We start from the raw sequence: 53,969 nt of genomic DNA on the forward strand, positions 1-53,969 counted from the left end.
TATTTCAATTTCATGATAAAGTAGTAGCTGCAAAATCACTCGGCTGCCGCTTTTGGGCATTTTTATTTTGCCTCGATACAATTTTACAGATTAATTTGTATCAATTTTATTCATAAAATAACAGTTGCAAAATTCTTCTGGAGCCATTTTAGAACTTTTAGTTTCCTTGTTGTATAATCTATTATAACAATTACGTATATATAGGTGAGTGAAAAAGATTATAAAAATCACTTAAAATATCTATTCAGATGCTAGTACGTAATAATCACATAGTAAACGATTGAAATGAAATTATTCCTTAAAAACATTGTAGTTGCATTAGTGTGTTAAGATTTAATAAAGAGCTAAAATGAGTTTGAAGAAATGATATAACTTTGAATCGTGATTATTAAATGGATGTTATATAGACTTTAAGTATTAACGCAATTAGATTAAAAATTATGAAAAAAATAGTGTACGTATTTATGCTTGCTGCAATTATCTATAGTTGTAAAAACAATTCTAAAAAGGAAGAAACTCAAAAGCCTTCAACAGTAACTCTCGAAGAAAGCGTAGTAAACGCAACTGATAGTATTCAAATAAAAAACATTCAGATTGGTTCGGATACGTCAAACGATAAAAATAAGTTTCACTTGTCTTATCCTAATACTGTGTATGATTTTATTAATAAGAATGAAGAGGAATTCGCGCAGTTGTATTTAACCGAATTTAAAGACGCAGCAAAAAAGATTACCGAAGACGCAGTTGCGGGACTTGATTTTGGTCAGCATTTTGAAATTATAGAAAGTACACCTTCTATTATAGCGTTTTTAATTGAGCGTTACACTTCATACGGAAACAATTATAATTCTCAATATTTCACTCATATTTTTGATGTAAAAGAAAAAAAGAAACTTGAATTCTCCACCATCTTTTCACCACAGGATAACTTTGATAAACTTGCTGCAGTGGCTAAGATGAAAACAAGTGAAATTTTAAGAGAGCGAATAGAATCAATGGAAGGGCTTACTCAGGAGGATAAAGAGGCACTTTGGAAAAATGGCCAAGAAATGATTGACGAGGGTACAAAAGCAAACGATAAAAATTATCACGCTTTTAGCTGGGATGAATCGGGAAACCTGACAATCTATTTTGATAAATATCAGGTTGCTTCAGGGAATCATGGAAATATAGAAATTAAACTTGCTCCAGAATCATATAAACACTTAGTTGCTAAGAAGTATCAATATATTTTTAACCTTCAACCACAAACACAGGAAGAAGACACATCCACCACATCAATTGATGACGACCAATCTACGCCAAAAACATATAAGATTGATTGCAGTAAGGAGCCTTGTATAGCAATTACTTTTGACGACGGACCAGCAACGCACACAACGCAACTTTTAGATATTCTTAGAAAGCACGATGTAAAAGCCACTTTTTTTGTGTTGGGAAAATCGGCAAAAGTTCAAAAAAATACTTTATTAAGAGCTTATAAGGAAGGACATCAAATTGGAAATCACAGTTGGGATCATAAGGATTTAAAAAAACTGTCTGACGAAGAAATAGAAAGCCAGATAGTTAAAACCAATGATGTTATTTCAAATATAACAGGAGAAGAAGTAAATGTTATGCGTCCTCCCTACGGGTCGTTTAACGCCATTGTAAAAAACAAAGCGAATATGCCAATCATTTTGTGGAATTTAGATCCCTTAGATTGGAAAGACCGCAATGCCGAAACTGTCACACAAAGAATAAGTGAAGCCAATAAAAATGGAATTGTTTTAGCTCACGATATTCATAAAACAACCGTAGAAGCAATGCCAGAAGTGATTGCTAATTTAAAGTCAAAAGGATATCACCTAGTTACTGTAGACAACCTATTTGCAGGGAAAGAACTTGTAAATGGTAAAACGTATAGCCGAAGACAATAATTAAGAAATAATAATCAATCTTTCTTTGAGTAATTTAGTTTGCCATCCACTATTCTTGCTGGAGCAGTGTAGGGATGTTCAGTAGCTTTGTTTTCGCTCATTATATGTAGTACTTCCCACCCATCTACTTTTAGAATATCTGAAATTAATGAGCGATGACAGCTCCACCAAACAGCTTCGGCGCACATTATTGCTGTTTGCTGTTCTGCGGCCATATCTTTTAGAGTGTTAAGCGCATGTTTAAAATCTTCGGTTGCCATATAATCTGCATAACCTTTAAATGAATCTAATCGCCAAGCGTCGTTTTCGGAATTGGGAATTGGTTTTCTACGTCCGCCTAAGTCAATGAGGTGGGTGTATTCTATGTTGTTTTCGGGAAGTGATTTTTCTAAACTGTCCTTGTTAAACTGCGGAAATTTTCGGGAACCAGGATAATGCCGAACATCGACAAGAGATTTTATATTGAAGGATTGCAACAATTTTAGAAATTCGTCGAACGTACGGGTTGAGTGTCCTATGGTCCAAATAGTATTCATTATAATATATAATAATAGATTACTACTAAATTTAAGGAATAGAGAAGGAGAGAAGAAGGAAAATAAGCGGTTTAACTTAAGTTTATTAAACTAGAGTTGATGGATTGGTAGTTGGATAATACGTGGAATCGATTTTTTTTGTAAGACGCCTTTTAAATTTACAAAAAGGTTTTAGAAAAGATGTTGTAGATTATGTTTTCGACGACCTAGGTAGGTTGTTGCTGTAGCCAATTGGGATGTAGGCTTTAACTGGTTACAAACTTCAATCCTACAATAGACAATATTAAAGTAGAAAGGAAAAATACTCGCCAGAAGGTAGCGGGTTCGTTGAAATAGAAGATACCTACAAGTACAGTTCCAACTGCTCCAATTCCAGTCCAAACGGCATATGCTGTACCAATAGGTAAAGTTTTTGTTGCTTGAATAAGTAGAAACATACTTATGGCTAAACTAACTAGAAAGCCAAGAAACCAAAGCCTAGATTCTAATCCTGTAGTTTCATTTACTTTTCCTAAACAAGCTGCAAAACCAACCTCAAAGAGACCACCTATAATAAGTAAGATCCAATTCATATTTTACAATGATTTAATAAAATTAAATGTAATAAAAAAAGTCTGACAAAGTTTATCATTCATTATTTTCACTAATGAGTTATGATAAACTTTGCCAGATTTAGAGTGTATTTAATCCCGAATATTTAGAAAATAAACTTATGAATTATGCTCATAGATTTTATCATAAAGGTCTTTATACTGCGCTTTAATAACCTTGCGTTTCATCTTCATTGTTGGCGTTAACTGTCCGTCTTCTATGCTCCAAACATCAGGAGTCATTTCAAATCTTTTCACTCTTTCCCACTTCCCGAAACGCTCGTTATAAAGATCTACTTCTTCTTGAATACGAGCAATTACTTCTTTATTTTTCACCAATTCTTTATTATCGGCAGGTAAGTCGTGGTTTTTCAATTTTCCCCAATCTCGAATAAAATCAAAGTCGGGCTGGATTAAGGCTGCAGGCATTTTTTCACCTTCACCAATCACCATAATTTGTTCAATGAAACGAGATTGTTTCATTTCGTTTTCAATAATTTGTGGAGCGATATATTTCCCACCACTGGTTTTAAACATTTCCTTTTTACGGTCGGTAATCTTAAGGAATCCTTCGCTATCAATTTCCCCAATATCTCCAGTATGGAAGTACCCGCCTTCCATTACTTTTTCAGTTTCTTCTTTATTTTTAAAATATCCCAACATTACTTGAGGGCCTTTAACTAGAATTTCACCATCTTCGGCGATTTTCACTTCGGTTTCTCGTAACGGTTTTCCAACGGTTCCAATTTTAAAACCTTTATTTCGCATATCGTTTACTGCTACCACTGGAGAGGTTTCGGTAAGTCCATAACCCTCCATTACCGGTATTTGAGCAGCGTTAAATACTCGTGCAAGTCTTGGTTGTAATGGAGCACTACCTGAAGCAATAGCCTTGATGTTGCCTCCTAAAGCTTCCCTCCATTTACTGAAGATTAATTTGTTGGCAAGTTTGAGTTGCGATTCGTACCACCAGCCATTCTCGCCGTAAGGTTCATATTTTAACCCTAAATCTATAGCCCAAAAGAATAATTTCTTTTTAATTCCAGTTAGTTCAGTTCCCTTAGTGTAAATTTTATCGTAAACCTTTTCAAGTACACGAGGAACAGCCGTCATTACCTCTGGCTTTACTTCATTTAAATTTTCACTAATTGTTTCAAGCGATTCAGCAAAATATAGTTCTACACCACAATACTGATACATATAGTGTAACATTCTTTCGTAAACGTGGCATACGGGTAAAAAGCTAAGTCCTTTAGATTTTCCCATTACAATAGGAAGACGCTCCGAACTAAATTTAGCATTACTCGCAATATTTTTGTGAGAAAGCATTACACCTTTAGGCTTTCCTGTAGTGCCAGATGTATATATTAAGGTAGCAAGATCATTTTCATCAATTGCCGCTTTTCTTTTATCTAATTCATCTTGATTGCTTTCATCTTTTCCTGCTTCCAGTACTTCCGACCAATTTTTTGCTCCTTTTATCTCATTAAAAGTATAAACTTCTTTTAGTTTAGGAACATTGCTTTTTATGGCCATCACTTTGTTGTAAACCTCTTCATCTGAAACAAAACAATAAACAGATTCACTATGATTTAAAACGTATTCATATTCGTCTTCAGAAATAGTAGGATAAATGGGAACATCTTGTGCTCCAGTTTGCATAATACCGATGTCGCATACATTCCACTCTGTTCTGTTGGTAGAAGAAATAAGCGCAACCTTGTCATTTGGTTGAACCCCCATTTTTATTAAAGCACGGCTTATGGCATTTGCTTTATCGATATATTCTTGTGTAGAAGTAGATTTCCATACTCCATTATACTTTGTAACAAGCGCATTTTCTTGAGGGTATTGTTTAAGTTGATAATATGGGAAATCAAAAAGTCTTTTTGGATCAGTCATAGTGTAGAATTATTGTATGTGCAAAATAGTGAAATTATTCGATATTCTATATTTACTATTTTGAAAGTAAATATAATTATAAAAATAAATCTATAAATCGAAGCACTGGGTTTATTACTATCTTAGCAGATTCTTTGTTTGCTAAGTTATTTCAAATTTTTACAACATAAAAACTGAATCTATAATAAGACTAATCGCCGAGATAATTTAGCTAACTACAATTGATATCACACAAATTCTAATTTATTGAACTATGAAGCTTCTTAAATATTTAGCTCTTAATTTATTTTGTTTAACCTTTTTTATTTCCTGCGATAATTCTCAAGAAAAAGTTTCTGAAGACAAGGAATTTAAAGTCGATTTTGAAACCTACACTCTAGATAATGGTTTACAAGTTATCTTTCATATAGACCGTTCAGACCCTGTGGTTGCGGTAGCTTTAACAAGTCACGTAGGTTCAGCTAGAGAAATTGAAGGGAGAACTGGTTTTGCACATTTATTCGAACACTTGCTATTCTTAGAATCTGAAAATCTTGGAAAAGGCGGACTTGATAAATTAAGCGCTCGTATTGGAGGCTCTGGCGCAAATGGGTCTACTAGTAGAGATAGAACAAATTATTTCCAAACCGTGCCGAAAGATGCTTTAGAAAAAATGATTTGGGCAGAAGCTGATAAACTTGGCTTCTTTATCAATACAGTTACAGAACAAGTCTTGGCAAAAGAAAAGCAAGTGGTAAAAAATGAAAAACGCCAAAGAGTAGACAATGCTCCATACGGTCATAATTTTTACGTAATTCATAAAAACCTATATCCAGAAGGGCATCCTTATAGCTGGGAGGTAATTGGGTCTTTGGAAGATCTTCAAAATGCAACCCTTCAAGACGTAAAAGATTTCTATAACCGTTGGTATGTTCCTAATAATGTAACGCTTACTATTGCTGGAGATATTGATATTGATCAGGCAAAAGAATGGGTGGATAAATATTTCGGTGAAATTAAACGCGGCGAGGATATTCCTAAAATGGAAAAACAAGCTGTTACGCTTTCTGAAACTAAAAGGCTGTATTACGAAGATAACTTTGCGCGTGTACCTCAATTAACGCTTACTTGGCCTGGGGTTTACCAATATCATCCAGATTCGTATGCTTTAGAGGTTTTAGCTACCTATTTGGCAAAAGGGAAGAAAGCACCCTTATATCAAACACTAGTGGAAGATAAGAAGTTAACCGACCAAGTGGATAGTTATCAATACAATTCTGAAATTGCGGGTCAGTTTATGATGCAGGTTACAGCGTTTCCAGATACAAACTTGCAAGAGGTATTAGAAGGAATAGAGGTTGGGTTAGAAAAATTTGAAGCGGAAGGGATTTCTGAAGCCGATTTAGATAGAATTAAAGCAGGGCAGGAGACTGCTTTTTATCAAGGACTTTCCAGTGTATTAGGAAAGGGGTTTCAGTTAGCTCAATATGAAATATTTGCAGGAGACCCTGGATTTGTAAATCAAGATGTGAAAAATATTCTTGCAGTTACGCCTGATGATGTAATGCGCGTTTACAACCAATATATTAAAGGAAAAAATTATGTAGCTACTAGCTTTGTTCCTAAAAATCAGAAAGCTCTAGCACTTACAGATTCAAAACTAGCAGATGTAGTAGAAGAGCCAATTGTTGAAGGTGCTGAAGAAAGTTTTGATTCAAACGTAGTTGCTGACTATGAGAAAACCCCTTCAAGTTTCGATAGAAGTGTGGAGCCTCCTTATGGTGAAAGTCCAGATGTAAAAGTTCCAGAAGTATGGAAAGACGAATTGTCTTCGGGGATTAAATTGTTTGGAATAGAAAACAATGAAGTGCCTTTGGTGCAATACAGAATTCAACTTGATGGCGGAATGCTTTTAGAAAATCCAAGTAAGATTGGTGTTTCAAATTTGCTAGCAGGTCTAATAACTCAGGGTACTGCAACAAAAACTCCTGAAGAACTAGAAAATGCAATTGAAAGTCTCGGGGCAACTATAAATACAGTAGCTACAAAAGAAGCTATAATGATTTATGGAAATACATTGGCTAAGAATTATGATAAAACGATGAATCTTATTCAAGAAATTCTACTTCAGCCAAGATGGGATGAAAAGGAATTTCAACTTCAAAAGCAGAGTGTTTTAAGTCAAATTGAACGTCAAAAAGCCAATCCAAATAGTATTGCAGGTATTAAGTTCGATAAGTTAATTTACGGTGAAAACAACATCTTATCGCACGACAATATTGGAACTAAGGAGTCTGTAGAGGCTATTACTTTAGAAGATTTAAAAACATATTACAACACATATTTCTCACCAAACATTACTAAAGTTCTTGTAGTGGGTGCTGTGTCACAAGCTGAGGTTTCACGTTCATTAACGTCACTTAACAATAAATGGGCGCCTATAGAAGTATCGTTTCCTAAAATAGCTGAAATTAAAAACCCTGAAGCTTCAAAAATTTATTTTTATGATTTCCCTGGTGCGAAACAATCTATTCTTAATTTTGGTTACCCGGCTATCCCAGCTACTCACGCCGATTTTTATCCTGCTAGCTTAATGAATTACCGATTAGGCGGTGGTGGTTTTGCGTCGCAACTAACTCAGGAATTGCGTGAGGGTAAGGGTTACACCTATGGTGTTCGCTCTGGGTTTACAGGCACAAGTATTGAAGGCACATTCTTGTTAAGCAGTGGTGTGCGTTCTAATGTTACTTATGAGTCCACAGCCTTAATAAAAGAGATTTTAGATAACTATGGTAAGAATTTCAATGAAAATGACTTAAAAATTACCAAAGGCTATATGCTAAAAAGTGGAGCAAGAGCTTTTGAAACATTAAATAGCAAGTTGTCTATGCTTTCAAATATTAGCAATTACGATTACCCAGTTGATTATGCGAAACAACGCGAAGCCACTGTTAAAGCATTGACAGTAGAAGAAGTTAAAGCGTTAGCTGAAAAATATATTCGTCCAGAGAAAATGATATATGTAATAGTGGGCGATGCAGCAACTCAATTGGATAAACTAGACCAACTAGGGTTAGGAAAACCAGTGCTTTTGAATGAGTAAATAATAGAATGATTATTGCGAGAATTAAACTTGCAGGGATTAAAAAAACCGTTTACATAAATTTTGTAAACGGCTTTTTTAATGTTTAAAGAGTAAATCTATTTCTTTTCAATCCATTTTCTAGCATTAACTAAAGCTTCAACCCAAGGAGAAACCTTATCATCTTTTCTGTCTTCTGGGTAGTATGCCCAATTCCAAGGGAAAGTAGAACGCTCTAAGTGAGGCATCATTACTAAATGGCGACCTGTTTTATCAGTCATCATAGCAGTATTGAAATCACTTCCGTTTGGATTTGATGGCAATTTATCATAACCGTATTTTGCAACAATATTGTAGTGGCTTTCCTGTTTTGGGAAACTGAATTTTCCTTCCCCGTGAGCCGACCAAATACCTAATGTACTTCCTGCCATAGATGAAAGCATCACTGAATTATTCTCCTGAATCGTTACCGAAGTAAATACACATTCAAATTTATTGGTGTCGTTATGAAGCATTTTTGGTTTTTCTTCATCTTCAGGATTAAGTAATCCTAACTCCACAAATAACTGACATCCGTTACAAACACCTAAAGATAATGTGTCGTCTTTAGCAAAGAAATTCTTTAAAGCCTTGTTTGCTTTTTCGTTGTAAAGGAAAGCTCCAGCCCAACCTTTAGCACTTCCTAGGACATCACTGTTACTAAATCCACCAACGGCAACTAGAAATTGTATGTCATCAAGATCTTCACGACCTTCAATAAGATCGGTCATATGTACATCTTTTACATCAAATCCTGCCAGGTGCATCATATAAGCCATTTCACGCTCACTGTTACTTCCTTTTTCACGGATTACAGCTGCCTTAGGTCTCGACTGCGCTCGACCTGACATTGTCTCCTCGAGCGCAGTCGAGAGGTTGCCTGTGAAATTCTTTGGAAACTCGAAAGTTAATGGCTGATTTTTATAATTGTCAAAACGTTCCTTAGCCAATGCTTCGCCGCTTTGATTTCTGTCTAATAAATATGAAGTTTCATACCAGGCATCACGCATTTCAGGGATGCTGAATGAAAGTTCCTCATTGTTATTTTTAATTTTAAGGGTTTCGTTATTTGAAACTGTTCCAATCTTTTTGAAATCGATATTGTTTTCAGATAGAAGTTTTTCAACTGAAGCATCTTCAGTAGCTTGAATTACAAGACCTGCATTTTCAGCGAAAAGGACTTTTACAGAATCACTTTCATTTAAACTTGAAAGGTCAAGGTCTGCTCCAAGATTAACATTGGCAAAACACATTTCTAATAAAGTAGTAATCAATCCACCTGAAGCAACATCGTGTCCCGCAAGAATTTTACCACCCTTGATTAAACCTTGTAAGGTATTGAAAACGCTCTTTACGTATTCAGCACTTTTTACATCTGGTGCTTCGTTCCCGATAGCGTTTAAAATTTGTCCAAACGATGATCCGCCTAGTTTAAAATTGTCTTGAGAAACATTGATATAGTAAATGCTACCACCACCGTTCTGAAGAACAGGCTCCACTATTTTTTGAATTTCGTTACAGTTTCCTGCAGCCGAAATAATTACAGTTCCTGGAGAAATAACTTCTTCATTCTTGTATTTCTGTTTCATTGAAAGGGAATCTTTTCCGGTTGGAACATTGATTCCTAAATCAATTGAAAAATCTGAAACAGCTTTAACAGCTTCGTAAAGTCTTGCGTCTTCCCCTTCGTTATTACAAGGCCACATCCAATTTGCTGAAAGTGAAACACTTTTTAAACCATCTTTTAATGGAGCCCAAACAATATTGGTTAGAGACTCGGTAATAGCATTGCGCGATCCTGCAGCAGGGTCTATTAAGGCTGTTAATGGTGAATGCCCAATAGAAGTGGCTACACCCTCTTTACCTTGATAATCTAAAGCCATTACACCGCAGTTGTTTAAAGGTAATTGTAATTGCCCAACGGTTTGTTGTTTTGCAACACGACCCGTTACACAACGGTCAACCTTATTGGTAAGCCAATCTTTACAGGCTACTGCTTCTAATTGTAGCACTTGTGTAACGTACTCTTTTATTTTTGAAGTTTCGTAAACAGAGTTTTTATAGTTTCTATTTACGGTTTTGTCTTTCATTATTGTTTTTGGGGAGCTACCAAACATATCTTCAAGCGCAAAATCCATAGGTTTTTTGCCGTCTTTGTTTTCAAAACAGAAACGTTGGTCGCCAGTAACTTTCCCTACTTCGTACATAGGAGAACGTTCGCGGTCTGCAACTTTTTTAAGGTTTTGGATGTCTTTATCACCAATAACTAAGCCCATTCGCTCTTGGCTTTCATTTCCCATTATTTCTTTGTCGGATAGGGTAGGGTCGCCAATAGGAAGTTTGCTTATTTCTATACGTCCACCAGTTTCTTCAACTAGTTCACTTAAACAGTTTAAGTGTCCTCCTGCACCGTGGTCGTGAATAGAAACAATTGGGTTGTGGTCGCTTTCCACCATTGCTCGAATAGCATTGGCAGCACGTTTTTGCATTTCTGGGTTACTACGTTGAATTGCATTTAGTTCAATGCCGCTGCTAAATTCACCTGTATCTGCCGAAGAAACCGCGGCACCACCCATTCCAATTCGGTAGTTATCACCACCTAAAATTACAATATTATCACCTTCTTGAGGTTTGTCTTTTATTGCTTGACTTGCTTTTCCGTAACCGATACCACCAGCAAGCATTATCACTTTGTCGAAACCTAATTTACGAGCGTCTTCTTCGTGCTCGAAAGTAAGAACAGATCCAGCAATTAATGGTTGACCGAATTTGTTTCCAAAATCGGAAGCTCCATTACTAGCTTTAATTAAAATATCTAAAGGCGTTTGGTAAAGCCAATCGCGTTCTTTCATAGCTTTTTCCCAAGGACGATCTTCGTTTAGTCTTGAATAAGAGGTCATATAAACCGCTGTTCCCGCAAGTGGTAAAGAACCTTTTCCTCCTGCCAAACGATCGCGAATTTCACCACCACTTCCAGTGGCAGCACCGTTAAAAGGCTCTACTGTAGTTGGGAAGTTGTGCGTTTCAGCTTTTAATGAAATTACACTGTCGAAATCTTTTTCTTCGTACCAATCTGGCTTATCGGCACTTTTTGGAGCCCATTGTTTTACCTTAGGTCCTTTTACAAAAGCTACGTTATCTTTATATGCAGAAACAATGTCGTTCGGGTTTTCAGATGAAGTCTTTTTAATAAGTTTGAATAGGGAAGAAGGCATTTCTTTTCCGTCTATTTCAAATACGCCGTTAAAAATTTTATGACGGCAATGCTCACTATTTACTTGGCTGAAACCAAAAACTTCACTATCGGTAAGCTTTCTACCTATCTTTTTTGATAAGTTTTCGAGATATTCAACTTCTTCAGCATTTAGCGCTAACCCCTCTTTTTCGTTGTATTCAGAAATATTTTCAATTTCTAAAATTGGTTCAGGTTGCACGTTAATGTCAAAAATTTCTTGGTTCAGTTCCTGAAATTTTTGAGAAATCATTGGGTCGAAGGCCTCTTTTACCGTCGAACTATTGTGAAACTCTTCAATACGAATCACACCTTCAATCCCCATGTTTTGGGTGATTTCAACGGCGTTAGTACTCCAAGGAGTAATCATAGCGGCGCGAGGCCCAATAAAAAAATCCGACGTGTTTGTGGATAGGACGGATTCCGCTAACTTAGCCTGATTGCCAAAAAGCCATTCTAGCTTTTTCGTGTTTTCCTCTGAAATTATTCCGTGGGTTTGAACTGCAAAAACAGTGTTTTCTACGTTACCAAAAAAGTGAATCATCTATTTTAATTTTGAAGCTGCAAAGTTAACTATTTTAAAGGATAATCTATTTATCAAAAAAGCTTCAAAATACTCTAATTATCATTTTTAATTAACAACAAATGGTTTTCTTGAAGTTCTAGAGGTATAAAATAGAAAAGAGCAGACTTTTGCCTGCTCTTTTCTTATATAAAATCAATCTTTTTTATGCCTTCTTTTGTAATAAAGAAATATAAAAACCATCAAAACCACTTTTACTTGGCAAGATTCTCTCTTCGTTTAATAACGTAAAATCTTTTCCAGCTTCACTAGCTAAAAATGCTTTCACTTGTAATTCATTTTCTGAAGGTAGGATAGAGCAAGTAGCATAAACTAAATCACCACCTGGCTTTACCATTCTAGAGTAACTTTCTAATAAATCCTTTTGTGTAGCTCTAATTTTATCTAAAAACTCAGGCTGAAGTTTCCACTTAGCATCAGGGTTTCTTCTTAAAACTCCTAATCCAGAACAAGGAGCGTCAATTAAAACCTTATCGGCCTTTTCTATCAACTTCTTTATAACTTTTGTGGAATCAATTACTCGAGTTTCGATATTAAAAATATCGTTTCTTCGAGCTCTACGCTTGAGTTCGTTAAGTTTATTCTCGTAAATATCCATTGCAATTAGCTGGCCTTTGTTTTCCATCATGGTTGCAATATGAAGGCTTTTTCCGCCCGCCCCGGCACAAGCGTCAATAACGCGCATTCCAGGTTTTGGGTCTAGCATAGCCGCTACTTTTTGTGAAGAAGCATCTTGTACTTCAAACAAACCATTTTTAAAAGCATCTGTAATAAATACATTTGCACGCTCTTTAAGTTTTAAAGCATCTGGGTAACCCTTTATTGTTTCAGTTTCAATGTCGAGGTCCGCTAATTCATTTTGCAATGCATCAACGGTAGTTTTTAAAGTGTTTACGCGTAAAACAACGTCGGCTTGCTTGTTTAGGGCTGCAATTTCCTTATCCCATTTCTTACCTAATTCTTTTTCGCCTAGCTCATCCATCCAATCTGGAATAGATTCGCGGTATTTTCTAATTTTAGAAAGTTCGTCAAATCTTCCTTTTATTCGACGGGTAGGAGTATCTTCAAATTGTTTCCATTCTGGAATTTTAATTCCGTTTAAGGTTGCCCAAACAGTAAATAATCTAAAAAGATTAGGACGATCAAAAGGTTCGCGTACTTCAGCAATTTCTGAATATAGGCGTTTCCATCTTACAATATCATAAGTGGTTTCTGCAATAAATGCTCTGTCTCGCGCACCCCAACGTTTATCACGTTTTAAAGTGCCTCTTAATACTTTATCGGCTTGTTTATTTTCATTGAAAATAAGGTGAAGGGAATCAATAGTAGCGAATACTAGGTTTCGGTGTAATTTCATTTAATAGGGTATTCAATTTATACAACACAAAACCAGATTAATAAATAAAATTACTTCTGAAATTTGTGCTTGACTTTAAGGCTTTCAATCAGTTGAAAACTTTTGCGAGTGCAAAGGTATCTCTTTGAAACTGAAATTGAAACTTAAATCGAAATCAAAAAAAAATTTTATAATCTATTTTTTACAATTAACTATAAAAAAAAATTAGAACTCAAGTATGTTTTCAGTTTATCTGATGTTCTCAAGCATTTATAAATAGGTTATGGTACTTGATATTTTAGAATGTTTACTTTTGCCAAAAATTTTACAAATGCGATTTCTTTTTATTCTAGTAGCTGCTTTTTCATTAGTTTCTTGTAATTCTAAACCTGAAGTAGAATTTAATTCTGTTGACATTACGCCAGTTTTTATAGACAGTTTAAGTATTCGCGCTATTCAACCCTTAGATGAAAACAGAATTTGGTTTGCAGCAGATCAAGGAAAAGTTGGTTTAATAGACGGTGACACTCCAAAGTTAGCTGTAATTAAGTATGAAGATACCTTACTTCATTTTAGATCTATAGCAACAACAAACGAAGCGGTTTTTGTCTTGAGTATCGCTAATCCTGCAGTGCTTTATAAAATTGGTTTTGATGGAAAAGATGCAACCAACATAGAAGAGGTATATTCAGAGAAAAATGAAAATGTTTTCTACGACTCGATGAGGTTTTGGAATGATATGGAAGGGATTGCAATTGGCGATCCTACTGAAGACTGTATGTCTGTAATAATTACACGCGATGGTGGAAATTCTTGGCAAAAATTATCTTGTGAAAATCTTCCAAAGGTAGAAAAAGGTGAAGCAGCATTTGCGGCAAGCAATAGTAATATTGCGGTTTATAAAGATAATGCTTGGGTGGCAACGGGTGGTAAAAAAGCTCGAATTATGCATACTTCTGACAAGGGGAAAACTTGGGAAGTATACAATACGCCAATTATTCAAGGGCAAGCGATGACTGGAATTTATGCTGTTGATTTCTTAGATGAAAAGAACGGTGTGATTTTCGGTGGAAATTGGGAAGACAAGGCGTTTAATGAAGGGAACAAGGCCATTACTAAAGATGGCGGTAAAACTTGGAAATTGATCGCAAATGGAAAAGATCCAGGGTATCGCTCTTCTGTAAAATATGTACCAGGCACAAAAGGGCAAGGGCTAGTTGCGGTAGGTTCGACTGGAATTTCGTTTAGCGGTGATGGCGGTAAAAACTGGAAGGAACTATCAAAAGTTGGTTTCTTCGCTATTGAATTTGTTAACGATAGTGTAGCTTTCGCTTCGGGCAATAAAAGAATTTCCAAATTAGTATTTAAAAAGTAGCAACATAATTTCTTCAGTTTTCAGGCTTAATTTCTATATTTTTAGCTCTAATGCATTAGTTCTCTGAACAATTGAAGGTTTGTGTTTAAAAACCCCTTATAGCCATTAACAATTACTTAGTACCCTTTTAAGAATAATTTAGGGGATCATATATATCATTTCAAAATATAGGCCGTTCTAGAAGTTATAAGTCAAACTAATTCTAAAACCTAAACTTATGAATTTGATTAAAAATTTTAAAAAACCCTTATTCGCAATTGCTCTAGCGGGCGCATTTACAGCGTGCTCAGACGATGACGATTCATTGTCTGTTGAAGATGGAAATGGAAAACTTGGCATTTATGCTTCAGCCAACTATTCTCCAGACGCAGGTAAAAGTACCGTCTTAGATGGTCCAGTAGTTGCATTGTCTAAGTTCTTAATTAATTTAGAAGAAATTGAGTTGGAGTACGATGATATCATCGGCGATGACAACTTCTATAATAGTGAAGAAGAGATTGAATTAAAAGGTCCTTTTGAGCTGGATTTATTATCCCCAACTCTAGTGGTTATTACTGTAGTAGATGCACCTAATGGTCGTCTTGAAGAAATCGAATTCGAATTTGATAAAAACGAAAATCCAGATAGCGAAATTTATGAGCAGAGTATAAAAATGGAAGGAACCATAGACGGAATTCCATTTGTCTTCTGGCATGATTTTGAAGAGGAACTAGAAGTAGAGTTCGACGAAGGAGAAACAAATACTGTTATATCAAACGATCAGAATAGTGTTGTTATTAACTTCGACCTAAACAGTGTTTTTGATGCTACAACGGGTGTAGACCTTTCAAACGCAGTTGATGGAAATGGAGATGGGATTATTGAAATTAGTCCTAATGACCAAGACGGAAACCGCGATATTGCAGAAGCAATGAAAGAACATATTAAAGATAAAATTGATTTACTTGACGATTAATCTAGTAAACAAATAATTCCAATTTTATTACCGGCTCCAATTTGGAGCCGGTTTTTTTATGATTATCACTTTCATAAAAAATTTAGGTTTTCTATCGTAGTTTACTAATTATTTATTTTTTATTTAAAAATTTCATTTGTAAAAATCACATTATATTTTTTTTACAAATTTTATATTCTAATAATTTGATTGTTCGTTCCTTATCACAATTATCAAATAAAAAAATCGGACTTTTTAATCGTTTAAAACACGTTAATAGCCTTTAAATCCGAACATTTTCATTTTGGATTCTGATATATTAATGACATATTTGGTGAAATTTTAATAATTAAACCAATATAATGAAGAACAAATTACTTAAAAAAGGGTCAATTTTATTAGCGTTGATGATTTCATTCGCTATGACCCAAACAATGAATGCCCAATACTGTGTTCCCGAAGGAACAAATTCAGATCGATTTATTGATAATTTTTCAACAACTAATGGAGTTGAAAACATTTCAAACTTAGGCAGTGGATTTTCAACTGGTGGTTATGGCGATTTTTATGATACTCATACCTTATCACAAACTGCAGGAGGTTCAGTTGATTTTTCTGTAGATATTGAAGATGAAACTGCTGGATTTAGAGTTTGGGTCGATTGGAATCAAGATGGAGTTTTTGATGTAGCTAACGAAGTTGCATACACATCATCATCATACGATACAAGTCATTCTGGAACTATTAGCATACCTGCTAGTGCCTTAGAAGGAGAAACTAGAATGAGAATTGTGAGCCATTGGCTAAGTTCTTCTGGCGATGTTGACCCTTGTGTAACAGGTTTTACTTATGGAGAATTTGAAGACTATAAGTTTATAGTAACTGCCTTGAGTGCATGTACTGGAACCCCAGATGGAGGTGTTTCGTCGGTAGATCCAACATCTGGTAACCCAGGCTCTACGTATACTGTATCAGCCCAAAACTATACAGTTGCCGGTGATATGACGTACTTATGGCAATCTAATACAAACAACGCAGGTTGGGAGGATCACGGTACAGCATCTGCTTTTTATGAAGATTTTACAGCAACAGCGTCTAGCGAAATAGGAGATATTACAGAATGGAGATTAGAAGTAACGTGTACTGCATCTGGAGAAACTTCTTACTCGGATGTATCGACTTTCTCAACAGAAATTTCATACTGTGGCGCTAGTAGTAGCACTGTTGAAGCAATTTCTAAAGTAGTTTTTGCAGGAATCGATAACGATTCGCCAGTGTCTAGTACTGAAGGATATGAAGATTTTACTGCTATTGTAGCGCAAGTTGAAGCTGGTGAAACTTATAGCTTTGCAGCTGAAGGTAATACAGGTGGAAATTTCACAAATTACTTTTCTGTGTGGATTGATTGGAACCAAAATGGTGAATTCGAAACAACCGAATTTGTAGAAATAGGTTCAATTGTAAATTCGAATGGAACAGATGGACAGCAAGCAATTAATGATATTGTTGTTCCTAGTGATGCGCTTGAAGGTGAAACTCGCATGCGAATCAGAAAAAACTTTAACTCTCCTTCTTCAAACCCTTGTGGAACAAATACCTATGGCCAAGTAGAAGATTATACGGTTAATGTTGTTGGTGCTGCGCCTTTCCCGAGTCCTTATTGCGAAATTGAAGATGCTGCTGATGTAATTGTTGAAGAAATTACTAAAGTTGAATTTGCAGGAACAACTATTACAAACGAAGATACAACTTCTGTATTAGTAGATAAAACCGATATTGTTGTGAATGTTACAGCAGGTGAAACGTATACACTTAGCGTAGAAGGTAATACTTATGGCGACTTTGAAACCAATATTGTTGCATTTATAGACTGGAATCAAAATGATATATTAGACGATTCAGGTGAGGTTTATGAATTGGGAACTTTACAAAACTCGACTGGTGACGATGGAATTTCAGTGAGTATGGACATTTTAGTTCCGTCTGATGCTGTAGTTGGAGGTACAAGAGTTAGAATCACAAAAACTTATTTTGACGATCTTTCAGAGGCAATTGTTACCCCTTGTGGTATTCAATTTGATCCGTTCGGAATGGGAATTGAATCAGGTTATGGACAGGCTTTAGATTTCTCATTAGAAGTTGAAGAAGCTAGTACCGTAGATTGTTCAGGAACTCCTGAAGCTGGTATCGCAACGGTTACTCCAGAAGAAGGTGAGGTTGATACTGAATACACTGTTGCTGCTGCTGGATTTACAACCGGAAATGGATTGGAATACCAATGGCAATCTAATACTGATGGCGCTGGATGGGTAAATGAAGGAGCTGCATCTGATACTTTCGCTACATATTTAGCAACTGCACCTTCAGTAAGTGGAGTTACTGTTGAGTGGAGATTAGAGGTTACTTGTACTTTATCGTCTGAAACAGCATATTCTGAAATTGCAACGTTTACCACTATAGAGACTTCTCTTTACTGTATTCCTACATTAGATTGTAGTGATGGAGATAATATTGTAAACGTAACTTTCCAAGAGATAGATAATACTACAGACTGTAGTGCTGGCGGATATGGCGATTACACTTCAATGGCTGCAACCGTTGAGGCTGGTGGTACTTACCCAATTTCTGTAACTGTTGGTGATGGATGGGATGTTGAATCGGCTTCAGTTTGGATTGATTTTGATAACAGTGGAAGTTTTGATGAAAATGAATTCTTTTACATTGGAACAGGAACTGGAGAAACTCTAACCGAGAATATTGCTATTCCTGCAGATGCTGCAGATGGAAACTACAGAATGAGAGTTCGTGTAGCAGCAGTTCCAGATACAGATGCTACTTGGGATATGTCTTGTGATGAAGATCAAGGTTATGGTGAAACTGAAGATTATACAGTTACCGTAGATGGTGTAGCAGGAATTAATGACTACACAAGTTCTAATTTCACATACTTCCCTAACCCAATGGAAAATGATTTAAACATTTCTTCCAATAAAAACATTGAGTCTATTTCGGTGTATAACTTGTTAGGACAAGTTGTGATGAATAATGTAAATTTTGCAGCTGGTAAAGTTGATGTTTCTTCACTTTCTACAGGTACCTTCTTATTCCGTGTTACTTTTGAAGACGGAGTAGTTGAGAACTTTAAAGTTTTGAAGAAGTAAGAAATACTTTTAGACTGTTTATTATAAAGCTGCCCTACATAGGGCAGCTTTTTATTTAAAGGCATTTTATATAATATCTAACTCATTATTTCCAAATATTCTAATTGTTCTACTTATATATAATGAATATATTTGGTAATAAATTAACAATAAAACCTAAGTAATGAATATTAAACTACTCAAAAAACAATCATTAATTTTATTTTTAGCTTTTTTATTGTCTGTTTCGTATAATAGTTATGGGCAGGTTCTAGATAATTCTTTAAACTCAAACGAAATGGTAACCCTAGACTGTGGCCAAGGGGATGACAGCAATAATTTTGAGAATGGAAAGGAAATTGCAGGTGCAGAAATCATAAGACATGCAGACGATTTTGACGTTGCCCCCAACAATACTTTAAATATCCGTTCTGTAGAGTTAAATATAATGACCCTACAACCTATAAATACTTTAGACTTAACATTTTATAACGACGACAATGGTTCTCCTGGTAGTACAGTTCTGGAGACAATTACTGGTCTTGAGCCATATGCACAAGTGCCAATAGGATTTGCCTTTAACGCCTATAGTGTTTATACAGTTATGGTAGAAGTAGATTTAACTTTTGAAGGAGGTACTACTGGAGCTAAATATTGGATGGAACCCGTAGGACAAAATAGCAGCATTGAGGTTTATTGGGAGGTTAACACCTCGGGAACTTTAGGGAAACCAATACACGGTAGAGCTGGAGGTCCATGGATTGAAAGCACAGATGGAGCACAAGGAGTTTTTAAATTACATTGCGAGGTTGCTAGCCCACCACCATTCGAGTGTATGTTTGATATTAATGGTTTATTAGAACCAATTACTAGAGTTGCAATGGCCGATGTAGATAATACATCGTCTCCAACCAGTACAGTACCTTTAGAAGATTTTACTAGTACAGTAATCAATGCTGAAGTAGGAGCTTCAATCGAAGTTGCACTAGAAGGAAATACTGAAGGACCTTACGAAAACTTTTTCACTGTATTTATAAACACAGCTGGAACAGGAGAGGAGTGGAGTACTTTTGAGGCTTTTGAGATTGGTTCTATTAATGGATCTACAGGTACAGATGGACAGCAAGCAACTGCAACAATTACTTTGCCTAATAGTTTAGAAGAAGGGGAATATCTTTTACGAGTAGTAAAGAATTTTGATATTTCACCATTAGACCCTTGTGTAAATTACGCTTATGGACAAGCTGAAGACTATACTCTTAATATTGGTAACATTGTTGGAATTAATGATTTTTCAAATTCAATTTTTTCTTATTACCCCAATCCAATGGAGGATGAATTAATTATAAATTCTAAAGAAGATATTGAAACTATCTCAGCTTTTAATCTACTAGGTCAGGAGGTTTTGAGCAGTCAAAAAATTGCTAATGGGAAGGTGAACGTTTCTAAGCTTGTAACAGGAACTTATATTTTTAAAATTACTTTTGAAAACGGAACTACTGAAAACATTAAAGTTGTAAAAAAGTAATTTTTATTTGAATGCTTTCAATAATTTAAGCTGTCCGAGTTAAAGGGCAGCTTTTTTTATTGAAGGATTTTTTAAAATATAAACACCTAATGGCCAATTATTGTAGTAAAACTGACCTTTTCATATCAAAAGCTAAACTGATATAAGTGCTGTTGTTGAATTCAAACTCATCTATAATTACCCAGCCTAATTTTTTAGTGTGTGCTTTTATCGAAATTATATTCACTTTATTTATAAAAGTAATAGCGATAGGATATTTCTTATAAAACTCAATTCTCATCTCCTCAAAAAGCTGATTGAGTAAGCCAGTTCTTCTGTGTTTTTTATCTATACAGATAGGTCCGTATTGGAAAGTGTTTTCGGTGGTCATTTTACTTCCATTGAAAGAAAGTTGAGGCAATCGGGCAATCATTAGCTTGAAAATATTCCATTGTTCAAAATACTTCCAACTTCCAGCGAAAGCATAGGCTACAACTTCGTTAGTTTCATTTTCTGCGACAAATAATCCTTTAAGACTGATTATCTCTTCCAATTGAGAAGTTGAAAAAGGAGTCGTTACAAAACCTTGCTTCCGTTCTTCTTCACTTAAGTTGCGATATAAATACTTCTCCTGAAGTAAAAGAACGCCTTCAATGTCATGCTTATAAGCCAATCTCGTATTTATCACAACTTCAAAATTTAGAATGAGAACTACTACCCAGCTATTTCTTCTTCTTTTTTATTGTTCGGCAACACAGTTTGAAGTATTACTGCAATAGCCATTACAATTACACAACCAACTAAGTTAAGCCATAAATATGGCATTAAATCGATATACCAGAAGTAGATTATTATTACTTGAGTAATGAGCGCTGCAATGAAAACTGCTTTGCTACGCACATATTTTATAAAGAAGGCTAGTAGGAATATTCCTAAAACGTTTCCATAAAAAATAGATCCGATAATATTTACCAACTGAATAAGGTTGTCAAACAAATTGGCTGTACACGCTACACCAATAGCAATTACTCCCCAAAGAAGCGTAAAGCCTCGTGAAGCTGCAACGTAATGCTTTTCACGTTTCCCTGGTACATTTCTTTTGTAAAGGTCTATAGTAGTTGTACTTCCTAAAGCATTCAGCTCTGAAGCAGTCGATGACATTGCTGCACTTAAAATAACAGCTAATAATAAACCAATTAGTCCGCGTGGAAGGTTTGTTAAGATAAAATGTATAAAAACGTAATCCTTATCGTTAGTTTCAGCATTAGGATTAGCTTTCTTAATGAGTGAAACCGATTGATCGCGAAGTTGTTGTTCACTCTTGTTCAAATCTTTTATCTCCTGCGCGATCCTTTGTTTTTCAGCATTCGTCTCTGCTTTTGCATAGTTTAATTGTGCTGAATTTAATTGTAAATCAAGCGCACTTTTCTCCGCTTCTAATGCAGTGTATTCATTTGAATATTTCGATTGTTTAACATCTTTAACTGCCGAAGGATTAAAGTGAAGGGGAGAGCTGTTAAACTGATAAAAAACAAAAACCATGATACCTACAAGCAGAATAAAAAACTGCATTGGCACCTTTAGCATACCATTCATAATTAGGCCCATTTGGCTTTGCTTAACACTTTTTCCAGACAGATATCGCTGCACCTGACTTTGATCTGTACCGAAGTATGAGAGAGCTAAGAAGGAACCTCCAATAATTCCACTCCAAAATGTGTAACGATTATCAAAATCGAATGAAAAATCAAGAATGTCCATTTTACCGTTAGCACCTGCAATTTCTAGTGCTTTAGTAAATGTTATGTCTAGCGGTAGGTAGTTGAGAATTAAAAGAAACGCAATCAACATTCCAAAGAAAATCACAGCCATTTGTTGCTTTTGTGTAACACTAACGGCCTTGGTTCCACCACTTACCGTATAGATTATAACTAATACTCCAATTATAATATTTAAGTAAATAAGGTTCCATCCTAGAACAGCTGATAGAATAATAGAAGGCGCAAAAATGGTAATTCCACAGGCCAAACCTCGTTGTATCAAAAATAGAATTGCAGTAAGTGTTCTAGTTTTTTTGTCGAAACGACTTTCAAGGTATTCGTAAGCTGTATAAACGTTGAGTTTGTGATAAATAGGAATAAAAACCAAGCAAATAATTACCATTGCTATAGGCAATCCAAAATAGAATTGCACAAAGCCCATCCCGTCGTGAAAAGCTTGCCCGGGAGTAGAAAGAAAAGTAATCGCACTGGCTTGTGTAGCCATTACACTTAACCCTATTGTCCACCAATGAGCGTTGTTTCCACCTTTTAAATAATCTCCCGTGTCTTTTTGCTGGCGCGATTTCCACGTGCCATAAAGCACGATAAATACTAGGGTTCCGATTAATACAATCCAATCTATCTGCTGCATTTATGCGAAGTTTTGCATTAGTAAATAAAACAAATAGATATATACAACATTCAGAAGGAGTACTATCGTAAAACTTTTTTTCCAAACAAATTTTTGTCTTTCCTCATTCATAATTTTATAAATTATTTTCCTATTGATAACATATTAGCAAACAATCTAAACGCTCCTGGCACGCCTGCAGGAAGTTCTCTAAAAAAACTTAAACCTGTATAAATATAGTGTCCTTTGCCATATGTGGCAACTAAGAGGGAGCCTTTTGTTTGTGCTTCCCCACTGTCTTTCATACCCAGAATTGGAGTAAATTCTTTTGCCCATTCATCAGGGAAATACAAACCGCGTTCTTGTACCCAACCTTCAAAATCTACTTGAGTGATTTTGTTTGGGGTATTCATTATAGGGTGTTTTGGTGATAGAAACTTTACATCAGAAAACTCATCAGTTACTCTGTCTCTTGAAAGTTTTAAGGAGTAAGGTGCAATATCTTTAGTAACTAAGGCGTGGCTTGTATTGTATTGTACAATCAATGTTCCACCATTTTCAACGTATTTGTTCAAAATAGGTTGTGCAAAAGCTAAGTCTGAAACTACGTTGTAGGCGCGTATTCCAACTACAATGGCATCAAAATCTTTTAATGATTGTGCTGAAATATTTGAAGGATTTATAGTTGTAACCGTATACCCAATTTGTTTCAGGCTTTCTGGAATAGCATCGCCGGCTCCGTTTATATACCCGATATTCTGTCCTTTTTTTTGAATATCGATTTTCGCAACCTTTGCTTCCGAAGGTAATAGTACACTTTGATAAGGAATATGGTCGTAATCGATAAGCACTAACTCTTTATCAAAGGTTTCATTTTCGGCATTTATAATTGTTTGTAAATACCCTTCGCTTTGATTATTTGGTGGAGTAACTTTAAAACTAAAAGCTTTTGTTTCTCCTTTTCGGCTCAGCTCAAAATTTTGCTTCCTTGGTTCAATTTTCCAACCTTCAGGATGTTTTAAACTTATATTCCCTGAAATATTATCTTTTCCAGCTCTAACAATTACTGAAACATTTCTTGGACTATTATCTGCGAAAATTAACACCTTCTCTGGAATTGAAGCGGTAACTTTTGGAAGAATTTCCATCGGACGATACACTTCTCCCTTTACGGGGTCGTTGAATTTATATATGATATCCTTAGTAAAAGGAATTACAGTATTTCCAAATTGAAGTTCGAAAATTAATTGATCAAATACTGGGGTTTCTCCAAGGCCAATTAAGTTCTTTGGCGCAGCATACATACCCACTGTTCCTTTTTCATTTAGCCAATAGGGAGAGGAGTAAAGTGGATTGTTTTTTTCTGAATGTAGGGTAAGTTCGATACTCTTTTTTTCGTTGAATGAAAGAAATTCGGTAGTATCCCAAAAAACTTTTCCGTTTGCATTTGTAATCGATTTTAACGCCACGCTATTCCCTCCTCGATTAACTGCTTCAACTGTAATATTAAAGTTGTCGTTAGGATTAATTGTGTTCTCTTCTGAAACTGCTTCCAAGAAAATTCCTCCACAATCTAAAATTAGTTGTTTTAGTTGCGCCAACTTTATTGCTCTCCAGTGCTTATCTTTTAAGTTTGATACTAGTGAATAGGCTTCTAATAATTGCGGAAGCATTTGTGAAGGATTTTCAAAGTTGAAGTTTTCTTCTAAAGGCTTTAGGACAGCTTCAATTTCTTTTCCTCCTTCAAGTCTCGACCAGTTGGTGTTTATTCCTTCAAAAAGATTGTTATCTGAAGGTTTTGACCCTTTAAGAATTTCCAAATACTCAGTTTCCGAACCACGGGAGCCGGTACTCCCGAATCCCTGCGATTTGTGCATACTTCTACTCAACGAAGCTATTTCACCATTGGATAATCCCAGAGAAGGAAAGTAATTGCCAATTTCTACTTTTACGTGATCTGATTTATCTGCTTTTTCAAATTTTTCTTTACTGCCATAAAACCAATACGAAGTATTAAAAAACAAACGTTGAGGTTGCCATATTCCGTGTTCTTTTGCTGATTCAGGAAATTTTGCTGCATCATTTGCCAAGTCGAAACTTTCTAAGCTCAACATGGCCGAAGCGGTGTGATGCCCGTGTGTGCTTCCTGGACTACGGTGGTCGAATCGGTTTACAATAATATCTGGTTTAAATTTTCGGATGGTCATTACTACATCGCTTAATACATCTTCTTTTTTCCAAAACTCAAAAGTTTCCTTTGGATTCTTGCTATACCCAAAATCGTTGGCGCGAGTAAAAAATTGCTGTCCGCCATCAATTTTACGAGCTTCAAGAAGTTCTTGCGTACGAATAACACCAAGTAATTCACGAAGTTCAGGGCCTATTAGATTTTGCCCGCCATCACCTCTTGTTATTGAAAGATAGGCGGTATTTGCGTGAACATCATTTACCAAATACGAAATTAGCCTTGTGTTTTCATCATCGGGGTGTGCCGCAATATATAATGCCGAGCCTACAAAATTTAGTTTTTGGAGGTTGTGATATATTTCAGATGCGGTTGGTTTTTTCGGGGCTTGAGCAGTAGCAGCTAGTGTAAATAATAAAAGCAGAAAGCTATAAATCGATGTTTTTTGCATAAAAATAGTACTGTTTTATTCGATAATTTTTCAAAGATACCTATTTGAGAAAACTATATGGGAGGCAACTCTTCCTTATTTTTTTCAAGATTTTGTAAGTGTTCTTGGATTTCTTCTGGGCGAATAATACTCACCCCTTTCTGAAGCATCATACTATTTGGGTAGGTAATAATTTCATTATCTGGGGTATGCAAGATAATATGAAATGTTTTAATATCCTCAATAGTTCCTTCACAAGGGGCTTCCTTATCGTGAATTTTTATATAATCCCCGATTTTATATGGGAATGTAAAAAACATAATCACTCCACTGGTAATATTGCTAAGTATAGACCATTGCGCAAAAAATGCAATCCCGATAACGGCAAAAACCGATGACATAACCAATCCTAAATTTTCAAAATCAAGTCCCCAAATAATAAAAAACCCTAAAGCACCTAAACAATATACAGAGTAATCTATGTGCTTCATGATAAGTCCTGTGCGGTGCTCCAAACGTTCAATTTTATCAGTGAAATTTCGAACCGTTCTCTTTAAAATTATTCTTATCAGGATTAGTACAGCTATTAGAATAATAGATTCTAATAGCTCTGGGTATATTTCTTTAAGGTTTATCATATTAGTATGTTTTCAATCCCAATGAATCGCGAAGGTGCAAAAATTCATTTTTGTTTTCTTTCCAATAAGCGCTTTGTAAACGCTTAGACTTTGTGGCAGTAGTTTTAAGATGACTGGTGTCATTAGTTTTCTGAGCATTTACCTCTTCCCATTTTTCAATTTCATAAGGAAAATTACTTTGAAAAAATAGCGTTAGTTCTCTTTGTAATTCAGGATAGTTTAAGGTGTAAATTGAAATAGAATCTCCTTGCTTTAAACTTGCTGTAGCATTGTAGAATTTTACTTCATGATGATAAAATCGCAAGTATTCAAATGAAGGGATTAGCGCTATATTACCCGTAGGTAATTCTTCTGGGTTTATACGGATGAGGTTCCAAAGTTCATTTTCTAACCAAGTTTTAGGCAAATTGTAGCTTTTATCTCCTTCATCGGCAAAGTAGGAGTGACTTTTAATTTCGTAATCATTTCTATTGTTAAGTTGCATGTAAACCTGCCCACACCATTCCTGTACACTATTACTGATCTTTATTGCATTTTCTTGAGTAGCAATTGGACTAAATGTGCTTGTCATTACAGAATAAGGATAAATACCAGTATTGAAGTTCTTAGTTTGATTTAATTTTAATATTGAAATATTTTCTTTGGAATCGTTATCTGCTTTTACTTGTTCTTCGGGTAAGAAATTTTCTGAAACAAAAATGTTTACCGCTTTCCCTTTCCTAATTTCACCGTAGCGTTCTTGAGATAAATCGTATGAAGTAATTTCCGCCTTACCGCTGTACCAATAATCTTTAAACTCTTGTGAAACGTTTCGGTAGGCAACATCTTTTTCCTTAGTGTTCTCTTTTTTACTTTTAGATAATTCTTTTTTTTCTACGGAAGAAGTACAACTAAATAACAATAGCGAAAGGAAAAGTACTGCAAGAAGTCTAAGGAGATACATGGGCGAAGATTTTACGTAAAAATAGCAAAAAATCAGCGCTCGGCAATCTCGGTTAACGTTTTATAAACAAGGCGGGTAGGTAGTCCCATTACATTAAAATAACAACCTTCAATTTTCTCGATTCCTATATATCCAATCCATTCCTGAATTCCATAGCTTCCCGCTTTGTCAAAGGGTTGGTAGGTTTTAATATAGTAGTCAATTTCCTCTTCAGTAAGCGTTTTAAACCAAACTTTTGTGGTGTCGTTAACCGTTATTTGAAACTCTTTGGATGTAAAACAAACCGATGTTATAACCTCGTGAAATTTGCCGCTTAAGCTTTTAAGCATTTCTTTAGCTTCTCGACTATCTTTTGGTTTGCCAAGAGCACTATTTTCTTTCCAAACAATAGTGTCACTAGTAATTAATATATCGTTTGTCTCAAGTGATTTAAATGCAGATGCTTTAAGCTGAGAGAGGAAATCCGTAATCTCTTCTCGATTTAAATCTGAATTGTATTTTTCATCAACCTCTTTTACTTGAATGGTATAATCTACATCCAAATCTTTAAAAAAAGCTTGTCTTCGTGGCGAGCCTGAAGCAAGGATGATGTTGTAGTTTTTTAATTTTTCTTTTAGCATTTTTAATTCAATGTTTCGGTGTGTTGTAGTTTTATAGATAGAGCTGTTAAACTACTAATTCAAAATTTAAATTATTCCCTTCAAAACTACATATTGAAAAAGCGGAATAGCACAAATTCCCAAAAACATTACAGCTTTTAATACTTTGGAAAGTAATGCGTATTGTTTTACTGTTTTTGCGTCCCAAATTTTTACACAGAAAAAGAGTAGGGGGCCTACAATTGCAAAAAGAAAGTAAAGTGATAAAACTTGATAATTGTAAAGGTATTCGTACATATAGTATATAATCCCAAAAACTAGTAAAGCTGCTAATACAAAAACAATTCTACTCGTTCTTTTTCTACCTATAGCAATTGGCAGCGTGTTAATTCCTCCTTTTTTATCACCGTTTATATCCTGTAAATCTTTAACGATTTCACGAATAAAATTAAGTAATAACGCAAATAGTGAAAAGTAAAGCACAATTTTAAAAACCGCCGATTGTAATTCTTTGTTTTCGATTGTAATTGCAGGTAACAAATCAAACAGCGTTACAATTAAAAGACTCATTGCAACTAAAAAGGAAACAACTAGATTTCCTATAAGTATTATTCCTTTTAAATAAGAAGAATACAAATAAAGCAAGGCAGAGAAAACAATGAAAAGCGCTGCAAAACCAGGTTTCCCAATGCTGTTGGAAAGATAAAACCCTATCCCTACACCTACAACATTTAAGGCGATAAATAGGTTGTTCGCGGTTTGTTCCGAAATCTTTTTACCGATTAAAACTTTCTGTGGCTTGTTGATTCTATCAATTTCAACATCATAAATATCATTGATAATATTTCCGGCTGCAGCAATGCAAAGTGTTGCTAGTACAAGCAAAGAAAAATTGAAATCACTTAGTGTAATATCAACATCAAAAGGTATAAAAAGCCCATACCTAATAAGTATTTGCACCAAGGCGATAAAAAACAGGTTTTGGTAACGAACTAGCTTAAGGTAATTCAAGAGTTAGATTTTAAATTCAGCAATTTTTTTAGGTGTCAATCTCCAATTTAAATTAATCGTATTTTGCACTAACTTTTTCGGTCATTAACCATTTTCCGTGTACTTTTAGCACTTGCTCAATTACATCTCGAACGCATCCTTTTCCACCTTTTTTATGTGAAACATATTTAGAAATATTTTTTATTTCCGGTACTGCATCTTGTGGGCATGCAGGCAAACCAACTTCTTGCATTACTTCATAATCAGGTAAATCGTCACCCATATAGAGAATGTTCTCTTTCTTTAAATTATGAGTTTTTAAGTAGTTGTCTAAAATTTCAGTTTTATTATGAGCTCCAAGAAAAACATCTTTTATTCCTAGATTTTGAAGTCTAACTCTCACGCCTTCATTAGATCCACCAGAAATAACACATACATTAAAACCCTTGTCTACAGCAGTTTTAAGTGCGTAGCCATCTTTCACATTCATTGTGCGAAACATTTCTCCTTGGGTGTTAACTTGGATGCTTCCATCTGTGAGGACACCATCCACGTCGAAAATAAAAGTGTTTATGTTTTTTAAAAATTCTTTATAACTCATTTTCTTGTTTTTGTATGGATATTTTGTTTCCTATTTAAAATTGTTCTTTAGGGCATCAGTAAAAAGTTCGTAAACCTTTCTATAGTTCCCGTCATCCAGCAAATTTAAGTGTTTTTTAATGGTTTTAACGTCATTTCGTTTTGCCGGACCTGTTTGTGCCTCTTTTGGGGACAAGGTTTCAATTTTTAAGGCTGTTTCCTGAATCAATGGTTTAAGCAAATCAAATGGAAGTTTTTCCTTATTTAATATATCACCACCTATATGATATAGATAATTGGTAAAATTATTTACAAAAACTGCTGCTAAATGTAGTTTAGCCCTTTCCTCGGAAGAAATTACTGTAACATTTTCAGAAATGGTTTCTCCCAACTTTTGAAGTATTTCCAAATCTGAAGCGTTTTCGGCTTCTATACATATTGGGATATTCTTAAAACTAACTTCTCGCTGTTTAGAAAAGGTTTGCAGTGGATAAAAAATTCCACTTCTGTTGTTTTTAGAAAGTACATCCATAGCCGCCCCGCCCGAGGTGTGTACAACCAATTTATTTCGAAGGGCCAAGCTTTCAGAAAAAGATGAAATTGCATCGTCTGGTATACCAATAATATAGACATCGGCTTCTTCAATTTCTGAGATTTTATCGGTAAAAGAAAATGGTTGGGTTGAAAAATCTAAGTCGATTTTACTTCTGTTAAAAACTTGCTTTACAGTTGCTTGACTGCTGTTTTTAAAAGCTTTGAATAAGTGGCTGTTTACGTTGCCAAAGCCTAAAAGAATCACATTTATCATAACGCGAAGTTAGCCTTTTTATAAATTTCAAATTTGATTTTGAGATTAAATATATTCTCCTTAGAAAAGTCGAATATTAAATTTTAATTTTATCTAGTTTCTAGTCTCTAGTCTCTAGTCTCTAGTCTCTAGTCTCTAGTCTCTAGATTCAATTCTCACCTAAAAACTTTATGCTTGATAATTTTCACTTCACCATCTTGTTCAAGTTGTTTGATGGCTCGAATTACGGTTTCAACTCTTTGCCCGGTTAAATCTGCAATTTGCTGTCGAGTGAGTTCAACTTGAAATAAATCATTACTTCCATATTTCTTTTTTAGAAAATCTATCAACGTCAAAATGCGATGTTCTGGAGAGTGAACAGATATTTCTTTTAAAATTGTGGCTTTATAGTACAGTCGTTTGGCTAAAGCTTTGGTGAATTTTAAATTAATTTCAGGATTGTGAGTGAGTAATTCAAACAATTTTGTTTTCGGCAGTTTATAACACTCTGTTTGTTTTACTGCTGCAGCTGAAGCGGGATACTTAAAATCTGCAAATAGCGGAGGCTCTGCAAAGCTTTCCCCATTGTAAAAAAACGCTTGAACAAACTCCTTCCCGTCGTCGTTTACATTAAACATTTTTACCTCTCCAGTTTTTATCTGAAAATAGAAATCTGCCCGGGTATTTTCGTTTAAAATAATCTCTGAAGCGGCAATGTTTTCGAGTGTTGCTTCATAATCTAATAATAACTCTTCAGGAATCATCTCTTTATGATTTGCCTCATAAAATAAGGCTTGGTTCGCTTTGTAAATTTACTCCAAATTATACAAAACCCTAATATTATGAGACATCTATCTATAAAAGAAATGCAGCACGAGTTTTCAAAGGACTATTATATGTATATTCCCTTAACAATCATTCTTAATAGTTGCGTAGGTTCTATCGCAGCGATGGCAATTTTGGCACAAGGTACAAGTTTGTTGTCTGGAGTAGAACTTACTATCGTTGTTTCCCTTTGTATGGGCTATAACGCAGCACTTTTGGCGGGCACTAATAAAAAGTTTGCTTTTTGGCTTTTAACCGTAAGTATGCTTGTAAACATATTGTTGATTTTAATAACTTTGCTGTAAAAACAATGAAAAAGAAAATTGAATCTCGGGAAGATGTTTCCTTACTTGTAAATACTTTTTATTCAAAAGTTAGGAAGAACGAACTTCTCGGACCTATTTTCAATGGAATTATAAAAGATTGGCCTTCGCATCTGGAACTACTTACAGATTTTTGGGAGACCAATCTTTTTTTTCAACGAAAATACTTTGGAAACCCAATGCATGCTCATGTTGAAGTTGATAAGAAAGTGGGCGGTACAATCAACGAACTACATTTTGGAACCTGGATAAATCTATGGCATGAAACTATTAATGAGCTTTTTGAAGGCGAAACAGCCGAAATAGCCAAAAATAGAGCTAGAAATATGGGGACTTTTCTAAATTTAAACATATTCAATTCTCGAAATAATTAACTTCAATAATTCCTGAGTTTAATAGGTAAAAATCAATGTGTTTAACGAAAACATTGAATTAAATTCAAGTATTTATAACATTAAATAAACGTGTGTTTTAGCAGTATAAGTACTATGTGTTTTTAATAGATTAAATGAACGCAATTACTTATTTTTGCAGCAAAATTTATCGAAATGCAAAAAAAGATTGCTTCCGTCCTTTTCTCTACCAAATTAACAGCAGTTTTATTTATCGTTTACGCCATTGCAATGGCAGCGGGTACATTTATGGATGCAGACTCCCAAAGTCCGCCAACGCCATATACTCGTGAGCTTATTTACAATGCTTGGTGGTTTGAAGCAATTATGGTGTTGTTTGTCATAAACTTCGTAGGGAATATTTTTAGATATAATCTTCATAAACCTAAAATGTGGGCTACTTTAATGCTTCACGTGTCTTTAATTTTAGTAATTGTTGGAGCTGCGGTAACAAGGTATATCGGTTTCGAAGGGGTGATGCATATTCGGGAAGGACAAACTGAAAATTCTATTCTTTCTGAAGAAACTTACTTAGACGTATTTATCGATGGAGATTACCTGGTTAATGGAGTAGCGCAACGCAGAAAAGTAAAACCAAAAAAACTTCGTCTTTCTGAAAAATTAAATAACAACTTCACAATAAACACAGATTATAACGGCAAGGATGTTACAATCAAGTATAAGAATTTCATCAAAGGTGCTAAGCAAGATTTAAGAGAAACTGAAGATGGCGAAGAATATATAAAGATAGTTGAGTCTGGCGATGGAGAACGTCACGAACACTGGGCGAAAGTGGGGGATGTTTCTAATATTCACAACATTCTATTTGCTATTAATAAACCTACTGATGGTGCGATAAATATTACTTTTTCTGAAGATGGAAATCACACAATTTCTAGTCCGTTTGCCGGAAATTTTATGCGAATGGCAGACCAAATGGAAGGGGAGGTTGTAGCAGACAGTATTCAACCGTTTAATATGCGATCGCTTTACCGTATGGCAGGAACGTCATTTGTAATTCCAGATCCAATTACTAAAGGTGAATTTGGAATGGTTAAAGCTCCAGCAGACGAACCTAGCAACCAAGATGCACTTATTGTTGAGGTTTCTACAGATAGTGAAACCAAAACGGTAGAACTGCTTGGAGGAAGAGGTACTTCGCCAAATCCAAACGAAGTGCATATTGACGGCTTAAAAGTTTATATGTCTTACGGCTCTGAAAGTATTGAGCTTCCATTTTCTATAACACTAAACGATTTTATTGCTGAAAAATATCCTGGTACTGAAAAAGGATATTCGTCATTTATGAGTAAGGTTACTGTAATCAATGAGGATAAAACACATTTTGACGCCGATATCTTTATGAATAATGTACTTGACCATGAAGGTTACCGTTTTTTCCAATCTGGATTCGATCCAGATGAAGGAGGAACAATTCTTTCTGTAAACCACGACTGGTGGGGAACTTGGATTACATACATCGGTTACTTTTTACTGTATGTAGGATTAATGGCAATTCTTTTTACCAAACACAGTCGTTTTGGGAAACTTGAAAAAACGCTTACTAAAATTAAAAAGAAGAAGAAAAACATGATTACTGTTTTGGTGCTACTACTTTCTTTTAGTGGGATGGCACAACACAGTGAACACTCAACACACAAACCTGTTGATAAAGCAAAGATAGATTCGTTAATCGTCGCTAATGCAGTAAGCAAAGAACACGCGGCCCATTTTGGACACTTGATTATTCAGGACAATGGGCGAATGAAGCCTATCAACACATTCTCAAGTGAATTATTAAGAAAAATTAGCCGAAGCGACCACTATCAAGGATTGGATGCCAACCAAGTGTTTATTTCGATGACGGAATTCCCTAGACTTTGGGTTGAAGTGCCTTTAATTGCGCTTAAACGCGGAAACGATAGTATTCGTCACGTAGCTGGGGTTGCTGAAGGTCAAAAAAATATTTCGCTGCTAGACCTTTTTGACGATAAAGGAAATTACAAGCTAGAACCATTTCTCGCGGCTGCAACTAGCACTAATACTCCTAACCAATACCAAAAAGATTTTATAAAAGCGCACGAAAACTTTTCGCTTTTAAACTCTGCTTTAAGTGGAGGCATTTTAAAAATCTTCCCAATTCCAAATGATGAGAGTAAAAAATGGGTTTCATACCCAGAGTTAAATGAAGCCAACTTAACAGGAATGGACTCCTTGTATGCTAAAAACATACTTCCGTTGTATTTTGATAGCCTTAAAAAAGCACGTGAAAACGGTGATTACTCCAAATCTAATGAGTTATTAGAGAGTATTACCAATTTCCAGAAAAAATACAGCGCAGATATAATGCCTTCTGAAAATAAACTAAGAGCGGAAACTTTTTACAATAAAGTTGATATTTTCAATCGCTTGTACAAATACTTCGCAGTATTTGGAATTATAATGATTGTTTTTATTGTAGCTCAGCTTATAAAGGATCGAAAAGTACTTAGAGTTTTAATAAAATCTACCAAAGTTATAATGTGGGTTTTATTTATAGCAATGACGCTAGGGCTTGCTTTACGCTGGTATGTAAGTGGACATGCACCTTGGAGTGATGCTTATGAATCTGTAATCTACGTAGCATGGGCAACAATTTTCTTTGGACTTTCTTTTGGTAACCGAAGTGATTTAACTGTGGCAGCTACATCGTTTGCGGGTGCAATTATTCTTTGGGTTGCACACCAGAGTTGGTTAGACCCTTCTATTGCAAATCTTCAACCGGTACTTGACAGTTATTGGTTAATGATTCACGTAGCAGTAATTGTAATGAGTTACGGTCCGTTTACACTTGGAATGATGCTAGCAGTAGTTTCTATGTTCCTTATGATTTTCACTACCAAGAAAAACTTTAAGCGAATGGAATTAAACATTACCGAGCTTACAGTAGTGACGGAGTTAGCACTAACTGTTGGATTGGTTTTACTTACCATCGGAAACTTTTTAGGTGGACAGTGGGCTAACGAAAGCTGGGGTAGATACTGGGGCTGGGATCCAAAAGAAACTTGGGCACTTATTAGTATTATGGTTTATGCTTTCGTAATCCACGCTAGATTAGTACCAGGACTACGCGGAAAATGGACATTCAATATGTTGGCGTTGTTTTCATACGCTTCAATTATGATGACTTATTTTGGAGTAAACTTCTACCTAAGTGGTCTTCACTCTTACGCCAGTGGTGATGCCCCTGCAACACCAACGTTTGTATGGTGGATTACTTTATTTGCAGTAGTGTTAAGTGCCGTATCTTACTTTAGGTACAAGAAGTTTTATATTAAGAAAAAGAAAAAATCCAAACAAGTTGAATAGAGGTTTGTTGTAGAGAAATGAGATAAGTTTAAGAAGAAAGAATAAAGTTTAAAAGTTATTAGTGTCCGACTAGGATGTAAGTCCGCTACGCTGAAAGATATAAGACGTAAGACTCACACCTTAATATGTTGAAAATTAGACAAAGCTGATTAAACATGCTTATTAATTTATAAATTTCAATGCTAAATTAAATAGCAAGCGGTTATTTAGTAAAAATGTTTGAATCACTAGTAATCTATGACACTACAATGTTTCTTATTGTTTTAGTTGGACACTAATGATTAAAAATCCCTCTTAAAAGCAGGATTAAAAAAGGAAACAAAAGTCAAGACTTTTTGCGTTCCTAACTAAAATTAAAACCTAATAAAGAAACTCAGTTTTTTAAAAGTAATTAAACTGGTCAATGGTAACAACGGATGTTTAAAGCCTTTGGAAAACAGACTATTTTAAATAATAGCTGCGGCTAATTCGCTATTCAACATTAACAAATAACTTATATTTTAAAACCCAACCGCTGTATCGTCGCCGCGATAGTCTGCACCACCCTGTAATTTACCGTTTTCTAATCTTAAAATTGCATCAACTTTTCCAATAATTGGATCAGTTTCGAGGTTTTCAGGATATCCTTTTTGTTTTAATTCCTCGATAATTTCGCGAGGGAATCTTTCAAATTCATATCTAACAGCATCCGGTAACCATTGATGATGGAAACGTGGGGCATCAACGGCTTCTTGCATATTCATATTAAACTCATAAACATTTAAAATTGTTTGGGCTACTGAGGTTATAATTGTAGAACCTCCCGGTGTTCCTACTACCATAAATAATTCATCGTTCTTTTCAACAATTGTTGGTGTCATAGAGCTTAACATTCGCTTTTGAGGGGCTATAGCATTAGCTTCGCCACCTACGAGTCCGTACACATTAGGCGCTCCTGGTTTTGCACTAAAGTCGTCCATTTCATTGTTTAGGAAAAAGCCCAGGTCACTAACATAAAGTTTAGAACCATATGCTGAATTTAATGTTGTGGTAGCCGAAACTGCATTTCCAAAAGAGTCTACAATAGAATAATGTGTAGTTTCAGTACTTTCATACCCCATAATTACTCCTGGTTTTAATTCTGAAGAAGGCGTAGCAGCATCAAAAGAAAAACTTTGCATACGCTGTGATAAATAGGCGTCATTGAGAAGTGAATCTGTTGGAATTTCTACAAAGTCAGGATCTCCAAGGTAATAACTTCTGTCGGCATACGCACGACGTTCGGCTTCAGCAAGCACTTGTATGTATTTTACACTGTTGTGCCCATAGCTAGCAATAGGGTAGGGTTCAACCATTTTTAAAATTTGTGATAAACAAATTCCACCGCTGGATGGAGGTGCCATCGAAATCACTTTTAAATCTTTATAATTAAAAACAATTGGCTCACGCCACTGTGCTTCATAGGCTGCTAGATCTTCTAGCGTTATAATTCCTCCCTTTTCATTTAAAAAGGAAACTAATTTTTTAGCTGTTTCTCCTTCATGGAATTCAGAACGTCCGTTTTGCGCAATTAATGTCAAGGTGTTTGCTAAAGCTGCGTTTTTAAGGGTATCACCGTTCTTATATGTTTCAGTAAAAAGATTTTTTTCACCGCTTATTTCTTCAAATGTGGCTTTGTAATATTCCAGCCGTTCTGCCTGCTGTTCGGTAATAATATACCCATTTTTGGCGAGGTCGATAACAGGTTTTAAAATTACTTCTATAGGTAAACTTCCCAATTTCTCATGTACTGCAAACACTCCTGCTACTGTACCAGGCACGCCCACAGCAAGCGCTCCAACAGAGCTTTTTTCGGATATAAAGTTTCCTTCTTCATCCAAATACATATTTTTTGTAGCGGCCATAGGCGCTTTTTCACGATAGTCTAAAGAACCTATTTCACCGTATTCACTGCGGTAAACCATAAAGCCACCGCCACCTAAATTACCAGCATAGGGGAAACAAACAGCTAATGCCATTTCAGTAGCAATCATAGCATCAAAAGCATTTCCGCCCATTTTTAAAATTTCTGTACCAATTCTAGAAGCTTCTGCTCTAGCCGACACTACCATTGCACTATCAGCTACTACAGCTTCTTTACTGTCAGTTTTTGTTTTTTCGTAACTGTTTTGGGTGGTGACTTTTTCTTTGCAGGCAAATAATAATAAAACAATTAAAATTAATGAGTAATGTTTCATAATTCGATAAGTTTTTGGTTAGCATGTATTATTAATTCATCAAAAAATGAGGTAAATTCAGATTCAAATTCTTCGTAATATTCTTCGAGTTCAACTACTGCTAGGTTCATTTTTGCAACTCCTTTGGTGCGTACATTCATTTGGGCTAATATCTTACCTATGCCTTCAACAGTAGCGTAGCTCAACAACCAGTTGTCTGCTATCATATACGGCATCAACCGTTGAATTCTAGCGGGAAGTATGGTAAAGTTATTTCGAAGTAACTCATAAAATTCTTCTACATACTCATCCAAAGGTTGGTTGGAATAATTTTTCCAATTTTTTGCAAGATAATGGTCGTATAGAATATCTACAATTACGCCACTGTAATGGCTGTAGTTTTTGTGAAGTCTCTTAGTGCTTTTATGAACAGTGGGGTGAGAGTCGGTAAAGGAATCGATCGCCCGATGCAATAAAATTCCCTTTGCAATTTTTGGTGGATATTTAAGGTAACGCTTTCCTTTTATGCCATCTGCAATAAAATTTCCAATTGTAATTTCGTCGTCATCTCCGGAGAGATAAATATGTGCTAAAAAGTTCATTCAATAAATATATGTATTTTTGAATTGTAAATATTGAATATTGAATAGATTACCGAATTTAGATCCACTACGGTTTTTCCTGGCTTCCATCGTGTTGCTATTCCATTTACCTCAGCTTTCGCACAACCAAGGGCTTCCGTCATTTGATGGGCTTCCCATTTATCATCGTGGCGTGGAAGCAGTTTATATGTTTTTTATTTTAAGTGGATTTCTTATTATTCGTCTTATTTATCGCGCCAAAATTAGAGGTGTATTTTCAATAAAAGACTTTTATATTCGTCGCGTTCTTCGAATCTTCCCGCTTTATTATCTAGTTTTAATATTTGGTCTCTTTTTTTATAACGTGATTTTGCCTTTTGCAAATATTCCTTTTGATATAAATTACACTTGGAAAGAAGCATTTTTTTATAATGTATTTTTTCTTCCTAATGTGTTTGCACAAAAATTTGAACCAGGAGGTATTATTGAAGTTCTATGGTCCATTGGTATTGAAGAGCAATTTTATCTTGTTATTGCACCACTGCTGTTTTTTATAAATGTTAAATGGGTATTACGCGTTTTAATAGGCCTTATGATTGGGTATTTCATCATTTATTGGTCTGATGCTTTTGAATTTCTTCGGGAGTATATCTTCGTATTTTTCTATTTATTTTTTGGTGGCATAATTGCAATATTAGAAGAAAACAAGAAACTTGAGTTTTTAAAACGTACGGTTATTTTTCCAATACTTATTTGCTCGTTCACATTGCTTTACTTTATTACCGATTGGTTGCAAATAGAACCATTATGGGCTCGGTCTATGTTAACTTGTTTATTGTTCGGGTTTTTTATCCATACTTTAGCCTTCAATAATAGAGGTGTAGCGTTAAAGAGTTCTATTTTTAATCATCTGGGGAGTATTTCGTATGGTATTTATATGTATCATGTTATAGTATTGAATGCTGTGGTGTTTTTGTTTTTAAAAGTGGACTTTTTACAAAACCTTAATGAAAATTTAACCATAATTTTAATGCACCTGCTTATCTTCGTAGGAACAATTTTAATAGCTCATATATCATACACTTATTTTGAGTTATATTTTTTAAAACTGAAAAATAAATTTAGAAAATGACATTAATAAAATCTATATCAGGCATCCGCGGAACCATTGGCGGTTTGCAAAGTGAAAATTTAACTCCAATCGATGCGGTAAAATACGCTGCTGCTTACGGTAGTTGGGTAAAGAAACAACGTAACAAAGAAACACATAGAGTAGTGGTGGGGCGTGATGCCAGGATTTCTGGTGAAATGATTCAGCAATTGGTTATGAACACCTTAGTAGGGATGGGCATAACGGTAATAGACCTAGATCTTTCTACCACTCCTACAGTTGAAATGGCAGTAATGATGGAACACGCCGACGGCGGAATTATCCTTACCGCTAGTCACAATCCAAAACAATGGAACGCTCTTAAATTATTAAATAATAAAGGAGAGTTTTTAAATGCTGCAGCGGGACAAGAAATTCTTGATATTGCTGAAGCTGGAAATATAGAATTTGCTGAGGTTGATGACTTAGGTGAAATTCATAAAAACGATGCCTATATAGACTTACACATCGATGAAATTTTAGATTTACCTCTAGTAAATGTCGATGCTATTAAAGCTTGTAAATTTAAGGTAGTGGTTGATGGTGTTAATTCAACAGGAGGAATAGCGATACCGTTGTTATTAGAAGCTTTAGGAGTAGAGCCAGTAAAATTATATTGTACTCCGAATGGCCATTTTCCACACAACCCAGAACCTTTAAAAGAGCATTTGGGCGATTTAATGAAAATGGTGGTAGATGAAAATGCCGATTTCGGAATTGTAGTAGACCCTGACGTAGATCGTTTAGCATTTGTTGATGAAAAAGGTGAAATGTTTGGTGAAGAATATACCTTAGTAGCTGTTGCTGACTATGTGCTAAAGCATACACCAGGAAATACCGTTAGCAATATGTCTTCTTCTAGAGCTTTACGTGATGTTACCGAAAAACACAACGGAACTTATACGGCTAGTGCCGTTGGGGAAGTGAATGTGGTTGAAATGATGAAGGAAACCAAGGCTGTAATTGGCGGTGAAGGTAATGGTGGAATAATTTATCCAGAATTGCATTATGGTCGTGATAGTTTGGTAGGAGTAGCTTTATTTTTAAGTCATTTAGCAGAACAAAAAATGGCTGTTAGCGAACTGCGTAAGACATACACCTCATATTCTATGAGTAAGAAGAAAATTGAGCTTACGCCAACATTGGATGTAGATGCAATTTTAAAAGCTATGGAAGCCAAGTATGCATCAGAAGATATCAATACTGTAGATGGCGTAAAAATTGATTTCCCTGAAAATTGGGTTCACTTACGCAAATCCAATACAGAGCCTATTATTAGAATATATACCGAAGCTAAATCGCAAGAAGAAGCAGATAGCTTAGCCGATAAGATTATTGCTGAAATTAAAGCTATAGCTAATATTTAGTAATTATCATAGATTAAATATTAATGGCCCCAGTTGGGGCCATTTTTTTATGAATTTTAATTCCCTCAATTCAATATAAAGAAGATTCTTAATCAAGATGAATCGACCATTTTAAGTTTATTTCTTTGTGAATGGAATTAGCATAGGCACTTCGTTTTGATAGGTTTCATATTGTTTGCCAACTGCTTTTTTTAAGTCATTTTCTTAGCCTCCAGAGTTTTCTAAAGTCCATTTCAGGTATTTTTCTTTTAGCTCTTTATCTTTTTCGTTTATTCTAACAATTGTGCTATTGTCTCAATAATTTTTAGTTTAAAAATCACCACCGGTTCTGTAGCCTGTACATACAAAATAGTTTGACAATTTTTAAGCACTTTTTCTGATTCTAACCTACTACTATTTTCTGAAATAAGGTACTTACTTATTACCTCTGGCTTAACAATTTCATTAAAAATTTCTTCTAAGGATTTACTATATGCCCTCCCTATTCCAATTTTAAAATCAGCCCTTGTCAGAAAATGTTGAGGTGTAAGTTTCTTTTAATTTATTTCTTCAGGTTATGTTAAATTTCAATATTTGTAGATACAACCAATTTGTATCTATTATGAAATTTACTGCTATATTCCTTTTTATCTTTTTTATTGCTCTTGTAGATAACACCCATGCACAATATATCAGTGGGGTATATCAAGGGGAACAGACTAGTGGAAATTATGGAGCTAAGGCAGTTAAAACTGTGCCGAATGACGGTTACATTATGGTAGGAAGTAACACGATGAGAATTCCTGAAAACAAAGATGAAGTTTATGTTCTTAGAATTTCAGACAGTCTCGAACCAAAATGGTCTAAGACCGTTAAGATAGAAGGAAAGGTGTGGGGAAATTCTGTAGAGCTTACACCAGATGGAGGGTTTATCATTGCTGGAACTTCGGAGGCTAAATTCACTGAAAAAAAATCTATTTATCTGTTGAAGTTAAGTTCCGCTGGAGAAATTGAATGGTCGAAAAATTTGAGTGAAATAGAAGGAAATCAAGAAGGTAATGCAATTAAAGCAACCGAAGATGATGGGTTTGTTATAGTTGGTTCTACTCAAATAGTAGGTGAAGGTAAAAATGTATATATCGTTAAGTTGGACAGTGAGGGAGAGGTTGAGTGGAGTAATAGTATTGGTGGGCTTGGAAATGATATAGCACATGCAGTTGATACCACCTTAGATGGACAAGGAGGCTATATAATAGCTGGAGAAACAGACTCTTTTGATGTAAATCAAGGTTCAGCCGATAGTTATATTGTTAAGTTAGATTCTTTAGGAAATCTTGAATGGTCTACGCTAATTACCCCTTTTCAATGGAGTAAAGCTTATGGCGTAGTTGCTATTCCTGGAGATGGATATGCTGTAGCAGGGAAATTACTTGCAAATGGTTATATTGTGAAATTGGATGCCTATGGAAATTTAGAATGGAGCAATAAGTACGTTAATCAAACTCATTATTCAGGTTTTCACGATATTGACTTAATCGGTAATGGCAATTTGGTTGCTAGTGGAGTTGCGTCAGGAGGAGTGAGTTTCTTAATGGTAGAATCTAATGTAAATGGCGACTTTGTACAAGGAAATCAATATTTTGGGCAAGAGAAATTTGCAGCCTTCGCCTCAGCGCCAACCGATGATGGGGGCCTTATTACTGTTGGAACTAAAAATGCTAGATATAACGAGTGGGGGGATCGGGTTTTTTATGTAAAGCAAACACCATCTCTTCTTACTTGCGAATCTTTAATTCCAGTATATAGTTATGACGACATAAATGGTGTTGCGAGACGTTCGGGAGGAGTTGTAACCAAAGGGGGAGCGAGTTTAACTGATGTGATGTCTATAGAAGGTGAAGGATTCGATATATTTCGTCGTTGTAATTCGTTAGGGACGTTAGATCACTCTAAAATGGAGTTTTCTATATATCCCAATCCTGCATATGGTTACTTTTTCATTAATTCAGAAGCTCTAATATACCGAATTGAAATAACAGCCCTAGATGGAAAGAAAATTTATTCGTCCGACGTGCGGAACCATTCAATTTCTGTTAGCACGCGAGATTTTTCAGCGGGTATGTATCTCGTAACTATTCATTCAGAAGCTGGAAGCAGCACAAAGAAAGTGATGGTTTCTAAATAAGGCATAGTATCCTTTAATTGATGTATTTAGAATTTTGTTATTTGTCTGTCTCGTTGAAGTTTCACTTTATCCTAATAACATCTAGAAGTGCTATTTAGTATATTATTTTTTGTTTTCAGATTAGTACTAAACCTGTACCTAAAAGCCATGAAATGTCTAAGCATTAAAGATACTTATGGACTCGATTTGCTATTATCATCATAAAGGAGGATAAATAGAATTATGTATTTGTAATTCAAATGATGTTGGGGCACCTAGGCATTAACAATATTGCCGAAAACCTCTTCTACAAGTTTTTGAATTTGAATCACGGCCTTAGATACTAATATCATTTTTTTAAATTAAATTCTTATCTGATTTTTTCCAATATTTCTTTAAGTTCAGTTTCTTTCTGAGTTCCGATTAGTAATTTTTTTCCATTCCGAAGTTCTATAGCTAAACCTCTATTTCCTTTAGTGTTGTAGACAGTTCCATATTTTGTACCTAGCCGGATGCCCCATCCGCCTACAAATCCGTAATTTACTAGTTGAGCGCTTTTAACATCTTTCCAATTTATTTGTTTCTTGACAAAGGGGAAGAAACTCATTCGGATTTCACTTTGGTCAATATAAGTTTTTAGTCGAATAAACCAAAACAAAGCAATTAAGCCAAAAATGAAAAGAGAAAAAATAATAAGCCCTAAGGCGGACATAAGGTTATCACCAAATTTTTTCTCGATAATTAATTGCTTATAAATTCCTAAAATAGGTAAAATTCCAATTCCGATTAAAATTAGCCACAACCACCATTGTGTAAATCTTTGTTCTTCTATAAAAACAATCTTCATATTTAATTAACTGATAAGGTTAAAGTGAAAACACTTAAGTTTATACGGAATTAAATGTAAGGAATTTTAGACTGAAAATGGATGCTGTAATCCTTAAAATAGCGCAGATTACGCCAAAAGTACTCTATCCAATTAATTCTAATAAATATCCTATGAATTTCTATTTTCCAATTCTTGAACTGCTAATTTCAGAATTTTTATTTGTCCGTAAATATTATTCCACGGTTCAGCATTAATTTGAAAAGTTTCTGTTTTTTTTCCGAAAGAGTTTTTATACTTAACGACAAATCCTTTAAAGTGATCCAATTCAATAATTTCACTGGTTTTTAGTTTTAGTTCTTTTTTACCACCTAAAAAGGTATAACTTATTAGACTAATCTGATCTCCATTAACATCTATTTCAAGTAATAATTTCTGTTCTTTTATTGTTAAGTACATCGGGTAAATTAATAATATCAACCAGGTATACCATTCAATTGGCATAATGGTATTGAATAAATATATAATCAAGCCAACTGTTATAATGTTGACCAACAATTTCCAAAGTATTGATATTTTAAGGTTATGTATTAAGTGATCATTCATTTTTAAGTTCCTGAGTGTTAATTAGTGCCAAAATATAAAATAAGGGACGTTTGAAGGATAACATTTGCCTTTCTACATTCCTTTCAAACTTTATAAGTTTATAATATGTAGTCCATATTGATCAAAATGCTGAATTAAATGATTCTTTTCCTCTGTGGATTTGAAATAAAACGGAATTGAAAACTCGATGTAAGTTGGATAAAGTTTACCCTTAAAATTGCTAAAAGAAGTTTCCCCATCTCTGAATTCGACTTTGAAGCTAATATAGTTTTCTTCTTGCTTTAGCCATATGCCTATGTCTTTGCTAAATTCTCTTTTTTTTACAACGCCATAATTATATTGATGATTATAATCAACGGCTGTGTAAGTGATTTCTTTTGTGATTTGAGCCTCATTATTCTCCCATACAAGCGGTGTAAAAGAGAATGTCCATGCACCCACATAGGAATAATATCCACTGCTTAGCATTTCAAATGTTTTTTTAAAGAAGTTAGGATGTGAAAGTTTTTCTTCCTTCCAGCTACCTGAAATATCGAGCTCATCTGGCCATAGATAATGTGCTAATTCGGGAATAAATTTTACACATTCTTGCTTTACTTCTCGTTCTCTTTTTTGCATCCGCACGGACTTTTTATAATAGGGAGATTCCTTATCCTTAATAACGGAATAGTTATATAAACACAAATTCTTTTTTTCTTCTAAACATGTGAATAAATAACCTCTATGATATTTTGCTAAGGAGAAGTAGTTTTCCTTGTAAAAATAAAACACCGTAGTTTCAATAAAAGATTCTCTTATTCCTAGACCTTTTTTAGTAACTAGTGCAAAGGAATAATCACCTGGCGGTGGAAACTTACCTTTTTCCCATGCATCTGGAGCGGTTAAAACAAAACTGCGTCTATTTTCTTGAAAGGGAGCTACAAATTTATTCTGCTCCTCTTTTGAGTTCGCCCAGAAACCACATTCCTCCCATATTTCTTGCATGGCATTAATATCTTCGAGCTGGTCGGAATTTTTCAAAACACGTAGTAAATCGTATATATGCTTAGATTTTTTTAGCTCGTCTATTGTTGTTTTTGCCATTTTTGGATGATTGAATTTGTTAAACAAGTTGGTTGGATTCACCTCAATATTTACGCTAAATGCGGATAGTCCGTACATTTGCTTTCATAGATTTTCACTCGACAAGTGTTCAACCTATATCAGGGACGTACAAAAGACAAGTGACTGAATATGATTAAATTCTAAATTACCACATAACCCGGATTTTTACATGTACGATGTTAGGCAATGCTATTTTTATAATCTGCCAAAACACTTAATTGCTCCGTATTCCCTGTTTTAATTTGATGGTCTCTGTCAAATTTAATTTCATTTTTTAATTGTATTGCTCTAGGGATTATGTTTTTAAATCTTACCGGTGGTATATTCAAGCTATTACGAGTCTCTTCATCAATAAGATAATTGGCGATGCTTCGGTGGATATAGCCCATATTCCTTTTCACGATGTCCAGTTTTAATAAACTGATGGGCGTATTCTCATCCAAAAGTGAATTGGTGAGTGTTATAGAATCATTGTCGGTAGCGTTCTGATACGGTGTCCAAAATTTAAAGAATCCCAAAGCCTCCTCCTTATTATTCGGGATTATATCCAAAGGTACCCCTAAGAGATAGGTTACATATTTCCACAAGTGGAATATTCCTTTTTCTTCCTCTTTAGAATATTTAAAATTAAGCTTTTTTAGACCAAATAGATAATAAACAGTAAAGGCGATGTTAGTGGCTACCATATCAGCATAATTGATGGCGATACCATACTTCTCCCGATCCCAGTGCGGCATTTTTTCCTGAATCATTAATCGAGAAGCACTATGGACCAATCTTGTGATCAAACACGCATTGATACGCCTGTTTTGGGAGTCGGCTGTCGTTCTTGAGACATTCACCCAAAAGTTGAGAGTGTTATGGAGTCGGGTAACTGCACCTTTATTTAAAGAGCCAGTTGCAACAAGAGGTTTTGTAAGGTTTGCAAAATTATAACCGCCTAATAGTGCAAAGTTTCTTAAAACCAAAAGTCCTATTAAACCGCTTCGCTCAGATAGTTCTGAACCTACTTTTATAAGTTTTTCATCTAACCAAGATGGTTTTATTTCTAAATTTTTCTTAAAATCGAGGAAATCTTGTGGTAGATTTTCGTCTTTGCCACTGTGTAAGGATTTCATAATAATTTTAAAATCTTCATTTTGCATCCAATTTTTAACCAAAAAATCTACTTCTTGATCGTATTGGTAGAAAAGATTTGAATTATGCTGACTTGCAGGTACATCTTTTCCTGCCCATTCTATGAAATTTCTTCCATTGCCAATTTTCCAAAAATTTACATATGTATTATTTAAATTCATCGTTATTCGTTTTTCACACTATCGTTTAACGTTTATACACGGCTTAAATTTAATTTTTAAAATTACTTAAATAAAGTATAATTGCTAACACTACCATGGAATCAAATGCGATATCAAATGTGTAAGTCAAATCAAATCGAAATAATCAAGAGTGCCACAATCAATGGAGAATCAAACTAACCGAAAAACGGTATAGACTACGTCTTGCCTATTATTTTTTCTATACCTGAATCAGGAATAAGTTCCATTAGGCATAATAATTCAATTCCAAGACCCTAAATGGCCAGGCCAAAGATTATAACTAAATAGCTTTCATTAAATACTATTTAAAAATAACCTATTGCAATTGCCAAACCAACAAGCGTAATACTCACACTCGTTTGTTGCTGTAATAAAAATGGTATTTGAGTTGGCATTGTCTAAAAAAATTACCATCCAAGCTTTTAACTCGATTATAGGTAAAGTTTCCTTGTGCCATATAGTCCTTATTAACTTCGTTGTCCCGTTCGCCTACCAAATTCGGTACGCTCTGTATCTTTTTGTTTACCATTAATTGAAAACCAACACTCCTGTTGCTGGCTATTGTTTCCATGGTTATCGGTAGATTTTTTATAGATTGTGGTTGCTTCTGTGCCTATACATTAATTGCGCACACAGAATGAATAGCATCAAATAAGATTTTTTCATTTTTAAAAGGTTTAGCATTTAAATTATTGTACCCAGGGGGGGTAACATTTTTAAAGCGTCTTCATTTAATTGTGCTGCGCATTGAGCAGTTTCTTCTTTCAGAGACTTTTACAATTCGGTCAAATAGATTTTAGAAACGCACCGGTCATTCGGGGCGTTTCTTCGTTCTACCAGACCTTTCTTTTCTAAAATATCAACGATACGGCTAACATTGGCTCTGTTACGATTGGTAGATGTTGCCAGTTCAATCTGTACAAGGCCTTCCTTAATCCAATGGTGCGCCAAAACACGAAATTGATTGGGCGTAATGGGTAATAAGACTCTTTCAAATTCCTATCAACAAGAAAATAACCCTTGGAGTATTAAAGTTTTTTTAATTAGATACACATTACATGTTTATATTGCCTCCTTAGAAGTGGTCGCATAGTCTTTGGTGAAAACACAATTTGTTGTGGTATAAACACTAAACATACATTTGTTGCAATGAATACATCTTCCTTCCAATTGAGATTTAGATTTTAGTTTGTTTACTAAATCAGGCTCACGAAGTAACGCTCTTCCTAAGGCTACAAAAGAAAATCCATAGTCCATCGCTTTTTGCATATGTGAATAATCATTTATCCCTCCCAGTAAAATCAACTGAGCATTCTTTACGATAGGTTGAAACTGCCTAGCCGACACTAACATATACATATCGTCGTAAGGATATTCTCCCAACATCAATTTACCAAATAATTTGACGCCTAGTTTAAATATACCTTTTTGAGTTGCAGCCATACCATCTATATCTGTCTCTCCTCGAAATAAGTACATTTGTTTATACACAGAAGATCCTACCGTCAATTCAAAAGCATCTACAGCTCCTGTCTCATCGAGAATTCTCACCGTTTGTGTTGATTCATCAAGCCAAATAGAACCTTTAATTCCATCATCCATGGAGATTTTAACGATGATGGCTACGCGCTCTTTTACACGCTCCTTTACAGCATTAAGAATTTCCACTGCAAATCGGGTTCGGTTTTCTATAGATCCTCCATATTCATCTTTTCGTTTGTTTATCCAAGGACTAAAAAATGCAGATACGATATACAAGTGACCAAAATGCAACTCTATCGCATCAAAACCGGCGTCTGCAGCCACTTCAGCAGCGTCAGCAAATTGCTCAATTAATTGAGCGATTTCCTTTTTTGTAATTTCTCGACAAACTTGAAAACTTGTTGGGTTAAAAAACTTAGAAGGAGCGATGGGTTGAACGCCATTAATTTTTTTATGCGCAACGGGACCAGCATGTCCTAATTGAGCAGAAACCTTTCCCCCTGCATTGTGCATGGCTTCGGTGAACTTCTGTAGACCAGGAATATTTTCTCGAATCATCAAAATTTCTCCAGGAGCTGCAAAACCATGAGGTGAAATAGCACAATAGGCTAAAGTCGTCATACCCGTTCCGCCTTCTATAAATCCTCGATGAAAGTCAATAAGTGCCTGTGTAACTTTTCCCTCGGGACTTCTACCTTCACTAGTGGCTGCTTTTATGATACGATTTGGCAAGGTAATCGGTCCAAGTTTTAAAGGTGAAAACACATCTGAGACTGCATTTGTTTCTACTTGATTACTCATAGGCTATTGCTTAAGATTATTTATATAATTTTATGAAGATGATAAATGCAAAAAAAATATTGGATTGTAAATACACTTTATTCAATGCTAACGTTTGTTATACCCTTCATTCAAATTTAAAAAAATCCAGCTATTATTACAAAATACGGGTTTAAACATCCTTAGCCTCTGTTTTTTATCCCGCACAATACCCTTCTTACAAACAGTTTTTAATATCTTCTTCTAATTTATCTAAATTAGATTGGAAACCTTTATATTCCCGGAAGGAATCCTTTATTTTTAGGTACAAGTCGTTTGCCTTATTACACTCTTTAGATTCAATATATACGGTTGCCAATGTATATTCGGCAATAGTAATGAATTTGTTATCTTTTGTAATTGAGATTATATAATCTAAAATCTGTTTTGCTTCTTCAAACTGATCATTTCTACAGTAAACCCTACCCAAATTAGTTGCGGCGTTAAAGTATGTTGAATCTGAACTCACCAAAGCCTCTTGATAATATTCAATTGCCATTTTTGCCGTTCCTATCTTACTATAAATATTTCCTAAGTTAGTTAGAATCACGGGATTGTCAGGTTCTAGTCTGTAAGCCTGAATAAAGTACTTTTCTGCATCTCTAATTTTGCCATTTTTTATTTGTTGTATTCCTGAATCATTTAATTTTTCAGCTTCTCTGTTCTTAAATTTGAAATTATTGATAAAAAAATCATTTTTCGTTACACCTTTATTAAAATAGATATGGTTCTTTCTTGGATTATCAGTACAAGAAAAAAAACTAAACACGTGAAAATGATTCCAAAAAGTTTCATAATTATTTAAATGGTGTAAATATTCTATGTTATGTTGTAGCGCTGTTTTATTTCCCCGTTACCGGGCGATTGCATGCGTGGCCACTATCGCTTAATGGTAGTGATATTTTTATCATTTTTTTTCTTTAAACGCTATCTGTTATTGCTTTTCAATATTTTGGTCGAGTAGTTGGGCTTTTAATTCAACTGAAGGAAACCACAAGGGAGCACTCATGCGGTAGCGGGCTAATTTGACATTAAAATTATCTTATTTTTTTACTCAATTTTTCCATTTTGTAAGATAATTCAAGCAAATCTGTGAGCAACATATGTACAGCATCCTCACTCAAAACGCCTCTTTTAAGGTCTTGTGGGATTTCATGTCTTTTGTCTGCCATTACATCTTTCATATATTGAGATTCATAATATTTTTTTAATGTGTTTAAATTTTTCAAGGAATCATTAAGTTCATTCAACACATTATCAGATTTTTCAACAACTAGAGTGAGTTCGTCTAATATGTTTTCCATTTTTGTAATACGATCTATTGTATTATTCATAAGTAGATGTTTATTTTTATTTCACAACTCTGTAATTTTAGAGTTGTTTAGTTATAGAATGCCAGGTTTTATTGATAATGAACCCGCTTCTCGCGCGATTGCATTGTGTGATTTCCATGGCATCAATGTAGTAATATTTTAATTATTAACTATTCTTTAATCGATATCCGCTATTGCTATTCAATATTTTGGTCGAGTAGTTGGGCTTTTTATTTAAATGCAGGATAGGACCTATGCGGTAGCGTGAGAATAGAAATAAATATATTAAAAATTAGTCTGTTTATACTATGAAATTCTTTTTTTATCAAATGTGTGGCATCGGGTTATCTATTGTTGTGTTATGATATTTTTCTAATTAGTTTATTATAGTCATAGTAAATTTTCTCCTTTCGTTTTTTTCCTTTGATCCACCCATATACTTTCTTCAATTCAGGATTATATTCTATCGAAGTTTCTGAACAGTTGCCTAGAAAATAATGATCATACTTTTCCGTTGGCATTTCCTCATATTGAGAGAGATTTGGTGTCATTAAATAAACTTTGCTGATTTCGAAGTCTCTGACACCTGTTCGACAATCAGCACCATTTGATGCAAATATTCGTATGATTTTCCTTTTGTTCTTACCTTTAATAACAGAAATAATTTCCAGGTCAATGGATTCATAAAATTCAGGAGGATGATTATATTCCTCCTCAAATGAGGCATTGACAGCATCTTCTAGAGTTGTAAATGTTTTTCCATTTTCAAGATGGAAATTTCGTTCAACAACTTTTGCTAATACTACTAATTCTGCATTTTTAGCTGTTTTAATAAAATTACCATCCCAAAAACAATTACAAGCGAAGGTCAAGGTAGAACTTAAAATAAAAATTATCGTTAGAATTGGATTTTTCATTATGTTATATAATGTCTCCTATAGGTACAGTATGAGATTGAGACATTTATTTTTCGATTAATGACTTACTTTAAATTTATAAAATTACTGTTGGGTTTGGCACTTATCTGCTATTGCGATTATGCATTGTTGTCACACGTAATTTGTTAAAGGAATATTGCAATGTCAAAATATGAAAATTCCGTCTCTCTTCCATGCGGAACATTCGTAAATTTATATAAAAAACTAACTTAAGTTTAGTGAGGGGGACTTGTAAATGGTACGTGATGTTATTTTAGGCACTTTATGCCTGATACTATACACATCGAAGTCTGTATTATGGTTTGTGGAAATAATGCTTTTTTAATGGTATCAATGGTATCACTCCATAGTAATCACAATCTTTCCTTTGGTGTGACCATTTTCTAAGGCAGTATGTGCTTCTCTAATTTCATCAAGGGAAAAGCGCTTAGAAATAAATGGTTTTAATTCACCAGTATTTAATAGCTCGGCAATGCTCTGCATATCTTCCTTCTTGTTTTTAAGTGTAAATCGTACCCCAATGCATCCTACCTTTTCGGCTTTTTCTTCAACCTCGGCATTTGTGGCACTCGGGATACTAATTAAGATACCTCCTGGTTTGAGAGATTTTAAAGAGCGATCGATATAATCGCCGCCAATCAAATCGAAAACCACATCCATATCTCTAGCTTCCTCTTCAAACTTTTGGGTTTTGTAATCAATGAAATGATCGACGCCTAATGATTTTACAAAATCTTCTTTGGGTGAGGAAGCCGTTGCCCAGACTTCAGCGCCAAAATGTTTGGCGAACTGAACTCCATAATGTCCAACACCACCAGAAGCCGCGTGAATCAGGACTTTTGTATTGGGATCTAACTTACCGAAATATTTCAAAGCTTGATAGGCGGTAATCGCGGCAATAGTACTTGCTGCTGCATGTTCAAAGCTTACATGCTCAGGAATAATAGTCAAATGTTTTTCTTTGGCAACAAAATACTCGGCGTAGGTTTTTCCGAATCCGGGAAACCCGACAATCCCGAAAACATTATCACCAGGCTTAAACGAAGAAATATGTTCTCCTACTTTTTCAATTACACCGCTGGCGTCCCATCCTAAAATTGGATGTTCGTGTTTTAGCAAAGGTTCGCTATAGCGGTTTCCATTTCGGGTTTTTACTTCGATGGGATTGATGCTAGCCACTTTGGTTTTAACTAGAATTTCGTCGCTATCTATTTCTGGAATTGGAATCTCTTTTACTTCCAGTTGTTCTACACCACCAATTCCTTTATATATAGCTGCTTTCATAACTTTAATATTTAGTGTTTTATTAATAATTTGCTTTGCTGTTATTTGGGGTCTGTATCTTTTCTTTAGTCTGTAATATTAAGCGTATCCTTCAAAATGTGAATATCAACCTTCTTGCGTTTGGTTAGGTGCGTGATTAAGTACTTAATTTAACAAATATAAACCAAATAGACACGAGCACGAGGTGCGTATTGTGCGTAGCAAAAATCTGCGTCTTGATAGTTATTGGGATTAGTAAGTAGGCAATAGCTAGCAATGAATTATATACTTTTTTGTGTGGCGTTATTTAATTTTTCAATCGTTTCATCCAATTCTTTCTTTAAATATATTTCTGTCATTAAAACGTCATTGGTTAGCAATTCAAAAATTCCGATTATATCTAAAATTTTCGTATCTGAATCTATTCCAATAAATTTAGTAGTTAAACTTCTTCCTAATTCAGTATTTGAATTTAATTTTTTATAAGCATTCGATATTAGTTTTATTTTCTCAATATCTAATTCTTGAAAAATTCCGCCAATTTTTGCACTTTCAAATGCTATGTCTTCAATACCAGGAATTCCAAGCCCATTCCAATTTGGAATAGAATTATGTCTAAATATAGTATTTGAAAAATACGGTAAATATGCATTTTCCATTGAAATATTTTTTCTAATACTATCAAATCCTACTTTAATGTTTTGATGATAAATAATAGATTCTTCTAATCTTAATGAGTTTGATTGCAACTCTTTTGTTATTAATCCCAAGGATTCTATAACATTTTCTTTCATTTTTTTATCAGACTTGTATTCACTCACCTCTATCCCTAAAAAAACTCCAAAAGCAACAATCAACAATTCAAGTATATATTTTAATACGGCCTTTTTTTTTATTTTCATTTCTATGGTTTTAATGCCAGAAAAATATTTTAAAATAGACCTTTTTGACATTCTCATTTTTAATGTTCGTTAAGGTATATAGTTTACAAATTAAGGACATATGCTTTACACTAGATTGTGACATAGTCTAATTGATACATTATTACTTGTTTTTTACCACAGTACTTTGTTGTACGCAGTTATTTTACACGGTCTAATGTCATTTCAAAGAATTGATGCCAATTTTCTCCTTGCTTTATTTCTCCGATTTCGTACCACTGGTCTTTTTCATTTAGCTCTATTACATAACGCATATTCTCGTTTGGATACCAATGGAATTTTCCATTTACTAATTCTCCTTTGAACTCTCCTTTTCTTCCGTTTTGTAAATATGATTGAAAAGTATAGTTATTCTCTTTTTTATTATATGAAATTATGGCCATAGCGTTGTGAATAATCATACCATTATTACGTCCTACACCGTAAATCAAAATTACCGTACTATCCAATTTGAACTCTATATCTTCTGTTTGTTCAAATTCAGCTTTTTTCCTGTTTGCACCCATCATCCATCCTTTTCCTTTCCATTTACCTGTAATAAAATCGAGTTTAGAAACTTCAGATTTAGATATAGAATCCGTTTCAAATGATTGTCCGAATGACGTTCCGATAATCATTGTTGAAATAGCTATAGTCAAAAATATTGTCTTCATAATTTTGGTTTTAATTGCACCCAATGTTGAAATAAAGACAGTGCTTTTGCAGAATCTTATCGCGTAAGCTTGATTTTACTTTTAATTACCATTTTCTGAGCGTAGCAATGTTAAGCATTGACTTTATTTTTTGTTGGTAATAGTTTTTGTAATTCAGTAAGCTTTCTGTTTATTTCACTCCAAGGACTAGCATTATTGTAAAATTTTTTATACACAGGACCGTTTTCACCGTTTATAACAATAGTTATTTGATCCGCACCTTTACTATTCATTTCTTCAATATCTTCCAATTTAATTTTTATTTCTTCTTTTCCAAATACAATACTATAATGAACGATGGTAATTAAGTCATTCTCCGTTTCTACATCTATAATGAGTATTTTATAGAAGAGGTCGTATAGAAATCTCCCAACGATTAATATAATAAGTGTCGACCAAAAAAAGTGTTCAGAGAAAAAGTCCATTACAACAATAAATAAGGAAAAGCCTACTGTGTAGAGCAGTCCATATATCGTCTCTTTTTTATAATTGTCTATCATTTTAGTTTTGGTCAATTATTGCTTACGTTATTTTATATGGCTCGTAGCTTGCAAATTTAAAAATTTGGCGACTTTCCAAATATGCTTTAACTTCGGTTAAGCAACTAATTAGCTATGAGCTATATACGTCTTAAGTTTACAATTCA

The 53,969-nt window shown here is 34.7% G+C and carries 43 protein-coding genes; 12 read left to right on the forward strand and 31 right to left on the reverse strand.

Annotation, left to right across the window (positions count from 1 at the left end):
* Positions 1–440: 440 nt before the first annotated feature.
* Positions 441–1,919 (forward strand): polysaccharide deacetylase family protein, encoded by a 1,479-nt coding sequence (locus RT250_RS12885; RefSeq protein WP_313115225.1) that lies wholly within the window; start codon positions 441–443, stop codon positions 1,917–1,919.
* A 14-nt stretch (positions 1,920–1,933) separates the two neighbouring features.
* Here the strand turns inward: RT250_RS12885 and RT250_RS12890 are convergent, their stop codons facing one another.
* From RT250_RS12890 to RT250_RS12900, 3 genes are all read right to left on the reverse strand, one after another.
* Positions 1,934–2,455, reverse strand: a complete 522-nt coding sequence (locus tag RT250_RS12890) for a DUF488 domain-containing protein (protein ID WP_313115226.1) — start codon at positions 2,453–2,455, stop codon at positions 1,934–1,936.
* Between the two features lie 245 nt (positions 2,456–2,700).
* The gene (locus tag RT250_RS12895; RefSeq protein ID WP_313115227.1) at positions 2,701–3,027 is read right to left on the reverse strand and encodes a DMT family transporter; all 327 of its coding nucleotides are present in this window, start codon (positions 3,025–3,027) and stop codon (positions 2,701–2,703) included.
* A gap of 138 nt (positions 3,028–3,165) precedes the next feature.
* A complete protein-coding gene (locus RT250_RS12900; protein WP_313115228.1) occupies positions 3,166–4,947 on the reverse strand; it encodes an AMP-dependent synthetase/ligase in 1,782 nt (593 codons plus the stop codon).
* A 253-nt stretch (positions 4,948–5,200) separates the two neighbouring features.
* On the opposite strand from RT250_RS12900, the gene RT250_RS12905 reads away from it, so the two are divergent.
* Entirely contained in the window at positions 5,201–8,029 is a 2,829-nt protein-coding gene (locus RT250_RS12905) for a M16 family metallopeptidase (RefSeq protein ID WP_313115229.1), read from the forward strand.
* Positions 8,030–8,127: 98 nt separating this feature from the next.
* On the opposite strand, the gene purL is transcribed toward RT250_RS12905, so the two are convergent.
* Together purL and RT250_RS12915 are read right to left on the reverse strand one after the other, a co-directional pair.
* Positions 8,128–11,823 (reverse strand): phosphoribosylformylglycinamidine synthase, encoded by a 3,696-nt coding sequence (gene purL / locus RT250_RS12910; RefSeq protein WP_313115230.1) that lies wholly within the window; start codon positions 11,821–11,823, stop codon positions 8,128–8,130.
* A 184-nt stretch (positions 11,824–12,007) separates the two neighbouring features.
* Entirely contained in the window at positions 12,008–13,219 is a 1,212-nt protein-coding gene (locus tag RT250_RS12915; RefSeq protein WP_313115232.1) for an RsmB/NOP family class I SAM-dependent RNA methyltransferase, read from the reverse strand.
* Between the two features lie 310 nt (positions 13,220–13,529).
* On the opposite strand from RT250_RS12915, the gene RT250_RS12920 reads away from it, so the two are divergent.
* The 4 genes from RT250_RS12920 (at position 13,530) to RT250_RS12935 (ending at position 20,175) form a co-directional block, all read left to right on the forward strand.
* Positions 13,530–14,573, forward strand: coding sequence for a WD40/YVTN/BNR-like repeat-containing protein (locus RT250_RS12920; protein WP_313115234.1), 1,044 nt, complete (start codon positions 13,530–13,532; stop codon positions 14,571–14,573).
* Between the two features lie 217 nt (positions 14,574–14,790).
* Positions 14,791–15,528 (forward strand): hypothetical protein, encoded by a 738-nt coding sequence (locus RT250_RS12925; protein ID WP_313115235.1) that lies wholly within the window; start codon positions 14,791–14,793, stop codon positions 15,526–15,528.
* Positions 15,529–15,869: 341 nt separating this feature from the next.
* Complete coding sequence (locus RT250_RS12930; RefSeq protein ID WP_313115237.1) at positions 15,870–18,668, forward strand: GEVED domain-containing protein; 2,799 nt, start codon at positions 15,870–15,872, stop codon at positions 18,666–18,668.
* A 163-nt stretch (positions 18,669–18,831) separates the two neighbouring features.
* Entirely contained in the window at positions 18,832–20,175 is a 1,344-nt protein-coding gene (locus tag RT250_RS12935; RefSeq protein WP_313115239.1) for a T9SS type A sorting domain-containing protein, read from the forward strand.
* A gap of 97 nt (positions 20,176–20,272) precedes the next feature.
* Here the strand turns inward: RT250_RS12935 and RT250_RS12940 are convergent, their stop codons facing one another.
* The 10 genes from RT250_RS12940 to RT250_RS12985 form a co-directional block, all read right to left on the reverse strand.
* Positions 20,273–20,842 carry a GNAT family acetyltransferase gene (locus RT250_RS12940; RefSeq protein WP_313115240.1) on the reverse strand — a complete coding sequence of 190 codons (570 nt, stop codon included), beginning with the start codon at positions 20,840–20,842 and terminating at the stop codon, positions 20,273–20,275.
* A gap of 26 nt (positions 20,843–20,868) precedes the next feature.
* On the reverse strand, positions 20,869–22,566 hold the full coding sequence (locus RT250_RS12945) for a sodium:solute symporter family transporter (protein ID WP_313115242.1): 1,698 nt from the start codon (positions 22,564–22,566) through the stop codon (positions 20,869–20,871).
* A 122-nt stretch (positions 22,567–22,688) separates the two neighbouring features.
* A complete protein-coding gene (locus RT250_RS12950; protein ID WP_313115243.1) occupies positions 22,689–25,181 on the reverse strand; it encodes a PIG-L family deacetylase in 2,493 nt (830 codons plus the stop codon).
* Between the two features lie 53 nt (positions 25,182–25,234).
* A complete protein-coding gene (locus tag RT250_RS12955) occupies positions 25,235–25,798 on the reverse strand; it encodes a mechanosensitive ion channel domain-containing protein (protein ID WP_139856398.1) in 564 nt (187 codons plus the stop codon).
* A gap of 1 nt (position 25,799) precedes the next feature.
* A complete protein-coding gene (locus tag RT250_RS12960) occupies positions 25,800–26,741 on the reverse strand; it encodes a septum formation inhibitor Maf (RefSeq protein ID WP_313115245.1) in 942 nt (313 codons plus the stop codon).
* A gap of 32 nt (positions 26,742–26,773) precedes the next feature.
* Positions 26,774–27,361 carry a Maf-like protein gene (locus RT250_RS12965; protein ID WP_313115246.1) on the reverse strand — a complete coding sequence of 196 codons (588 nt, stop codon included), beginning with the start codon at positions 27,359–27,361 and terminating at the stop codon, positions 26,774–26,776.
* A gap of 66 nt (positions 27,362–27,427) precedes the next feature.
* Complete coding sequence (locus RT250_RS12970) at positions 27,428–28,351, reverse strand: geranylgeranylglycerol-phosphate geranylgeranyltransferase (RefSeq protein WP_313115247.1); 924 nt, start codon at positions 28,349–28,351, stop codon at positions 27,428–27,430.
* 52 nt (positions 28,352–28,403) lie between these two features.
* Positions 28,404–28,931 (reverse strand): KdsC family phosphatase, encoded by a 528-nt coding sequence (locus RT250_RS12975; protein ID WP_313115249.1) that lies wholly within the window; start codon positions 28,929–28,931, stop codon positions 28,404–28,406.
* Between the two features lie 30 nt (positions 28,932–28,961).
* Positions 28,962–29,717, reverse strand: a complete 756-nt coding sequence (locus tag RT250_RS12980) for a Rossmann-like and DUF2520 domain-containing protein (protein WP_313115251.1) — start codon at positions 29,715–29,717, stop codon at positions 28,962–28,964.
* A gap of 155 nt (positions 29,718–29,872) precedes the next feature.
* Positions 29,873–30,460: a Crp/Fnr family transcriptional regulator gene (locus RT250_RS12985; protein WP_313115254.1), complete on the reverse strand. Its 588-nt coding sequence runs from the start codon at positions 30,458–30,460 to the stop codon at positions 29,873–29,875.
* A gap of 78 nt (positions 30,461–30,538) precedes the next feature.
* Here RT250_RS12985 and RT250_RS12990 point away from each other — a divergent pair, with 78 nt between their 5' ends.
* The 3 genes from RT250_RS12990 to RT250_RS13000 all read left to right on the forward strand — a co-directional run bounded on the left by RT250_RS12990 (position 30,539) and on the right by RT250_RS13000 (position 34,584).
* Entirely contained in the window at positions 30,539–30,826 is a 288-nt protein-coding gene (locus RT250_RS12990; RefSeq protein ID WP_313115255.1) for a hypothetical protein, read from the forward strand.
* Between the two features lie 5 nt (positions 30,827–30,831).
* Positions 30,832–31,218 carry a group III truncated hemoglobin gene (locus RT250_RS12995; protein ID WP_165148702.1) on the forward strand — a complete coding sequence of 129 codons (387 nt, stop codon included), beginning with the start codon at positions 30,832–30,834 and terminating at the stop codon, positions 31,216–31,218.
* A gap of 174 nt (positions 31,219–31,392) precedes the next feature.
* Positions 31,393–34,584, forward strand: coding sequence for a cytochrome c biogenesis protein CcsA (locus RT250_RS13000; RefSeq protein ID WP_313115257.1), 3,192 nt, complete (start codon positions 31,393–31,395; stop codon positions 34,582–34,584).
* A gap of 500 nt (positions 34,585–35,084) precedes the next feature.
* On the opposite strand, the gene ggt is transcribed toward RT250_RS13000, so the two are convergent.
* Positions 35,085–36,800, reverse strand: coding sequence for a gamma-glutamyltransferase (gene ggt / locus RT250_RS13005; RefSeq protein WP_313115259.1), 1,716 nt, complete (start codon positions 36,798–36,800; stop codon positions 35,085–35,087).
* Positions 36,797–37,381: an acyl carrier protein phosphodiesterase gene (locus tag RT250_RS13010; protein ID WP_313115261.1), complete on the reverse strand. Its 585-nt coding sequence runs from the start codon at positions 37,379–37,381 to the stop codon at positions 36,797–36,799. Before RT250_RS13010 ends, ggt begins: the two co-directional genes overlap by 4 nt.
* Positions 37,382–37,421: 40 nt before the next feature.
* On the opposite strand from RT250_RS13010, the gene RT250_RS13015 reads away from it, so the two are divergent.
* From RT250_RS13015 to RT250_RS13025, 3 genes are all read left to right on the forward strand, one after another.
* Entirely contained in the window at positions 37,422–38,492 is a 1,071-nt protein-coding gene (locus RT250_RS13015) for an acyltransferase family protein (protein WP_313115264.1), read from the forward strand.
* Positions 38,489–39,877, forward strand: coding sequence for a phosphoglucosamine mutase (gene glmM / locus RT250_RS13020; RefSeq protein ID WP_313115265.1), 1,389 nt, complete (start codon positions 38,489–38,491; stop codon positions 39,875–39,877). Before RT250_RS13015 ends, glmM begins: the two co-directional genes overlap by 4 nt.
* Before the next feature lie 601 nt (positions 39,878–40,478).
* Positions 40,479–42,041, forward strand: coding sequence for a T9SS type A sorting domain-containing protein (locus tag RT250_RS13025; RefSeq protein WP_313115266.1), 1,563 nt, complete (start codon positions 40,479–40,481; stop codon positions 42,039–42,041).
* A gap of 349 nt (positions 42,042–42,390) precedes the next feature.
* Here RT250_RS13025 and RT250_RS13030 read toward each other — a convergent pair whose 3' ends face one another.
* The 14 genes from RT250_RS13030 to RT250_RS13090 form a co-directional block, all read right to left on the reverse strand.
* Entirely contained in the window at positions 42,391–42,867 is a 477-nt protein-coding gene (locus tag RT250_RS13030; protein WP_313115267.1) for a phosphoethanolamine transferase domain-containing protein, read from the reverse strand.
* 150 nt (positions 42,868–43,017) lie between these two features.
* A complete protein-coding gene (locus RT250_RS13035) occupies positions 43,018–43,452 on the reverse strand; it encodes a hypothetical protein (RefSeq protein WP_313115269.1) in 435 nt (144 codons plus the stop codon).
* Positions 43,453–43,542: 90 nt separating this feature from the next.
* Positions 43,543–44,613, reverse strand: coding sequence for a hypothetical protein (locus RT250_RS13040; RefSeq protein WP_313115271.1), 1,071 nt, complete (start codon positions 44,611–44,613; stop codon positions 43,543–43,545).
* A gap of 122 nt (positions 44,614–44,735) precedes the next feature.
* Positions 44,736–45,854 carry an oxygenase MpaB family protein gene (locus RT250_RS13045; protein WP_313115274.1) on the reverse strand — a complete coding sequence of 373 codons (1,119 nt, stop codon included), beginning with the start codon at positions 45,852–45,854 and terminating at the stop codon, positions 44,736–44,738.
* A 370-nt stretch (positions 45,855–46,224) separates the two neighbouring features.
* Positions 46,225–46,446, reverse strand: coding sequence for a hypothetical protein (locus RT250_RS13050; protein ID WP_313115275.1), 222 nt, complete (start codon positions 46,444–46,446; stop codon positions 46,225–46,227).
* A gap of 203 nt (positions 46,447–46,649) precedes the next feature.
* A complete protein-coding gene (locus RT250_RS13630) occupies positions 46,650–46,850 on the reverse strand; it encodes a MarR family transcriptional regulator (RefSeq protein ID WP_353963220.1) in 201 nt (66 codons plus the stop codon).
* An 87-nt stretch (positions 46,851–46,937) separates the two neighbouring features.
* Positions 46,938–48,158: an NADH:flavin oxidoreductase gene (locus tag RT250_RS13055; RefSeq protein ID WP_313115276.1), complete on the reverse strand. Its 1,221-nt coding sequence runs from the start codon at positions 48,156–48,158 to the stop codon at positions 46,938–46,940.
* Positions 48,159–48,354: 196 nt separating this feature from the next.
* Entirely contained in the window at positions 48,355–48,945 is a 591-nt protein-coding gene (locus tag RT250_RS13060; RefSeq protein WP_313115277.1) for a tetratricopeptide repeat protein, read from the reverse strand.
* A gap of 268 nt (positions 48,946–49,213) precedes the next feature.
* Complete coding sequence (locus RT250_RS13065) at positions 49,214–49,510, reverse strand: DUF4298 domain-containing protein (RefSeq protein ID WP_313115279.1); 297 nt, start codon at positions 49,508–49,510, stop codon at positions 49,214–49,216.
* 338 nt (positions 49,511–49,848) lie between these two features.
* Positions 49,849–50,406: a hypothetical protein gene (locus tag RT250_RS13070; RefSeq protein WP_313115282.1), complete on the reverse strand. Its 558-nt coding sequence runs from the start codon at positions 50,404–50,406 to the stop codon at positions 49,849–49,851.
* A 360-nt stretch (positions 50,407–50,766) separates the two neighbouring features.
* Positions 50,767–51,711 carry an NADP-dependent oxidoreductase gene (locus tag RT250_RS13075; RefSeq protein WP_313115284.1) on the reverse strand — a complete coding sequence of 315 codons (945 nt, stop codon included), beginning with the start codon at positions 51,709–51,711 and terminating at the stop codon, positions 50,767–50,769.
* A gap of 260 nt (positions 51,712–51,971) precedes the next feature.
* Positions 51,972–52,592: a hypothetical protein gene (locus RT250_RS13080; RefSeq protein WP_313115286.1), complete on the reverse strand. Its 621-nt coding sequence runs from the start codon at positions 52,590–52,592 to the stop codon at positions 51,972–51,974.
* A gap of 179 nt (positions 52,593–52,771) precedes the next feature.
* Entirely contained in the window at positions 52,772–53,284 is a 513-nt protein-coding gene (locus RT250_RS13085) for a hypothetical protein (protein ID WP_313115287.1), read from the reverse strand.
* A 110-nt stretch (positions 53,285–53,394) separates the two neighbouring features.
* The gene (locus RT250_RS13090) at positions 53,395–53,838 is read right to left on the reverse strand and encodes a hypothetical protein (RefSeq protein WP_313115289.1); all 444 of its coding nucleotides are present in this window, start codon (positions 53,836–53,838) and stop codon (positions 53,395–53,397) included.
* Between the last annotated feature and the right edge of the window lie 131 nt (positions 53,839–53,969).

The sequence above is a fragment of the Aequorivita sediminis genome (genome assembly GCF_032080575.2).
Classification (GTDB): Bacteria; Bacteroidota; Bacteroidia; order Flavobacteriales; family Flavobacteriaceae; genus Aequorivita; species Aequorivita sediminis.

Coding starts and splice junctions, on each gene's coding strand:
- RT250_RS12960 (WP_313115245.1), bottom strand. CDS start 26,741: ATGTATCTCCTTAGACTTCTTGCAGTACTTTTCCTTTCGCTATTGTTA.
- RT250_RS12900 (WP_313115228.1), bottom strand. CDS start 4,947: ATGACTGATCCAAAAAGACTTTTTGATTTCCCATATTATCAACTTAAA.
- RT250_RS13085 (WP_313115287.1), bottom strand. CDS start 53,284: ATGAAGACAATATTTTTGACTATAGCTATTTCAACAATGATTATCGGA.
- RT250_RS12920 (WP_313115234.1), top strand. CDS start 13,530: ATGCGATTTCTTTTTATTCTAGTAGCTGCTTTTTCATTAGTTTCTTGT.
- RT250_RS13045 (WP_313115274.1), bottom strand. CDS start 45,854: ATGAATTTAAATAATACATATGTAAATTTTTGGAAAATTGGCAATGGA.
- purL (WP_313115230.1), bottom strand. CDS start 11,823: ATGATTCACTTTTTTGGTAACGTAGAAAACACTGTTTTTGCAGTTCAA.
- RT250_RS12950 (WP_313115243.1), bottom strand. CDS start 25,181: ATGCAAAAAACATCGATTTATAGCTTTCTGCTTTTATTATTTACACTA.
- RT250_RS13040 (WP_313115271.1), bottom strand. CDS start 44,613: ATGTACGGACTATCCGCATTTAGCGTAAATATTGAGGTGAATCCAACC.
- RT250_RS12985 (WP_313115254.1), bottom strand. CDS start 30,460: ATGATTCCTGAAGAGTTATTATTAGATTATGAAGCAACACTCGAAAAC.
- RT250_RS12975 (WP_313115249.1), bottom strand. CDS start 28,931: ATGAGTTATAAAGAATTTTTAAAAAACATAAACACTTTTATTTTCGAC.
- RT250_RS13055 (WP_313115276.1), bottom strand. CDS start 48,158: ATGAGTAATCAAGTAGAAACAAATGCAGTCTCAGATGTGTTTTCACCT.
- RT250_RS12890 (WP_313115226.1), bottom strand. CDS start 2,455: ATGAATACTATTTGGACCATAGGACACTCAACCCGTACGTTCGACGAA.
- RT250_RS13010 (WP_313115261.1), bottom strand. CDS start 37,381: ATGAACTTTTTAGCACATATTTATCTCTCCGGAGATGACGACGAAATT.
- RT250_RS12885 (WP_313115225.1), top strand. CDS start 441: ATGAAAAAAATAGTGTACGTATTTATGCTTGCTGCAATTATCTATAGT.
- RT250_RS12905 (WP_313115229.1), top strand. CDS start 5,201: ATGAAGCTTCTTAAATATTTAGCTCTTAATTTATTTTGTTTAACCTTT.
- RT250_RS12965 (WP_313115246.1), bottom strand. CDS start 27,361: ATGCTAAAAGAAAAATTAAAAAACTACAACATCATCCTTGCTTCAGGC.
- RT250_RS13000 (WP_313115257.1), top strand. CDS start 31,393: ATGCAAAAAAAGATTGCTTCCGTCCTTTTCTCTACCAAATTAACAGCA.
- RT250_RS13070 (WP_313115282.1), bottom strand. CDS start 50,406: ATGAAAAATCCAATTCTAACGATAATTTTTATTTTAAGTTCTACCTTG.
- RT250_RS13025 (WP_313115266.1), top strand. CDS start 40,479: ATGAAATTTACTGCTATATTCCTTTTTATCTTTTTTATTGCTCTTGTA.
- RT250_RS12945 (WP_313115242.1), bottom strand. CDS start 22,566: ATGCAGCAGATAGATTGGATTGTATTAATCGGAACCCTAGTATTTATC.
- RT250_RS13080 (WP_313115286.1), bottom strand. CDS start 52,592: ATGAAAATAAAAAAAAAGGCCGTATTAAAATATATACTTGAATTGTTG.
- RT250_RS13035 (WP_313115269.1), bottom strand. CDS start 43,452: ATGAATGATCACTTAATACATAACCTTAAAATATCAATACTTTGGAAA.
- ggt (WP_313115259.1), bottom strand. CDS start 36,800: ATGAAACATTACTCATTAATTTTAATTGTTTTATTATTATTTGCCTGC.
- RT250_RS12915 (WP_313115232.1), bottom strand. CDS start 13,219: ATGAAATTACACCGAAACCTAGTATTCGCTACTATTGATTCCCTTCAC.
- RT250_RS12935 (WP_313115239.1), top strand. CDS start 18,832: ATGAATATTAAACTACTCAAAAAACAATCATTAATTTTATTTTTAGCT.
- RT250_RS12995 (WP_165148702.1), top strand. CDS start 30,832: ATGAAAAAGAAAATTGAATCTCGGGAAGATGTTTCCTTACTTGTAAAT.
- RT250_RS13065 (WP_313115279.1), bottom strand. CDS start 49,510: ATGAATAATACAATAGATCGTATTACAAAAATGGAAAACATATTAGAC.
- RT250_RS12955 (WP_139856398.1), bottom strand. CDS start 25,798: ATGATAAACCTTAAAGAAATATACCCAGAGCTATTAGAATCTATTATT.
- RT250_RS12925 (WP_313115235.1), top strand. CDS start 14,791: ATGAATTTGATTAAAAATTTTAAAAAACCCTTATTCGCAATTGCTCTA.
- RT250_RS12990 (WP_313115255.1), top strand. CDS start 30,539: ATGAGACATCTATCTATAAAAGAAATGCAGCACGAGTTTTCAAAGGAC.
- RT250_RS13075 (WP_313115284.1), bottom strand. CDS start 51,711: ATGAAAGCAGCTATATATAAAGGAATTGGTGGTGTAGAACAACTGGAA.
- RT250_RS12895 (WP_313115227.1), bottom strand. CDS start 3,027: ATGAATTGGATCTTACTTATTATAGGTGGTCTCTTTGAGGTTGGTTTT.
- glmM (WP_313115265.1), top strand. CDS start 38,489: ATGACATTAATAAAATCTATATCAGGCATCCGCGGAACCATTGGCGGT.
- RT250_RS12980 (WP_313115251.1), bottom strand. CDS start 29,717: ATGATAAATGTGATTCTTTTAGGCTTTGGCAACGTAAACAGCCACTTA.
- RT250_RS13030 (WP_313115267.1), bottom strand. CDS start 42,867: ATGAAGATTGTTTTTATAGAAGAACAAAGATTTACACAATGGTGGTTG.
- RT250_RS12930 (WP_313115237.1), top strand. CDS start 15,870: ATGAAGAACAAATTACTTAAAAAAGGGTCAATTTTATTAGCGTTGATG.
- RT250_RS13050 (WP_313115275.1), bottom strand. CDS start 46,446: ATGGAAACAATAGCCAGCAACAGGAGTGTTGGTTTTCAATTAATGGTA.